We start from the raw sequence: 56,563 nt of genomic DNA on the forward strand, positions 1-56,563 counted from the left end.
ATCGCTGCCGTCAATGACGTCTTGCCGTGGTCAACGTGACCAATCGTGCCGATGTTCACATGCGGCTTCGTACGCTCAAATTTACCTTTGGCCATTGCAACTTCCTTTGGCGCCGTGGATGCGTTTGGGTTTTAGATGCGGGGCGATTACCGACAAAGTCGATAAATTACAAGCCCCTTTACCATCTCAGGGGTCATCGCGCGCCTTTTGGCTGCGCAAACGCCACGAAGCCACCCGCTGCGGCTGAACATTCTCGCCGATGCCAAGAGAGACAGGCAACGCAAAGACGTTCAAACGAAGTCGAAAACACGGAGTAAGCTGGAGCGGGTAGCGGGAATCGAACCCGCATATTCAGCTTGGAAGGCTGCTGCTCTACCATTGAGCTATACCCGCCGGGTTCGCTTCGCTGGCTCTGATCGACGGTGGTGGAGGGGGCTGGATTCGAACCAGCGTACGCATAGCGAACGGATTTACAGTCCGTCTCCTTTAACCACTCGGACACCCCTCCGTTTCCGTCGGAGCTTCAGCGACGTGGCGGAATTTCGAAAGGCAAATCGCCCTGCTCCGTTCCGCGATGCGCCTTATGACGAGGCCGCTCACCGGTGTCAACCGCCTGTCGCAATTCTTCGTCGAAAAACTTTCATCCTGTAAATCCGGTTTCCAGAATGCCGCCGCCGGACTATAGAAACGCCATGAGCGACGATCAAAATTCCAGAACCCCGAAAGACAGCCATTATGCCCGCCTGCGGCGCGCGCACAGAGAGCGCGCCGCGCAGAAGCGCGGAGGAAAAGCCCCTGTTCACGCCGACATCAATACCGACGATGGCATTGTCCGCCTCTACGGCCTCCATACCGTTCGCGCAGCTCTCGAAAATCCGCAACGTCGAATCAGGCGCCTCTATGTCACCCGAAACGCTTCCGCGCGTCTGGAACTGAATGACCTGACGTCCCTGCCCTTTCCGGTCGAAACGGTCGAACCGCGCGAGATTGACCGGCTTGTCGGGCCTGATGCGGTCCATCAGGGGGTGCTCCTGGAAGCCGAGCCTCTGAGCCACAAGCCGCTTCGGGATCTGGACGGAGCCGCTCTCGTCCTCGTGCTTGATCAGGTCACGGATCCGCACAATGTCGGCGCCATCATGCGTTCTGCCGTGGCTTTCGGCGTGAACGCCCTGGTGACGACTGCGCGCCACAGCCCGGCCGAATCCGGCGTTCTTGCCAAGGCAGCCTCCGGCGCGCTCGAACATATCGACCATCTGACGGTCCGCAATCTCGCCGAGGCACTCGAGGAGCTTTCCCAGGCCGGATTTCAGACAATTGGGCTCGATTCCGAAGGCCCCGAGCCGCTGGAAAACACGTTCCAGGCGGACCGGATCGCTCTGGTGCTGGGGGCAGAAGGAAAAGGCCTCCGGCAAAAAACCCGTGAAACCGTCTCCGCCCTGGCGCGCCTGGACATGCCTGGAGCCATCAGATCGTTGAATGTGTCGAATGCGGCCGCGGTCTCACTCTACGCTGCCTGCAGGCATCTGAACATCATTTCAGGCGGATGAAACCCTGGCATCGGTGCGGGATTTCCGTATCGCCCCGTTACCGATAGAATGGCGGCGTTGACAGAACACAATCGTACGGGACTGGGATGCCAATGAGGCTGCACCGCTTACAGTTGATCATTGCCGCCATGGCCTTGACCGTCTCCCAATCCCTGGGTGAGGAGAACAAGGTCCTGGCAGGTTGGTTCGATGCCCTGCGCACCGCCGACCAGCAGGCGCTCTCCGACCTGTTGTCCGATGATGCTCGGATCATTCTCAACGACATCGGAATTGAACAGACAAAGGAAGAATTTCTCGAATCCATCGACGCGTGGGAGGAAGCCGCTGGTAACGGCTCCGGCATCCGTTATCGTGTAGACGAGGAAACGAACGATGAAGCAGTCGTCACCGTCTGCTATGATTTTCCCAGCAACTCCGTTCTCACGAACGAACGGTTTATCATCAGGGAAGCAAAGATAAAGGAAAGCCGTCAGACCCAGATCGGCGAGAGCTGCGACGATTTCTAAGCGATCTGCTTCTAGGCGTTCTGCTGCGCACCGCTGCTTTCGGCACGAGGTTGTCACCCATGTCCTGGGTACGATCTGTTACCCATGTCTCCGGGCCGGACAACGGAAAGGATGGTGCCCCCGGACGGACTCGAACCGCCGACCCCCTGATTACAAATCAGGTGCTCTACCAACTGAGCTACAAGGGCATCCGGCGCTCCGTTAGCACAAAGTGCGCGAGAGTAAAATCAAAACTGGCATCGACCATATACGATCCCCACATGAATGCGAGTTCGATTGCCTTTGCAGGCGAACCTTCACGTGCTAACCGATAGCAGCCCGCCGCTAATCCAAGGCAGTCCGATTGCCATGACCCAACAACCAATGGCCCTCGCCTTCGTTTCCGCCGACACCGACAATGCCCGGGAAGCGGCGAAGCGGTTGTCAGCGCTCTACGGCCAGGAACGCCCCGAGGACGCCGACGTCATCGTGGCGCTCGGCGGTGATGGCTTCATGCTGCATATACTCCGTGAAACGATGGGAGCGGGAAAGCGCATCTATGGGATGAATCGCGGCTCGATCGGCTTTTTGATGAACGAATACCGTGAGAACGGTTTACGAGAGCGGGTCGCCGCAGCAATTCCTGAAACCGTACGCCCCCTCCAGATGGAGGCTCTGGACGCCGATGGCAACAAGGTCAGGGCAGTTGCCGTCAACGAGGTTTCACTTCTGCGTCAGTCTTACCAGGCGGCCAAGATCCGGATTGCCATCGATGACAAGGTACGCCTCGAAGAGCTGATATGTGACGGCGTAATGGTTGCAACGCCCGCCGGCTCCACAGCCTATAATCTTTCCGCGCACGGCCCAATCCTTCCGCTTGATGCGCCGCTTCTTGCACTCACTCCGGTCAGTCCGTTTCGTCCGCGCCGCTGGCGTGGCGCACTGCTCTCCAACCAGGCGACCGTGCGTTTTGACATTCTCGAGCCTGAAAAGCGCCCGGTGAATGCGGTCGCCGACCATACCGAGATCAAGTCGGTCGTGTCAGTCATGGTTCGCGAATCGCACGAGGAAACCGTTACCGTGCTGTTCGACGAAAGCCATTCGTGGAACGAACGCATCCTTTCCGAGCAGTTCCGTTACTGAACAATAGCTGACTTTACGGCAAGTGATCTGTTGACATCGAACGCTCCAAGCCGTACGCCCTCGAGGGATTCGAGGTTCCAAGGCCTCACAAGGCGGCACTACGCCGCAGAAACAAAGACAGCCGAAACGTGCCAGCAGAAGAACAAGACACCGCTCAGGAAGCGTTGACATTTTCCGATCTGGGTCTGTCCCAGAAGGTCCTCTCCGCCGTGGCCGATGCGGGCTACACGCAACCCACACCGATCCAGGCAGGCGCAATACCGCATGCTCTGGGCGGCAAGGATGTTCTGGGGATTGCTCAGACGGGCACCGGAAAGACAGCATCCTTCGTCCTGCCCATGCTTACGCGACTGGAGCGCGGACGCGCCAGGGCACGCATGCCCCGGACACTCATTCTGGAACCGACACGGGAACTCGCCGCGCAGGTCGAGGAGAATTTTGTCAAATATGGCAAAAACCACCGGCTCAACATCGCGCTTCTGATCGGTGGCGTTTCATTCGACGAGCAGGAGAAAAAGCTGGAGCGCGGCGCCGATGTGCTGATCGCAACACCTGGTCGCCTTCTTGATCACTTCGAGCGCGGAAAACTGCTTCTGACGGGTGTCGAGATTCTTGTTATCGACGAGGCAGACCGTATGCTCGACATGGGCTTCATCCCCGACATCGAGCGCATCTGCAAGCTGATACCCTTCACACGGCAGACCCTCTTCTTCTCGGCCACCATGCCGCCTGAGATCACCAAGCTCACCGAGCAGTTTCTACAGGCGCCGGTGCGTGTCGAGGTCTCGCGCCCGGCGACCACCGCCACGAACATCACCCAGCGTTTTGTCAAATGCGGCGCGAAGCCCTGGGAGAAACGCGAGCGCCTGCGGTCGCTGATCGATTCTCAGGGCGACACGCTGAAGAACGCGATCATCTTCTGCAACCGCAAGAGTGAAGTGGCGACGCTCTTCCGCTCTCTCGTTCGTCACGAGTATGACGCCGGCGCGCTCCATGGAGACATGGATCAGCGTGCGCGAATGACGATGCTGGAGAACTTCCGCAAGGGCAATCTGAAGCTGCTCGTCGCGTCTGACGTTGCCGCGCGCGGACTCGATATCCCCGCTGTGAGCCACGTGTTCAATTTCGACATTCCCACCCACGCCGATGACTATGTGCACCGGATCGGCCGTACCGGTCGTGCAGGCCGCGAGGGCGCTGCCTTCACGCTGATCACCAAGGCTGATCGCAAATACATGGATTCAATCGAAAAACTGATTGGCCAGGAAGTCGAATGGCTGGACGGTGATTTGTCCACATTGCGCGCGGACGAAAGTGCCGACGACGACAAGCGCGGCCACGGAACAAAGCGCAGTGGGAAAGCCGATACGGCAGGGGACGAGAGAAAGTCCTCCGGAAAGAAATCGCGCAAGCGCGACATCAAATCCGAAAACGCCGAACGCAAGGCGAAACAGGACAAGCCGGAGCAGCCCAAAGAGCAGCGTCGCCATCAACGCGAGGACGACACAACAGTCGGCTTCGGTGAGGATGTGCCCGCTTTCATGAAGATCCCGGTGAAGACCTGAATCAGAGCTGCATCATTCGATAAACAACGCCGTTGCCGGTATTTTCCTGCAGCGGCTTTTTTTTACGAGACGAGCTACTTTTTCCCGCTTCGCACGCTCGCCTCGAAGGCGCGGTGAGCCCAGAGCGTCATTTCATCAGGATCATCAATCGCGCTCTCAGGGATGGACCAGTAAGGCATGGCGACTGGTCCGCGCCCTCTCCCGCCGACAGGTATCCATTGCCTGGAACCACTGGTCAGGAACATCGGGACGGTCTGGGCGTCAGCCTTCAGCAATATCTCGCCATTGACCTGCAATGCGAAGACGATGCCCTGATGGTAAATTCCCTTGCCGCCGAACATGGGTCGGATCGTAACCGGGCCAAGGCCCGCAAACATATCACGTATGGCGTCGTCGTCCACAGAGAGTCTGTCAGGCAGTACCGCGCGCTTCGGCAAGCGCCTTCAGGTCTGCAGGCTTCAACTCGATGGACTCGCCGCAACCACAGGCCGATGTCTGGTTGGGATTGTTGAACGTGAAGCCGGTGCGAAGCTTGGTGACCTCGAAGTCAAGCTCGGTGCCAAGCAGAAAAAGGGCAGCCTCCGGGGCGACATAAACATGCGCACCCTCATGTTCCACATGGTCATCCTTGGGGTCCGCCTCAGTGACGAGGTCCACCGTGTATTCCATGCCCGCGCAGCCGCCCTTCTTGATGCCGACGCGCACACCGATCGCGCCTTCACGGACGGCAACGATCTCGCGTACGCGGCTAGCAGCCGCGTCGGTCATGGTCATCACTTGAAATCGGCTCATCAAATTCTCCATTCACGGCGAGTGAAAGGCTCGCGGAAAGGTTCTCTTCTCAAGATGGGCAAGAACGCGCAGCGTTGCAAGTGCAGACCTCAGTACCAGCCAACGGCGAACTGGGCTTCCTCGGACATGCGATCGGGTGTCCAGGGCGGATCGAAAACCATCGTCACTTCAACGTCGCTGACACCTTCTACCGTGCTTACGGCATTTTGGACCCAGCCGGGCATTTCTCCGGCCACCGGGCAGCCCGGAGCGGTCAGTGTCATGTCGATTTTTACAGAGCGGTCATCCTCGATATCGACTTTGTAGATCAGGCCGAGCTCATAGATGTCGGCAGGGATTTCGGGGTCGTAGACGGTCTTCAGCGCGCTGACGATGTCATCTGTCAGGCGTGCAAGCTCTTCCTGCGGAATGGACGACGTCCTGGCTTCCGTTTCCTGCGGGGCCGTGGTCCCGGCCGTCTGCTCGGTATCCTGCGGTGTGTCAGTCATCTTGTTCACCCGAAAAAACGCCGCGCTTTCTCAAGCGCTTCAGCGAGGGCGTCGACCTCCTCGCGTGTGTTGTACATGCCGAACGATGCACGGCATGTGGAGGTCACGCCAAAATGTTTCAAGAGCGGCTGCGCGCAATGCGTCCCGGCTCTGACGGCAACGCCGGCCCGGTCTATCACCATTGACACGTCGTGCGCATGGATGCCCTGAAGCTCAAAAGAGACTATAGCCCCTTTGCCCGGAGCATTGCCGAAAATACGCAGTGAGTTGATGCGGCCAAGCTGCTCATGCGCGTAGCGCACAAGGTCCGCCTCATAAGCTGCGATCGCCTCCCGGCCAATGCCTTCGATGTAGTCCAGTGCCGCGCCAAGCCCGATGGCCTGCACGATCGGCGGCGTGCCCGCCTCGAAGCGGTGCGGCGGATCATTGTAGGTGACATTGTCGAGTGTCACATCCTCAATCATCTCTCCGCCGCCCTGGAAGGGCCGCATGGCCGCAAGGCGATCTTTCTTGCCATAGAGCACGCCAATGCCCGAAGGACCGTAGAGCTTGTGCCCGGTGCAGACATAGAAATCGCAATCGAGCGCCTGCACGTCGACCGGGAGATGAACGGCCCCCTGGCTGCCATCGACGAGAACCGGAATGCCACGCTCATGCGCGATCTGGATGATCTCTTTGAGAGGTGTGACCGTGCCGAGAACATTCGACATATGCGTGATCGCGACAAGCCGCGTGCGGTCGGTCAGCGTCTTCTCGAAAGCCTCGACCGTGAGCGCGCCTTCCTCATCGACCGGGATCCAGGAAAGCCTGGCGCCATGGCGCTCGCGCAAAAAATGCCATGGCACGATATTGGAGTGATGCTCCATGATCGACAGAACGATTTCATCGCCCTCGCCGATATTGGGCATCGCATGGCCGTAGGCGACGGTGTTGATCGCCTCGGTGGCCGACTTGGTGAAAATGATCTGATCGGTGCTCTCCGCATTCAGGAAGCGCCGAACCGTTTCACGCGCCTTTTCATAGGCGTCCGTGGCAGCGTTCGAGAGAAAGTGCAGGCCGCGATGAACATTGGCGTATTCATTGCTGTAGGCATGCGTAATCGCATCGATGACCGCCTGCGGTTTCTGCGCCGATGCGCCGTTGTCGAGATAAACGAGCGGTTTGCCGTAAACCTCGCGCGCAAGGATGGGGAAATCCCGGCGAACGGCCTCAACGTCATAACGCATAGTTTCGACCTTCTGGTCCATTTCGAACCCCGCGTGCCCGCCCCTCGTCCAGAAAGGCGGGCGTGAGTGGTTTAGAATTAGCCGTGCTCGGCGAACCAGTCGACCAGCCGGGCCTCCAGCGCCTCGATCACGGTTTCGTCCTCGAGCTCCTCGATCACCTCGGCGACGAACGCCTTGACCAGCAGACCGCGTGCGGTTTTCTCGTCGATGCCGCGCGCCATCAGGTAGAAGAGATGCTCTTTCTCAATATCGGTCACTGTCGCGCCGTGGCCGCACGCCACATCGTCGGCGAAGATCTCGAGTTCCGGCTTGGAAGAGAACCCGCCATCATCGGACAGCAACAGCGTGTTGCAGGCCATCTTGGCATCGGTCTTCTGGGCGACCTTCGCAACGCGGATCTGGCCCTGGAACACGCCATTGGCCTTGCCCGTGACAACATTGCGGAAGGTCTCGGTGGAAACCGTGTCGGGTGCCAGGTGATCGAGCACCATGGTCACATCGCAATGGGTCTCACCGCCAAGCAGGTTCACGCCGCGAAGCCTGAACTCGGAGCCCTCGCCCCGCGCTGCAACCTTGACCTCCTGACGAACCAGCCTGCCGCCACTGTTGAGGATGAAGAGCGTGAGGCTCGCATCCTTGCCCAACGAAGCGGTGAACTGGCCAAGATAGGCCGCATCGTCCGGCTGCTCCTGAAGCAGAATCCAGAACACATGCGCGCCATCGGCGACATCCAGGTGGGTGACGGAAGAAGCAAGCGCATCGCCAACACCGGTCTGACGCTCAATAATGGTCGCCTTTGAGCCGGCTGCCGCGTTGACCACGAAACGGCCATGCACCTGACCGCCCGCATGGATATTCTGAAGCTCGACAGGACGATCGAGCTCAGCACCTTCGGCAATGTTGAGCCAGTAGCCATCCGAAACAAAGGCCGCATTGATCGCACCGACTGCATCAAATCGGTCGGAGGGCGTCAGCCATTCGGCAGACAGTGCACCTTCCTGAAGCTTGTCGGCGAGCGTGGCAACGGTGAGCCCTTCGGGTCCCGCCGGGCGACCATGTGAGGCGCCGTTCAGCACCGGCAGAATGAGCGCGTTTTCGATCAGCGGCGCAACGGCCTCGGCATTGGCGACCGGCTTGAAATCCGGAACCACGGAAAGAAGCCGGCGCAGATCCGTGTAGTGCCAGGCTTCGACACGGCGCGTGGGCAGGCCCTGCTTGAGAAGCTCGAGTGCCTCATCGCGACGGACGGTGACGTCGGCATCACCCGGCAGGTCGGAAAATCGGCTGGAATAGCCGTTGACCAGCGCCGTCTCGGCCTCCGTCAGCGTGTTTTGAGTATGAAGGTTCATCTCATCACCTCAAGCGGCTGCGTCAATGACGCCGGCATATCCGTTCTTCTCCAGCTCCAGCGCCAGATCCTTGTCGCCAGACTTGATGACCTGGCCGCGGTAGAGAACGTGAACCGTGTCCGGAACGATGTAGTCGAGAAGGCGCTGGTAGTGGGTGATCACCAGCACGGCGCGATCAGGCGAACGCAGGGCGTTTACGCCATCGGCAACAATCTTCAGCGCATCGATGTCGAGGCCGGAATCGGTCTCGTCAAGAACGCAGAGTTTTGGCTCCAGAAGCTTCATCTGCAGGATTTCAGCCCGCTTCTTCTCGCCACCGGAGAAGCCGACGTTGAGCGGACGCTTGAGCATGTCCATGCTCATCTCCAGCTCGTCGGCGGCAGCACGAACCCGCTTCAGCATCTCAGGGATCTTCAGCTCTTCCTCGCCGCGCGCCTTGCGCTGTGCATTGATGGCGGTCTTGAGGAACTCCATCGTGGCAACGCCCGGAATTTCGAGCGGGTACTGGAAAGCGAGGAAAATGCCGGCGGCAGCACGCTCGGCCGGGTCCATCTCCAGAATGGACTCACCATTGTAGAGGATCTCGCCCTCGGTCACCTCGTAATCGTCACGACCGGCAAGGATGTAAGACAGCGTCGACTTGCCGGAGCCGTTCGGCCCCATGATCGCGGCCACTTCGCCGGCCTTCACAGACAGGTTGAGGCCACGGATGATCTCGGTGCCATCCTCGGCGATGCGGGCGTGCAGGTTTTTGATCTCAAGCATGATTTTTTCCAAACAAATGCGCCGGCCTCAGCCGACCGAACCTTCAAGCGAAATACCGATGAGCTTCTGCGCCTCGACGGCGAACTCCATCGGCAACTCCTGGATGACGTCCTTGACGAAGCCGTTGACGATGAGCGCGATCGCCTCTTCCTCGGGAATGCCGCGCTGCATGACGTAGAACAGCTGATCCTCGGAAATCTTCGACGTAGTCGCCTCGTGCTCGAACTGCGCGGTGGCGTTCTTCGCCTCGATGTAAGGCACCGTGTGCGCGCCGCAGTCATTGCCGATCAGCAGGCTGTCGCACTGGGTGAAGTTGCGGGCGTTGGCCGCCTTGCGGTGGGCCGAAACCTGTCCCCGATAGGTGTTCTGGGAATGGCCGGCGGAAATGCCCTTGGAGATGATGCGGCTCGACGTGTTCTTGCCCAGATGCAGCATCTTGGTGCCGGAATCTATCTGTTGATGGCCGTTGGAAACGGCAATCGAGTAGAACTCGCCGCGGCTGTTGTCGCCACGCAGGATGCAGGACGGGTATTTCCAGGTAATCGCCGAACCGGTCTCGACCTGGGTCCAGGAGATCTTGGAGTTTTTGCCCCTGCAGTCGCCGCGCTTGGTGACGAAGTTGTAGATGCCGCCCTTGCCCTCGGAATCGCCCGGATACCAGTTCTGGACCGTGGAGTACTTGATCTCCGCATCGTCCAGCGCAATGAGCTCGACCACGGCTGCGTGCAACTGGTTCTCGTCGCGCTGCGGCGCGGTGCAGCCTTCCAGATAGGACACATATGCACCCTCTTCCGCGATGATCAGCGTACGCTCGAATTGACCGGTATTGCGCTCGTTGATGCGGAAATAGGTTGATAATTCCATCGGGCAGCGTACGCCCTTCGGCACATACACGAAGGAACCATCCGTGAAGACGGCAGAGTTCAGCGCAGCATAGTAATTGTCCGATACCGGTACGACCGAGCCCAGATATTTCTGGATCAGCTCGGGATGCTCGCGGATCGCCTCGGAGATCGAGCAGAAAATCACGCCGGCCTTGGCAAGCTCTTCCTTGAACGTGGTCACGACCGACACGGAATCGAACACCGCATCAACCGCCACACGTCCGGAGCTATAGACATTGTCGCTCGGGTTTTCTTCCAGTTCGCTTGGCTCGCCCTGCTTGCGCACGCCGGCGAGAATTTCCTGCTCCCTCAAGGGGATACCAAGCTTTTCATAGGTCTTGAGCAACTCCGGATCGACTTCGTCCAGCGACTTCGGGCCGGTCTGATTTTTCGGCGCTGCATAGTAGTGCAGATCCTGAAAATCGATCTTCGGATAGCTGACCCGCGCCCAGCTCGGCTCTACCATGGCCTGCCACCGCTTGTAGGCGTTCAGGCGCCACTCCGTCATCCATTCCGGCTCTTCCTTCTTGGCCGAAATGAAACGGATGATGTCTTCATTCAGGCCTTTGGGCGCCAGATCGCTTTCGATAAGCGTCTCAAAACCATATTTATACTGGTCCACATCGATCATGCGGACCTGATCAATCGTCTCCTGCACGGCAGGCATATGCGTTCTCCATCCATGCCGGGGTCAAGGCCCGGCCGTCTTCAAATTTGCACACCCTGATTGCCTTGTGGCAAACCTGATGTAGTGCTTCGGAGCGGACGTTTCATCCGGTCACATATTAAATATGTGTCTTTTTCTCCATTTTTATTCTCTTCACCCTCGATTTTTCCCTTTGCCGCTTCACGCGGCTTTCATCCCGGCCTTCGGAGAGCTCTTCCTCCGCGTGGCGATATTGGCCAAAACACTGTCAAACAATGCCAGATCATCTTCAGTGGTCGAGTGACCAATGGAGACCCTCAGCGCGCTTGCCTCGTTCCCCAGCCCCATAGCTTCAAGGACATGGCTTGGCCCAACCCGTCCGGATGAACATGCAGACCCCGCAGAAAGCGCCACACCGCCCAGATCAAAAGCTATCTGGGCTGTTTCGGCTTTCATGCCGGGAATGGAAAAGAAACTGGTATTCGCAACACGATTTACATCCCGTCCGTGAATCACGGCATCCGGTATACGTTTCAAAACGGCGCTCTCGAAGCGATCCCGCATCTCGGCCATGAGATCGACACGCTCCAGGTTTCCAAGAGCCTCCGCCGCAGCCGCGCCAAAACCGGCATTGGCGGCGAGATTCTCGGTTCCCGCCCGATGCCCTTTTTCCTGACCGCCACCGACGATCAGCGCCCGCGGCATCATCAGGTCGGCATTCCCGACCACTGCTCCCGCTCCCTTGGGACCGCCGATCTTGTGCGACGATAAAATAAAATAATCAGCGTAACCGGCGGAAATATCCAGAGGAATACGGCCCACGGCCTGTACTGCATCAAAGATCGTCGTGGCGCCATTCGCCTTGGCCAGACGTCCGATTTCCTCAATAGGCTGAATGACGCCCGTTTCGTTGTTCACCGCATGTACGGCAACCAGCGGCAGACCTGCATCGCGATCATGCCCAGCCAGCAGAGAGTTCAACGCGCCAAGATCTATCAATCCATCAGATTGAACAGGTATGATCTTGATTTGATTACATGAAAACCGGCCACCCTTCAAAAAACACGGATGATCCGCAGCACTGACATAAAGCTTTGAAAAGCCGAGTGGTGCGCGTCCCATGGTCCAGTAGGGTGTGAGAAGCATCGCTGCCGCCTCGGTCGCGCCAGAGGTAAAGACAACATCCTCCGCCCGCGCGCCAACGAGACGGGCCACATGCGTGCGAGCCTGTTCCAGTATGCGCCTGGCTTCCCTGCCCTCGGTATGAACGGAAGATGGATTCCCCGGCATGGACAGCGCGTCAAGCACAGCCGCCCTTGCGCGCTCGGTGAGCGGCGCACTGGCATTGAAGTCGAGATATGCTCGAGTTGCCGACATTGATCTTGCGCTTTTCTCCGCGAATCCGCTGTCTGCTTCACGTCATTGAGGCCAAACTTGCCCACCTTGACGTAATTTCCTTGAATTTTCAGGGCGAGCCGTCCTATTTACCCGGCTTGCCGATATGATGGTTGCTTACGCGCCATCAATTTTGAACAATTCTAAACTAGCTTCTATGGAGGCGTCGGCGTCGCGTCAAGGGTTAAGGGGCATCGTTCCCCGTGGAACCTGAAATGCTGCGGCGCCCAATGTGGAGTACTCATGCCTGAGGTCATTTTTGCCGGGCCTGCCGGACGTCTGGAAGGACGATATCAGCCGTCGAAGGAAAAGAACGCTCCGATCGCGCTCATCCTGCATCCGCATCCGCATTTCGGCGGCACGATGAACAACAAGATCGTCTACGATCTTTTCTACATGTTCCAAAGCCGGGGTTTCACCACACTGCGTTTTAACTTCCGTGGCATCGGCCGCAGCCAGGGAGCATTCGATCACGGCACCGGGGAGCTCTCCGATGCAGCCGCGGCGCTCGACTGGGTTCAGTCGCTGCATCCCGATTCGAAAAATTGCTGGATCGCGGGCTACTCCTTCGGTGCCTGGATCGGCATGCAGCTCCTGATGCGCCGTCCCGAGATCGAAGGCTTCATGTCCATCTCGCCGCAGCCAAACCTGTACGACTTCTCCTTCCTCGCGCCTTGCCCATCCTCGGGCCTGATCATTCATGGCGACGCCGACAAGGTTGCACCGCCTGCCGACGTTCAGGGCCTCGTTGACAAACTGCAGTCTCAAAAGGGTATCACCATTACGCAGAAGACCATGCCTGGCGTGAACCACTTCTACACCGATCACGTCGACGAACTGATTGGCGAGTGCTCGGATTATCTTGACCGCCGACTGCGCGGTGAACTTTCCGAGCCCCGCCCCAAACGCCTGAAGTAAACCGTTCTGCGGATACGGCATGCTGTATCGCCGCATCCGCCAAAATCAAAGAGCCTGAAAGACCATGACCGCCTTCAAATCCGACTTCCTGCGCACGCTCAGCGAACGCGGGTTCATTCACCAGACGTCTGACGATGCTGGTCTCGATGAACTCTTTCGGAACGAGACGGTAACGGCCTATATCGGCTTCGACCCCACGGCACCCAGCCTGCATGCAGGCGGGCTTATCCAGATCATGATGTTGCACTGGCTGCAACAGACAGGACACCGCCCGATTGCACTGATGGGCGGCGGCACGGGCATGATCGGCGACCCGTCCTTCAAGGACGAGGCGCGCAAGCTGATGACGCCGGAGACGATCGCCGAGAACATTTCCGGCATCAAGAAGGTGTTTTCAAACTACCTCACCTTCGGCGAGGGACCACAGGACGCACTGATGGTCAACAACGCCGACTGGCTTCTGGGCATTAACTATGTCGAGTTCCTGCGTGATGTGGGCCGCCATTTCTCGGTCAATCGAATGCTGTCATTCGATTCCGTGAAACTGCGCCTCGATCGTGAACAGTCTCTCTCTTTCCTGGAATTCAACTACATGATCCTCCAGGCATACGACTATGTGGAGCTGAACAAGCGGCTCGGTTGCCGCCTGCAGATGGGTGGCTCCGATCAGTGGGGCAACATCATCAACGGCATCGATCTCGGCCACCGCATGGGCACGCCGCAGCTCTACGCCCTCACCTCGCCGCTCCTGACCACCGCGTCGGGCGCCAAGATGGGCAAGAGTGCCGAGGGCGCCGTCTGGCTCAACCCGGAGATGCTGGGTGCATATGATTTCTGGCAGTACTGGCGCAACACCGAGGATGCAGATGTCGAGCGCTTCCTGAAACTTTACACCACCATGCCGTTGGACGAGATTGCGCGGCTCGGCGCGCTACAGGGCGCCGAACTCAACGAAGCCAAGAAAATCCTGGCAACCGAAGTGACAGCGATGCTTCACGGCCGCGATGATGCTGAAGAAGCAGCGGAGACCGCGCGCAAGACGTTCGAGGAAGGGGCGCTGGCGCAGACGCTTCCCACAATAGAAGTGGAACGCTCCGCCCTCGAGGATGGGATCGGTGTGCTCTCGCTCTTTGTGACGGCAGGATTGGCCGCGTCCAACGGCGAAGCTCGCCGTCACGTAAAGGGCGGAGCCGTGCGTCTGAACGACCAGCCCGTGAGCGATGACCGACAGGCCGTGACCATCGACAACCTCACAGAGGAAGGCGTAGTGAAACTCTCCCTCGGGAAGAAAAAACACGTGCTTTTGCGTCCGGTCTAGATCGACGCTGTTTAACGCTTCAGAACATTACGGTGCGCCCAGCCGGGCGCACTTTTTTTATCGAAATTCAAATATCTGCCGGAAAATTCCGGGGGCGATGGCCGAGATGGGATTTACTTCCATCTGAGGCTCGGCGAGCTTGCCATACAGTCGATAGGTAATTCCGATCAGTCCGCGATCACGACCGTTTCCAAGGATCTCGCCAAACACCGGTATTTCGCCAAAGATGCGGTTCAGACCGTAGAGTGGCATGAACGTTCCAGTGATCGCAATGTTGTCGTTCGCATCGAACAGCGTCCCCTGGAAGGTCGTGCCGATCAACGGCCCGCGCAGAACACCATCTCTCAACTCCAGTCGCCCCGGACTTTTCAGCACCGTGGCATAGCCGCGTTCAAAGCTGATTCTATTGGCGTCCACCTCGCCATTGCTTTCGGTTGCAGAGACAAGCGAGCGCAGACGGGTTTCATTGACGATGAAAAAGTTTTCTGCCGACACACGGCCACTCAATACACCGCCCTTGCCCTCGCTCAGCGACAGTGCCATCTGCCCGCCTTCCATGTTCTCGTAGAAGTCGACAAAACGCATGACAGCGCCGGCGTCCGACGAATTGGCGGTGATACCGCTTGGGGCCCGCGTCAACGTCACCTTCCCGCCGGACGCCGTTGTGGCCGACATGTCAAGACGGCCCGAGTTCTGCGCGGCAGACGTGTAGTTCAGGATTACATCCCGCAAAACCGCACCGCCGAAACCGGTCACGCTGGCAAGTTTCGCGTCAAGTGTAACGCCGGCGCTAGCCCCTGCTCCGCTTCCGCTATCGGTAGCGCCCCGCCCGGTTGCAAGATAATGCTTGATCATCGCGCGCCCATCCAATGATGCACCACGCACGGTTACCTTGTAGTTCCTGCCCGACCGGTCGACAGAGACAGAAAAATCGTCGCCCCGGTTCAGTCTTGCCTTGTCGAACCGGGCGCTGGAGAGCTCGCCGCCAGCAATAGTAAGGCGCCCTTCGGCTGAAAATGTCTCTCCGGTCAGTCTAAAGTTCGTCAGTTCCATCGACGACGGCGTTTCTTCGAGAATGAAGGACGCCTTCGCAGGGATTCCCGCACCCTTGCTCCAGTTGATCCATGGAAGCGTCAACCGCGCCTTATCCAGCTTTACGGTGAGCGCCTTGCGCCCATCGGCGAGCTCGGAATAGTCCACTGTCATAGGTCCGGAGAGAATACCATCCAGTCCGGGAACCACTTTGTTGCGCATCCTGTCGTCGAGCGTCAGCTCGATCTTGCGTGACCGCTTCAGCCCGGACTCTCCGATAGGCTCGACGAGTTCCAGGCGTGCCGGTACGCCGTTCAGCGTTGCGGAGGCGGAAATGTCCGCCCTGCCCGGCTCGACAATCAGCACGCCATTGGCATCAGCAACCATCTGTCCATCAAAAGGCTTCGTGATCGAAAGGTTTTTGTATTCCAGTGTAGCCTGCCAGCCGAGATCTTCGCGCAGAATGCCATCGCTCAAAGGGATATCCGCGACCACATGCCCGGTCACATCACCGGTCACATCCTGAGGCGCAAGGTCAATCTTGTCGGACACATCGATAGGCTCATATGAAGCCAGCTCAACAATGGCAGGCGCCTTACCGGCTACGTCTATTTCAAGTTTGCCGATACGTGGCTTCACATGAGCATTGCGAACCGTGAGCGATCCCTTGCTGGCAGCCACTTTCCGCCCACTCGGCATGAAGACCGTGCCCGCCTCAATCGCGATATCGATGTCTGAGCCCTGAAACGCGATGCGACCGACCGCGTCTCGCACGGGCGGTATGCGGCCGGCGATGTCGAACCGCGCATCAGAGACAGCGAAGGATCCACTGACTTCTTCATTGTTCAGCGGTTTGCCATTGCCGAAACGCCCCGGAGGCACGCGCAGGCGAAGATTGCCCTCGACAACCCGACCGCCAAAGAGATTTCCCAGCACCCACTCCCTCGCTCCCGAGGCGGCGAACCACGGCCAGAACTGCTTGACCTCATGGGTCGGCATTCCTTCGGTATAGACGGCAAGCGACAGGCCTGGCGTCTTGCCCGCCTGAAAGGTGACCGCAGCACTTGCGGTGATCACGCCGGATGTGGTGGCGATGCGGATCGTGTCCCCGACGATGCGACCATTTCCAGTGTCGATACGCCCGGCAACGCCTGCTACGAAGGGGACCGCGGCTTCAGGCGAATCGATCGGCGCGATCGTGGATTGACCGCTGGCAAGATCAAAACGATAGACCGCACTCCCGGCGCTGGAATTCTCGACAGGAACAATTCGCCCCGTGAAATTGAAAGCAGAACGTCCGACAACCATGTTCGCCTGATTGATGACGATCATGCCCTCATCGTCTCCGACCTCGGCGCGGATGCGGCCAGTTGCGGTCAACACCCCATCGTCCCCAAGATCAAAGGGAGCGTTATCCAGCTCCAGTTCGAATTTCAGCCGGCCATTGCCGATCTTGCGCTCGCCGCCATGCAACGATATGCGAACTGACTCAAGAAGGCCCCTGGTGCGTTCATCACGACCGGAAACGGCCCGCGCAGTCTCCAGAAGCGACGGCGTGGGTGCCGAAATTTCGACATCCACTGACTGGATCGGCCCATCGCGCACGGGGCGCAAGGCAGTTCCAGAAATTTCAATGCCACGGTCGTCGAGCGCGATAGTGCTTTTGAAATCAAGCTTTCCTGAAGGCGCCATGGAAGCATTGATATCAATCTTCATACTCCGCCTGGAGGTGTCATCCAGGATCACCTCAACATCACGCAGGCGCAGGTATCGAGTTCCCATGCGTTCGGTCAGTGCGTAGACACGTCTGAGACCGTCAAAAACATCTTTCTCGACCAGACTGGGATCGAGCGGCTTTTTCCAGCGCGCGACCTCGGCCACCTCCTCGGAGCGCGATGAGAGCGCGGCAAGCTGCACACGCGCACCCGCAATATCTGCGCTTCCGACCTTTATCTGCCCTTTGAGCAATGGCAGCAGCCTGATGCCGAATCGGAGAACATCCGCGTCGATCAGTGTTTCACCGGTTTCGGCTTTGGTTAGATGCGCGTCCCTTATCTCAAGGGCAATCAGGCTGCGATCGCTCGGGACCAATCGCAAGGCCCCCATGGATGTCTCGACATCGTACCCCGCAAGCGTGGTCAGGGCTCCTTGCGCAGCCGACCGCAACCGCTCCTGGCCGATCGAGCCCGTCCCGACGAGCTGAAGCGTCAGTCCAAGAACAACAACGAGCGCAACCACCCCTGCAAAACCGGCAATAAAGCGCCTCAACCAAAGCCAGAACACGGAACGCCGCAGAACCCGCCGCGCCCTGTCATGGGTAGAGGGGTAAGTTTCCAGAGCCGCTATCTCGCCGCGCTTGAACCTGATCTTTCTGTGAGAAGCACCTTGCTGATCCAAAACCGTTCCCGTCGACACTCGCAGCCATGGACGAATCCACTGACATGATTATATCTCTCCCTTTCATCGCCTATCCACAAACAGGGGAAAGAAAATGACAGGACCCGTCAAAGGAAGCGAAGCACCGGACTTTGCATTGCCCGCAGATGGTGGCAGCGAAATCCGACTGTCGGACTTCCGCGGGAGAAACGTCGTGCTGTTCTTCTATCCCAAAAACGACACCAGCGGCTGCACCGCGGAAGCAATCGACTTTACGGCGCTCAAGCCGGAATTCGATGCTCTCGATACGATCCTTCTGGGAATGTCGCCAGACAGCCCCAAGAGCCACGACAAGTTTAAGAGCAAACACGCACTCACGGTGGTTCTCGTTTCCGATCAGGAGAAGGAAACGCTTCAGGCATACGGTGTGTGGGTCGAAAAAAGCATGTATGGGCGCAAATATATGGGTGTCGAGCGCTCAACTTTCCTGATCGGCCGTGACGGTCACGTTGCGGAATCATGGCGCAAAGTAAAAGTGCCAGGCCATGCTCAGTCCGTGCTCGACGCTGTCAAGACGCTTGAAACGGAAGGTCGTTAGATTCCTTCATTGCCAGCCAGTCCCCTGCTGCAACCGCAACCTGTATTCTGACAGGAGCCATGCCGCACCAGCTATTGTGCTTTTGTCCCCCTTCAATCGTAGCGCGAAAAGCTTTGTTAACCCTAATCAAGTGTAATCGGCATCGAACACGGTCCCCTGAACACAAGTTCGATTCTCGATGCACTCACAGCAATCTGCGGTTTTCGGTAAACGCAAGGAACCCCACACGATTATCATCGCGCGGGGCGACACGATCCGGCATTTCACGGTGCGGCCATGGATCGCCGCCCTGGCTGGTTCTGCCATTGCCGCGCTTGCGATAGGATATCTTCTTGCCACCTCCTATCTCGTATTTCGAGACGACCTGATCGGTGCCACCGTTGCACGACAGGCGCGACTTCAGCAGGCCTATGAAGATCGGATTTCCGCCCTGCGCGCTCAACTTGACCGCGTCACCAGCCGCCAGCTTCTCGATCAGCAATTCATGCAGGAAAAGGTCGGCGAGCTGCTTGCACGGCAGGATCAGCTCACCAAGCGTCAAAGCCGGCTCGATCCGGTGCTCAACCGTGCAGGAGCCGATCTGTTGCCGGATAGCGCGCCCGTGCCGGAACCACGGCCGAAAATCAAGGCCGAGATCGAACCACTGCTCGATCCGACGAAGACCGGCAGCATCGCGGTCGCTTCATTTGCTCCTGCGCAAACAGGTTCGCCACCCTGGCCGCTCCGTTCACGGTCGGCTCAGAAGAGTGAGCAACTGTCGGCTGCCGACAAGGCAGACTACCTGTTTGTAAAGCTCAATCGCGCACTGGAATCCATCGAGACAGATCAGATCGACAGTGTGAGGTTGCTTGCCGACGACGCCTATCAGACCGCTGATGCCATTGCCGGCACGCTGGAAGATGTCGGTTTGATAATCCCTGGCGACCACCGAGAAGAGAGTGTCGGCGGTCCGCTTCTTGCGTCCACCACCGCTCTCGTTTTTGAGGACCAGGTGCGGGAACTGGATGAAGCCCTGTCCCGTCTGAATGAAATCAAGGCCAAGGCAAGGCGTCTACCTCTGGCGAGCCCGGCACCCGGGGCGCAGGTATCGAGCCGTTTTGGTGCACGCAAGGATCCGTTTCTCGGCCGCCTCGCCCATCATTCGGGTATCGACTTTCGAGCACGGCGCGGCGCGTCTGTCCATGCGACCGGCTCCGGAACAGTGGTAAAAGCGGGCTGGAACGGCGGTTACGGGCGCATGGTAGAGATCGATCACGGAAACGGTCTTACGACGCGCTATGCCCACATGAGCAAGATTCTTGTAAAGACCGGTGACAGGGTGGAGGTCGGTACGAAGGTGGGAAAGGTCGGCTCGAGCGGCCGCTCCACAGGACCACATCTCCATTATGAAGTGCGCAGATCCGGTACCGCCATAAATCCCTCCCGCTTTCTCACCGCAGGGCGCAAGATCGCCAAGTATCTCCAGAACGACACCTGAAAATGAAAACGGGCGAACGCCTCGCGTCCGCCCGTATATCGTAGGGTGCTGAGACGGCTGGAAACTATGCCAGGTCCTCGACCTCCGCGCCATTGCTGCCATGAACCCGTTGTGACAGTGCAGCTTCCATGAACGCATCCAGCTTGCCGTCGAGTACATCCTGGGGGCTCGTACTCTCAACGCCCGTACGCAGGTCCTTCACCAGCTGATAGGGCTGCAGGACGTAGGAGCGAATCTGGTGGCCCCAGCCAATATCCGTCTTGGAAGCTTCTGTGGCACTGGCTGCGTCTTCACGCTTTTTAAGCTCCTCCTCATAGAGGCGCGCGCGCAACATATCCCAGGCGGTAGCGCGGTTCTTGTGCTGTGAGCGCTCCTTTTGACACTGCACCACAATGCCACTCGGGATGTGTGTTATGCGGACAGCCGAGTCTGTTGTATTGACGTGCTGACCGCCCGCGCCTGACGCCCGGTATGTATCGATGCGAACCTCGGAATCGGGAATATCGATGTCGATCGTGTCATCGATAACGGGGTAGACCCAGGCACTGGCGAATGAGGTGTGTCGTCGCGCATTGCTGTCATAGGGGGAGATACGGACAAGGCGGTGCACGCCCGACTCTGTCTTCAGCCACCCATAGGCATTTCGCCCCTTGATCAGAAGGGTCGCCGACTTGATGCCGGCCTCCTCGCCGTCATGGACCTCCATCACATCGACTTTCATGCCACGGCGCTCTGCCCAGCGCGTGTACATGCGCAGCAGCATTTGCGCCCAGTCCTGGCTCTCGGTACCGCCAGCACCGGCATGAATTTCCAGATAAGTGTCGTTGCCGTCAGCCTCGCCGGAAAGCAAGGTTTCCACCTGGCGGGCGGCGATCTCTTCATTCAGACCTTTGAGAGCGGCTTCTGCTTCCGAAACCACGGAAGTGTCGCCCTCTTCCTCGCCGAGTTCGATCAAGCCGACATTGTCCTCAAGCGCCTGCGAAAGGTTGCGGACACTGGTGATGTTCTCTTCGAGCATCTGACGCTCGCGCATCAGCTTCTGGGCTTCCTGCGGATCATTCCACAGGTCGGCCTCTTCAGCGCGAGCATTGAGATAATCAAGTCTCTTTACCGCTTCATCCCAGTCAAAGATGCCTCCTCAGCAGGCTTATGGCCTGCCTGATTTCGTCGACAAGATTTTCGGTTTCTGCGCGCATTGCAGATCAACACCTCGGTTTTGTTGGATTTTTTCAGAAACAGTATTCTGAATCGCGTCGGACCATATGGAGCGTGCCCGCTTGTGTAAAGCAGACACGCTCACAATCAGGCAACAATATCAGTAGAGTCCGCCAGCGCCCGAGTTCACGGCACGGTTGGCCTGCGGAGAAATGACCCGGGGGCCTCCAGCTCCCTCGAGATCCTCCATGCCAATCACCCAGTAGCTGTCGGCAGGACCCGTCCCCGGTTTAAAAGCTTCCATTATGACGCCGGGCTGTCCGGCCTGGGCGCGCATTCCTGTCTTGCGATCAATGGGAATGATGTTCATGCCCTCCGGCACCTGAAAATCGACGGGGCGCATATCCTTCAGCGCATTCGCCATGAACTCCTTGAAGATCGGAGCAGCGAGACCACCACCGGTGGAGCCACGCCCCATAGGACGCGGGGTGTCGTAGCCCATGAACACGCCAACGACGAGGTCGGGTGTATAGCCAACGAACCATGCGTCTTTCTCGTCATTCGTCGTCCCTGTCTTACCGGCAATCGGGCGGCCGAGCTCGGAAACTGTCACCGCTGTACCGCGCGACACCACCCCCTGCATCATTGAGGTGATCTGATAAGCGGTCATGGGATCGAGAACCTGATCACGATCATTGATGATCTCTGGTTCCTCCTGCCCTTTCCACTCGCTTGCGACACAACCCACACATTCGCGACGATCATGCTTGTAGACCGTTTTCCCGTAGCGGTCCTGAATACGGTCAATCAATGACGGAACGATCTGTTTCCCGCCGTTTGCCATCACCGCATAAGCAGAGACCATACGCATGACCGTCGTCTCCCCGGAACCAAGGGACATGGCCAGCACAGGGAGCATCTTGTCATAAAGACCGAAATGCTCCGCGTAGTCAGCCACAAGCTGCATGCCCATGTCCTTTGCCAGGCGCACAGTCATCAGATTGCGCGAACGTTCGATACCAGCTCGCAATGTCGAGGGACCGGCGGATTTTCCACCATAGTTCTTCGGTTCCCAGACCTCATTGCCGACCTGGATCGAGATTGGCGCATCGAGCACGACCGAAGCCGGCGTATAGCCATTGTCGAGTGCTGCAGCGTAAACGATGGGCTTGAAGGCCGAACCTGGCTGGCGATAGGCCTGCGTCGCCCGATTGAACTGGGAATCGGCATAGGAGAAGCCGCCGACCATCGCCAGAACACGTCCCGTATGGGGATCCATGGCCACCAGGGCGCCTTCGATTTCCGGCACCTGACGCAACTCCCAAGCCCGCTCCGTGTCCGGCTTCTTCTCGACGAAAATCACATCACCGGGCTTCAGAACGTCCGATTGCTTGTTGGCCTTAAGACGTTCGCCATCGACGACATGCCGCATGGCCCACTTCATGTCTTCGAGCGCGATTGTACCTGTTTCGCGTTCTTCCGAGAGTGCGCCGGACACTGTGCGCTCCGGCTTGATGCCTATAGAAATTTTGTCATCTTCAGTTCCAAGAACGACAGCAAGCTTCCATTCTGGAACATCGCTCAACGCCTCGACCTCTCCGAGCGGCACGCCCCAATCGCCGGAGACGTCGATCTGGGTCACCGGTCCGCGATAACCACGCAGCGTATCGTAGCGGATGAGACCGTTTTGCAGCGCCTTGCGGGCATAAAGCTGCAATTTCGGATCGAGTGTCGTCCGGACCGACAGACCGCCTTCGTAAAGCGCGTCTTCGCCATAGCGCGAAATGATGTCGCGACGAACCTCTTCCGTGAAGTACTCACCGGCAAAGAGATAGGTCCCGCGCCGCCGGGGAGAAACATTAAGACCGGTCGCCTTGGCCTTCTCACCCTCCTCGGCAGTTGCATAACCGTTTTCGACCATCTGATCGATCACCCAGTTGCGCCGCTCAATGGCGCGCTCCGTGTACCGGAAAGGGTGGTAATTGGATGGCCCCTTCGGCAGGGCGGCCAGGTAGGCTGCTTCGGCAAGCGTCAGTTCATTGACCGACTTGTCGAAATAAGTCAGGGCCGCTCCGGCGATGCCATAGGAACCAAGGCCGAAAAAGATCTCGTTCAGGTAGAGCTCAAGAATACGGTCCTTGGAATAGGCCTGCTCGATACGGAAGGAGAGCACCATCTCCTTGATCTTGCGCTGCATGGTCTGATCGGAAGTCAGCAGGAAGTTCTTTGCCACCTGCTGCGTAATGGTCGACGCTCCCACGGGCCGGCGACCGGAACCAAAATTCTGAATATTGGTGATCACGGCACGCACAAGACCTGTTACGTCAACGCCCGGGTGCTTGTAGAAGTTCTTGTCTTCGGCAGAGAGAAAGGCAGCCTTGACCCGGTCAGGCACGGCCTGAATGGGAAGATAAAGTCTGCGCTCGCGCGCAAATTCCGCCATCAGTGCGCCGTCGGCGGCATGAACACGGGTGGTTACAGGTGGCTCATACTTCGCCAGGACCTCATAGTCTGGAAGATCTTTTGTAAGATCGCCGACATAAAGCGCGATGCCCGCTGCCACCAGCAACGCCAGCACGATGCCAACGCCAAAGAAATACCCGATGAGACGTACCATGCCCGCTCCAATTCATACTCTGGCGTAGCCCTTTTGCTGCAAAAGCCACAAACCGCCAGAGCCGTCTTTCAAATTCCAACCGCATCGCGAAGACAAATGACGAAACCGCGCCTCGTCATTGCCAGACAGTTCGTCCTCTTCGCCGCCAGCGATTCTATAATACCACTTTTTGTCATGATCTTCCGCCCGGAGCACCCGGTGTTTCCGGAAAATCTTGCATTGGCTCTTACTGCCTTAGTCTTGTGGGCAAAATGCGGCGGTACAAACGGCGGAACCTCTGGCTGAATTAATCATTTCAAGCGTTGCAGACTTGCAACGTCCTTGCGTCATCCACCCGCCGCGCCATTCGCCTTCGCAAAGTAGCCGACAGCTTCAACGATTGCGTCCATCGTCTCGGCACGCCACTCGGGATCCCGAAGCTGCGCTTCATCCTCCGGGTTCGACAGATAGCCAAGTTCCAGAAGCACCGAGGGAATATCGGGGGCACGAAGGACCCGGAAACCCGCGTATCGGTGCGGATTTTTCACCAGTTGAACCGTGTCCGACAATTTGCCGATCAGAGTGCGCGCAAAACGGATGGAGAACGCATGTGTTTCGCGCCGGATAAGATCAACAAGAATATCCTCAACTTCATCCTGCTCCTCTTCGGGCACTTTGCCAGCAATTTCATCCGAGAGATTTTCGCGGGCAGCTGTCGCCGCCGCCTCGGCATCCGAGGCCTTGTCAGACACCGTATAAACGGTTGCGCCTCGCACGCTACGGATGGCGATTGCGTCGGCATGCACCGAGACAAACAGATCCGCGCCCTTCTCCCGTGCGATCCGAACCCGCTCGTCAAGACGCAGGAAACGGTCGTCTTCACGTGTAAGGACCACCCGGTAACGCCCCGTTTCTTCCAGTTTCCGGGCCAGCTCGAGCGCGAACAGCAACGTGATCTGCTTTTCGATCGTTCCATTGATACCGCGCGCGCCGCCATCCGCGCCGCCATGTCCCGGATCAAGCGCTACGGTAAAGCGATCCTGTATCGCCGGCGCTCCCTCCCCCGGCTCTTCCGCCCCCGGTTTCAGCATGCTCGCACGCAGCGCTGCATCGAAATCATCAGCCGAACTCGCCCGCAATTCCAAGATCAGGCGAAATCCTTCCGAGGTTTCATTCTTCATAACCTCGGCTTTCTCGACGGAGAACGGCCCCACCGCCCGGAAAAGCAGTCGCGCACGCTCCGCGTCCACTGCACCATACTGGACGGCTGCAACCAGACCGCGTGGACGCAGTTCAAGAGGATCGAAGGAAAACTCCGTCAAGGGCAGGTCAACGACCAAGCGGCTGGGATCCCGTAGAAGAAACCACCGAAACTCGGGCTTTTGGTCGAAATGAACGACAATGCGAGTGTACTGCGCGTCGCCTGCCATCTTGTAGTCATGCGCCTTGAGGGCAGGCTCACCACCGAAAGCGTTGTTGAAAACAAGAGTGATCGCCGCGAGAAAAGCCCCAATGAATAGCGTTGGTCTGTGCAAAACCGCCTCTTTGAGATGCGTTGTGCGAATCTTCATCGAATCGATATCGATTCCCCATGAGAAAAATGGCGTTTTTCCTTCGAATCGCCCGGAAACTCCCAATTTTTATGCGCTCTCCACATCCGTTGGGCAATCGATGACCGGGTTCCCCGTCAGCCTCCAGCCCAGCCCACCAATAGAAATCAGGGTTGCCAATACAACTGTCAAATCATAAAAGCATCTATGAATCATCGCGATAAGCGTCCTTGGTTTGAGTCCCTGCTGACAAACGGCGATGAGCAACGGGGCGAACCTTTTCCGCCGCCGCAAACCGGAACGGGCGGTGATTCAGAAGGAATTTTTCAGGGCATTCTCCAGACATGAGAGCTCTGACGTAGGAAACGGCCGGACCTTAAGAAACGTCCGTGCCGGCTCGCTATGAGCAATAGCTGGCCCGTAAATCCGGGCCTTGGTTGAAACGGTTCTGCCGGGCGATGGAATGGCTTCAGGCGCGATTGGAAATAGATCCGGATTAAAGCGCACCGCGAAATCGGTGTTCCGGTCCAATTTCGCGCGGCCTTCAACGCCGACGAACCTCAGATTATCCGGCACAGATTGTCACACTGGCTTGCGGCGACACACGTGGAGTCCGGCCCGACAATCGCACCCTGCCGGGGAGACAAGAATTTATGCCGAACAAAATGCTAATAGATGCCTCCCATCCGGAGGAAACAAGGGTTGTCGTCCTTCGCGGTAATCGCATCGAAGAGTTCGATTTCGAATCTCAGGATAAGAAGCAGCTTCGCGGAAACATCTATCTGGCGCGTGTAACACGCGTCGAACCTTCACTTCAGGCCGCATTCGTCGAATATGGTGGAAACAGGCATGGCTTTCTCGCCTTCAGCGAGATTCATCCAGATTACTATCAGATTCCTGTAGCGGACCGCCAGGCGCTCATTGAAGCCGAGGCTGCGGAAGCCAAGGCAGATGAGGACGAGGAAGAAGGCGAGCAGCGCCAGCCCCAGAAGGGTGGACGGAAACGTCGCCGCGCCAATACCCGGAAGAAGACTGCCAGGCAGGATGACGCTACCGCCGAAGAAGAAAAGATAGATGTCTCCGGAGACGACGACACCTCCGAGGATGAAGGCGGCGAAAAATCGACAACCATCGCTGCTGAGGCGGCCGCAGACGTCGTTTCGGAGGAGCCCCGTGCAAAGCGCTCTCGTCGTGGTCGCTCCAGGGACGATGGCGATAGCGACGACGGCAATGTCGACGAAGAGGAAGACAACGTTGACACCGTTGGCGCCGATGACGCGCTGGAAGAGGTCCAGGCACCACGTCGTGCCGCCCGCAAGAATTACAAGATCCAGGAAGTCATCAAGCGCCGCCAGATACTTCTTGTCCAGGTGGTCAAGGAAGAACGCGGTAACAAGGGCGCGGCGCTGACCACATACCTGTCGCTTGCCGGTCGTTATTCCGTCCTGATGCCGAACACTGCGCGCGGCGGTGGCATCTCACGAAAGATCACCAACGTTCAGGATCGCAAACGTCTTAAGGACGTTGTGAAGCAGCTCGATGTCCCGCAGGGCATGGGTGTAATCCTGCGCACGGCGGGTGCCAACCGCACCAAAGCTGAGATCAAGCGTGATTACGACTATCTGATGCGCCTTTGGGAAAAAGTGCGCAGCCTCACGCTCGAATCGACCGCCCCTGCTCTTGTTTATGAGGAAGGCAGTCTGATCAAGCGTTCCGTGCGCGATCTCTATAACAAGGATATCGGCGAAGTTCTGGTGGCAGGCGAAGAAGGTTATCGCGAAGCCAAGGATTTCATGCGGATGCTCATGCCGAGCCACGCAAAGGTTGTGCAGCCTTATCGTGAGGTGACACCAATCTTTGCAGGCAATGGCATTGAAGCGCAGCTCGACCGGATGCTGCAGCCCCAGGTAACGTTGAAATCTGGCGGCTATATCATCATCAACCAGACCGAAGCGCTGGTCGCGATCGATGTCAATTCCGGCCGTTCAACAAAGGAACACTCCATTGAAGACACCGCGCTCCAGACCAACCTGGAAGCCGCGGAAGAGGTTGCGCGTCAGTTGCGACTGCGGGATCTCGCGGGCCTGATCGTTATCGACTTCATCGATATGGAGGAGAACCGAAACAACCGCGCAGTCGAAAAGCGGCTGAAGGATTGCCTCAAAAACGACCGCGCGCGCATCCAGGTGGGGCGGATCTCGCATTTCGGTCTTCTGGAGATGTCCCGTCAGCGCATTCGTGCAAGCGTTCTTGAAAGCACGATGCAGCCATGCCCCCATTGCGGTGGCACAGGGCATATCCGCTCTGATTCCTCGGTGGCGCTTTTCGTTGTTCGCTCTATCGAAGAGTATCTCCTCAAGGATTCCCGCAACAACATTGCTGTTAGGACACCCACGCCGACAGCGCTCTATCTGCTGAACCACAAGCGCGCCAACCTCGTTGAGATGGAAAACCGCTTTGGCGTGCACATCACCGTGGAAGCGGATGATGAGGTCGGAGCGCAGCATTTCGCAATCACAAAACAGCAACCGGCAGACAAGTCCGGCATGGAGCAGCCCGTTCCGACAGCTCCGATCGAGGTCGCGGAACCGGAAGAAGCCGCCACTCCATCCCACGAAACCACCAATGGTGAGGATGGCGAGCCTCGCAAACGTCGGCGCAAGCGCAAGCGGCGCGGAGGTCGCAATCGCAACAACAACGGCGAGGCTGCGACCGAACAGAGCGCAAACGAGAGCTCCGAGCACGGCGCCGTTGAAGAGAATGCATCCGGCGGGAACACAGGAGATGAGCCTGCAGCTCCGGAAGAAGCCGGCGAGGCCCTGACCGCTGAAAATGCCGAGGGTGAGCGCAAGAAGCGTCATCGCGGCAAACGGGGTGGGCGCAAGAACCGCCGTGAAAGCCAGCCGCAGGATGTCGCGGAGGATGGCGAGAACGTCGCATCCGAAACGGTACAAGCCGATACGTCGGACAACACCGAAGCGGCATCGGCGGAGACTTCTGAACAGGAGGCTCCTGCCGACACGCAGCAGGAACCTGCAGCCGAGGAAAAGCCGGCGAGGAAACCCCGCCGACGGACACGCAAGACGTCTGCTCCTGCCGCTGAGGACAACGCGCCAGACGAAACAGGCAATGGCGCAACGCCCCCTGCAGAGGAGAAGTCTGCCGAAAGCGTGTCTACCGAAACGGTTGCGTCTGAAGAGACTGCGCCCCCGGCTGCGAAGAAACGCAGAACTTCCACGCGTAGGACCGCGGCGAAACCCAAGGCAGAAGAAAACGAAGCTCCCGCGGGTGACAGTGTCGTGGCAGAAGTCGAACCGGTGGTCTCGTCATCAGAATCCTCGGAATCTGATCGGCCGCGCAAAACCGGCTGGTGGCAGCGAAAAAGCTTCTTCTAGATCGCGAACCGGGTATGGGTGTCCAAAAGGCACCCGACCTTCAGTTCGAAGATCAAAGGAAACCGAAATCTGCTTCCAGCTTTCGTTATTTCACCACAGGAAGCCGGCGCCCTGCGCCGGCTTTTTGCGTTTGGTGACATAGCGACGCGATGGATCACAACTCCATGATCACACACGGTTGTGCCTTTCCATTGCCCTCATGCTCGTCTACCACTTTCGCGATGCTTGAGAAAAAAACCATGGCTTACATGACTGTCACGCGAACGATTACGCTATTTCTCGCTGCCGCTTATCTGACCGTCGTCTCGGCCCCTGCCGCATTCGCGCAGGCCCGGGTGACCGTTGTCCGTGACGCGGAAATCGAGGCTCTTATCTCGGAATACGCCCGCCCGATTCTTAAAGCGGCAGGCCTTTCCAGATCCGGTATCGATATCGTCCTGGTCAACGACCGCAGTTTCAATGCGTTCGTCGACGGACGCCGGATCTTCATTCACACCGGCGCCTTGACGGACGCGGACACACCCAACGAGGTAATCGGGGTGATTGCCCATGAAGCCGGCCATATCGCGGGCGGTCACCAGGAGCGTTTGCGCCAACAGTTGAAACGTGCCCAGACCATGGCGATCGTATCGGCCCTCATTGGCATTGGAGCAGGTGTCGCCGGAGCTGCTTCTGACTCGCGCGGTCTGGCCACGGCTGGCGTCGGCATGGCGGCCGGTGGTGCCGAAATGGCGCGGCGCAGCCTGCTTGGCTATCAGCGCTCTGAAGAAGCCACCGCCGACCGGACCGCGATTGATTATCTCAATCGGACCGGACAGTCTGCCAGAGGAATGCTCAAGACATTCGAACGTCTGGCCGGCGGCATGGCTCTCGCGGGTGTAAATGTTGACCCCTATCAGATCAGCCATCCGATGCCGCGCGAACGCATTGCCAATCTGGAGGAGCTCGCCCGCAAAAGCAGGCACTTTGATCGCAAGGATCCCCCGGAGCTGCAGCTTCGTCATGACATGATGCGAGCCAAGATTGCCGCCTATATGGAGGGCGGTCAGGCTGTGCAACGTCTCTTCCGCAGCGATCCCCGCGGCATCCCTGCGCGCTATGGCGATGCGATCTCCACATATCTCACCGGCAACCCGCGTACCGCTTTGCAAAAGGTCGACGCGTTGATTTCCCAGATGCCCCGCAACCCGTACCTCCAGGAGTTGCGCGGAGATGTTCTCATAAAGGCCAACCGACCCGAGGAAGCAGCTAACGCCTATGCGCGGGCGCTGTCACTTGCGCCTGGGACCCCCGGCCTGCTGCAGGTCGGCTACGGGCAGGCCCTGCTCGCGACGGGCAAGCCGGATCTGGTGAGAAAGGCTGCCTCGGAGCTGCAGACCGGCCTTTCACGCGAGCCCGAATTTGCCAATGGCTATCGCTACCTCGCCCAGGCCTACGGGCAGATCGGCGAAATCGCTGCAGCCGAACTGGCGACGGCGGAAGGCTATTTTCATCTCGGTAAGTATCAGGATGCGAAAATATTCGCGACCCGGGCGCAAAAGCGCATGAAACGCGGCACGCCTGGCTGGCTGCGGGCGCAGGACATCATTCAGTTCAAGAAACCGGGTTAAGATGAACCTTTGTGGCCTCATCCGCACCCATGAGTGACGCATGAGTGCACCCGCTCACCCAAACAGATGAATCGGAACATGACATGATCTTCACGAGAAAAATCCGAGTGCTCGCTGCCACGGCCGCTTTGCTTGCGCCCCTCACGATATTCAGCTCTGCTGCACAGGCCGAGACTGCGGCGCCGCTTGGCAAACCGGAAGTGGAACAGATTATCCGCGACTATCTGCTCAACAATCCCGAACTTCTTCTGGAGGTTCAGGATGCGCTTGAGGCCAAGCAGCGTGAAGAGCAAAAAATGGCTCAGAAAGCCGTGATGGAGGAGAGGAAAGACCAGCTTTTCAATAGCCCCTATGACGGTGTGGTCGGCAATCCGGACGCAGCCATAACGGTCGTTGAATTCTTCGACTACAACTGCGGATATTGCAAGCGCGCCATGGCTGACATGCAGGCACTGGTGGAAGAAAACAATGATGTCCGCTTCGTTCTCAAGGAGTTCCCGATCCTTTCTGCTCAATCACGTGAAGCGCATGTGGTGTCGATGGCGGTGCATGCCATCGCGCCGGAAAAATACGCCGGGTTTCACCAGCAGCTCCTAGGCGCCGAGACACGCGCCGACGGTGAACTGGCCATCAAGATCGCAGTCGAGAATGGGGTCGAAGAAGGAGCGCTGCGCAAGGAAATGGAGAACCCTGCGATTCAAAAGATTTTTTCCGAAACCTACGAATTGGCGAATCAGCTTGCAGTCACAGGAACGCCCGCATATGTGATCGGCGACGAAGTTGTGTTCGGCGCCCTCGGCAAGGACGTTCTTGCCGAGAAAATCGACCAGGCACGCTCACAAAGCAACTGATCGGCGCGTTGAGCGCGCTGTGGACAGACAAAGAAGCCCCTTGCCATCTTTGCGGCACGGTCTAAGCCCTCTATAGAGGAGCGTATAGAGCGTGTCGCGAAGGGCCAGGGGACAATTTCATGGCGAAAACAGTCTTCATACTGAACGGGCCCAATCTGAATGCGCTCGGAAAACGTGAGCCCGGCATATACGGCGGCGATACCCTGGCAGGGATCGAAGCATCATGCCACAAGAAGGCTTCAGCACTTGGAATGCATGTCGAGTTTCGCCAGTCCAACCACGAAGGCGACCTCGTTGACTGGATACATGAAGCTGGCGAAAGTGCGGTTGGGATCATCATTAATCCCGGTGCCTATGGGCACACCTCCATTGCCCTTCATGATGCGGTCCGCGCCGTCAGCCCGCTGCCGGTGATCGAGGTGCATATCTCCAACATTCACGCACGCGAGGCCTTTCGCCACGTTTCGATGATCGCTCCGGCCGCAAAAGGCATGATTTGCGGTTTGGGCACAATCGGTTATGTACTCGCGCTGGATGCGGTGGCCGCAAGCCAGCCCGATTGAGAACAAGGCAGGAATAAGAATATGTCGACAAAGAAGACGGGGGTCGATCAGCAACTCATTCGCGAGCTTGCGACGATCTTGAACGACACCAATCTGACTGAAATCGAAGTCGAGCAGGAGGATCTGCGGATTCGCGTGGCCAAACAGGCCGCCGCAGCAGTGCAGACCTATGCAGCACCAGCCCCCGCTCCTGCTCCTGCTGCACCGGTGGCTTCACCGAAGGAAGAAGCTCCCGCGGCAAACCCGGCCGACTCCAAGAACGCCGTTCCCTCTCCGATGGTAGGAACAGCCTATGCGGCGCCCGCACCGGGGGCAAACCCCTTCATCCAGGTCGGTCAGTCCGTGAAGGAAGGCCAGACTCTTCTCATCATCGAAGCGATGAAAACCATGAACCAGATCCCTGCTCCCCGCTCCGGCACCGTGACGGCGATCCTCTTCGAGGATGCCCAGCCGGTCGAGTTCGGCGAGCCGCTGGTTGTGATCGAGTAGTCCGGGGCAGGCGCGCATGTTTCATAAAATCCTCATCGCCAATCGCGGCGAAATCGCCCTGCGCGTTCTGCGCGCCGCCAAGGAGCTCGGCATCCAGACCGTCGCCGTCCATTCCACGGCCGACGCGGATGCGATGCATGTGCGCCTTGCCGACGAAAGCGTATGCATTGGGCCGCCGCCCTCGCGCGACAGTTATCTGAATATCCATCAGATTCTGGCTGCATGCGAGATCACCGGCGCGGATGCCGTTCATCCCGGTTACGGTTTCCTCTCCGAAAACGCCAAGTTCTCCGAGATTTTGGCAGCGCACAATCTCACATTCATCGGGCCGTCTGCGGAACATATTCGCATTATGGGCGACAAGATCACTGCCAAGAAAACGGTGAAAGAGCTCGGAATCCCTGTCGTTCCCGGCTCCGAAGGCGCCGTGACGGACGATGTGGAAGCCAAGCGGATTGCCGCTGACATCGGTTATCCAGTGCTCATCAAGGCTTCCGCCGGCGGCGGCGGTCGTGGCATGAAGGTCGCGAAGACGGAAGCCGACCTTGCCGAAGCGCTCTCCACCGCCCGCTCGGAAGCGGGCGCCGCTTTTGGCGACGATGCGGTCTATATCGAGAAATATCTCGAAAAGCCTCGTCACATTGAAGTGCAGGTGATGGGCGACGGCGCCGGCAAAGCCATTCATCTGGGTGAACGTGACTGTTCCCTCCAGCGCCGCCATCAAAAGGTCTGGGAAGAAGCCAATTCGCCTGCCCTCAATGTCGAGCAGCGCAATCGCATCGGCGAGGTCGTGTCAAAGGCAATTGCCGACCTGGGCTATTCGGGGGCCGGCACCATCGAATTTCTCTACGAGAACGGTGAGTTCTACTTTATCGAGATGAACACCCGTCTCCAGGTGGAGCATCCGGTCACCGAGGCCATCACAGGCATCGATCTGGTGCACGAGCAGATTCGCGTCGCCTCTGGCGGCGGTCTTTCCTGCACGCAGGACGAAGTTCGCTTCGAGGGGCACGCTATTGAGTGCCGCATCAATGCCGAAGACCCGCGCACCTTCACGCCCTCGCCTGGCACCATCTCGCATTTCCATACACCAGGCGGTCTGGGAATTCGGGTGGATTCCGGCGTCTATTCGGGCTACCGCATTCCGCCCTATTACGACAGCCTGATCGGCAAGCTGATCGTGCACGGTCGCAACCGGGTAGAGTGCATGATGCGTTTGCGCCGCGCTCTGGACGAGTTTGTGGTTGACGGCATCAAGACCACACTGCCGCTGTTCCAGGATCTTGTGGGCAATCCCGACATCGCCAACGGCGATTACGACATCCACTGGCTGGAGAATTACCTGGCAAAGACGAGCTAAGGCTCGCCGCTCGCTGTGATTCTCCGGCAATTCGCCGGTTGGACACGATGGCACGACCTTTCGCACCAGGATTTCGGATTCCTCCGGATCTTCTTCTTCGCGCCTATGCCACCGGGGTTTTCCCGATGGCGGAAAGCGCGGACGATCCGGAGGTATTCTGGGTGCGGCCGGAGACGCGTGGGATCATTCCCCTGGACGCGTTTCATGTTCCCAAAAGTCTGGCGAAGCGATTGCGTCGCAACACTTTCCGCATTGCTTTCGACACAGACTTTGAGGGTGTGATCGAGGGTTGCGCAGAAGCGCGGCGCGACAGCGACGAGACTTGGATCAACGCTCCCATCCGCGAAGCCTACGGGCTCCTGTTTGAGAACGGGCATTGCCATACAGTGGAAGCCTGGACGGACGACGGATTGGTTGGTGGCCTGTATGGCGTGACACTGGGGCGCGCGTTCTTTGGCGAGAGCATGTTCTCACGCCGCACTGACGCTTCGAAGATTTGCCTCGCTCATCTCGTGAAACGCCTGCGCGCGCAAGGCTTCACGCTTCTCGATACACAATTCACCACGCCGCATCTGAAACAGTTTGGGGCGATAGATGTGCCTCGAGCTCGCTATGAACAACTCCTGCACGAAGCACTGCAGGGCGGTGAAGCCCGCTTCAATCCGTAGCGATCAGTTGGTTTCTGGCGGCGGTACGTCTGTGTCTTCCTTGCAGCCCTTGAGCCACACATCGTAGACCGCGTGCTCGACAGCATTCAGACCGGGGCTTTCTGCGAGCATCCAGCCTGTGAAAATGCGGCGAATCTCTCTGTCCAGAGTGATCTCGTCCACTTCCACAAACGCATCTGTACGCGGCTCTTCGGTTTCTTCTGAAGTGTAACAGACCCGTGGCGTGACCTGTAGTGCACCGAACTGAACCGTCTCGTCCATATAAACGTCAAAGGAGATGATTCGCCCGGTGATCTTGTCGATACCCGTGAACTCGGCGACCGGATGCTTGATTCTGGCGGCCTCGACCGGCGCAGTCGCCAGCATCGCCAGTCCCAATGCCATAATCAGCCCAAAACCGGCGTTTTTCTTCTGGCCTGACTTCATGTGGCTCTACACCCGTCCTGTTCGCTTGTGACCTTTGATGACGGTGCGGAATCGCCCGTCAGCCGGTAAAGCTTACGATTAGAGCATCGGACCGAAAAGTGGAATCCGGTTTTCGGGCTATTCCGATGCTCCATCAATAGTTTAGATCGTCCTTTGTGCGTCCGGATGGACGCAGGGCAATCTAGTACGCAATTGTGGCGAGATCAGCGAGAAGCCTCAGCCACCCGGCGTCCATGCATCGTAATCGCCAGTCACGCGCGGGCGATCTGCGGCAGTGGCGATCGAGCCTTTCGGACGGTAGGCCGCAGGCGATCCGGTCAGATTGGGCAGATGCGGTTTCTGCCATTCGCGCGGCGTGTAGTTCTCGTTGACCGGTGCCACGTCAACTCGATGGTGCAGCCAGCCGTGCCAGCCTGGCGGCACGAGCGAAGCATCGGAAATGCCGTTATAGATCACCCAGCGACGCGTACGCCCCTCGGAATCCTTGCCACCCTCATAATAGGTGTTTCCGAACTCGTCTTCACCGACGCGCGTTCCTTTGCGCCAGGTGTGGAAGCGCGTGCCCAGCGTCTGGCCGTTCCACCAGGTGAAAAACTGAAGCAGAAACTTCTTCATGGCGTCCTCAAGTCGCTCGCTGTCATCGTCAGAGATGGCTCGTGGTTGGCGTTATGGCGTCCGCTGCGCCGGAAGGCAAGACCTCCAGTCGATGCTCCAGAGTCATTTCAGCTTCATCTTGAAACCGACATGGCTTTTGGCAAAGCCAAGCCGCTCATAAAACCCGTGCGCGCGCTTGCGCGTCTCATTGGACATAAGCTGTACCAGGCGGGCGTCGCATGCCCTCGCCTTTTCAACTGCGTGACGGATCATGGACGCGCCTATTCCCCGGCCGCGCAGGTCCTGCCGCGTTTGTACGGCCTCAATCTGAAAACTTGTGCGGCCACGACCCGGCATGCCCGGAATGAGCGTCGTCTGAAAGGTCCCAACCACAGAGCCGTGCAGTTCGGCCACGTAAAGCGTATCGTTCGGGCTACAGCTGATGCGCTCGAATGCCGCAAGATAAGCCCCTGCCGCTTCCGCTTCGGTCGTATCGCCGTGGCCACCCACCGCATCTGCGGCGAAGAGTGCGACGATGGCCGCCACGTCACGCTTTTCGGCGATTCGTATCAACAGCGGTTCAGTGCTTGTCTGGTCGTCCGCCAGCATCAAAGTTCGCGCCGGTAAACGAGAGCGGGCAATTCGAAACCCGCCCCGCCGCAATCGCCGCTTCGCCCAACCTGCTCAAACCCCAGATGTTCGTAAAATGCTCTCGCCCTGCTGTTTGCCTCTTCAACCTCGAGCGTGATTTCACGCGCTTCAGGGAAGCATTGAGCAATTTCGGAGAAAAGCGCCAGTCCAATACCGTTTCCCTGGCAAGAGGGATGCACATAGAGTTGGTGGAGCCTGATACTCCTGCCCTCGTTCTCGGCCACGGCAAACGCCATTCCGCCGATAGTCTGGCCACTGTCGGCCAAAACGAATTCTGAGTCCGGCCTCTTCAATCGTGCTTTCAGCGCTTCAGGGGAATGCCAGGAATTCGTAATCTCCACCACGCGCTCGCGCCCATAGAGAAGATCATAGGTGTCGTGCCAGGTCTCGATGAGGAGCGCACGCACGGCTGGCAAGTCGCGCTCGCTCGCCGTGCGTACGAAAAAATCCATGCCGCTATCAGGCATCGATCCCAAGCTTTTCCTTCACAAGCGCGTTGACCGCCTGTGGATTGGCCTTGCCGCCCGTGGCCTTCATCACCTGTCCCACAAACCAGCCGGCAAGCGTCGGCTTGGCCTTGGCCTGCTCGACCTTGTCGGGGTTGGCCGCGATGACCTCATCAACAGCCTTTTCGATGGCACCCGTGTCCGTCACCTGCTTCATCCCGCGTTCTTCAACGATGACACGCGGATCCCCACCCTCGGTGAAGACGATTTCAAACAAGTCCTTGGCAATCTTGCCGGAAATCGTGCCATCCTTGATCAGGTCGATGATGCCGCCAAGCTGGTCGGGAGTAACGTTTGTGTCCTCGATCCCCTGCCCGGCCTTGTTCAACGCGCCAAGCAGATCGTTGATGACCCAGTTGGCTGCGGCCTTGCCGTCTCGACCTTCGGCAACTTTCTCAAAAAAGTCTGCCGTGGCCTTCTCCGCGATCAACACGGATGCGTCATATTCCGAGAGGCCGAATGTCTTGATGAACCGTGCCTTCTTCTCATCGGGAAGTTCCGTAAGATCGGCTGCAAGCGCATCCACATAGGCCTGATCGAACTCCAGCGGCACCAGATCCGGATCGGGGAAATAACGATAGTCATGCGCTTCTTCCTTGGAGCGCATTGAGCGGGTCTCACCCTTTACGGGATCGAAGAGACGCGTCTCCTGATCAATCGTACCGCCGTCTTCAAGGATGGCGATCTGGCGGCGCGCTTCCGATTCGATGGCCTGCCCGACGAAACGCACGGAGTTCACATTCTTGATCTCGCAACGCGTACCGAAGGGACCACCCGGCCGGCGTACCGAGACGTTGACATCGGCCCGCATTGACCCTTCATCCATATTGCCATCGCAAGTGCCCAGATAGCGCACGATGGTGCGTAGCTTGGTCAGGAAAGCCTTGGCCTCGTCTGCCGAACGAATGTCAGGCTTGGAGACAATCTCCATCAGCGCAACGCCGGATCGGTTTAGGTCCACGTAGGACATGGTCGGATGCTGGTCATGCATCGACTTGCCTGCGTCCTGTTCCAGATGCAGACGTTCAATACCGACTTCGATCTCCTCGAACGAGCCATCCTTGGCTGGGCCGACCGAGACAGTCACCTTGCCCTCGCCGACGATCGGCTGCTGGAACTGGGAAATCTGGTAGCCCTGGGGCAGGTCCGGATAGAAGTAGTTTTTGCGGTCGAAAACGGAGCGCAGGTTGATCTGCGCCTTAAGGCCCAGCCCCGTGCGGATTGCCTGCTTTACGCACACTTCATTGATCACCGGAAGCATGCCAGGCATGGCCGCATCCACGAGAGAAACATTGGCATTGGGCTCAGCGCCGAAAGACGTCGAGGCGCCCGAGAAGAGCTTTGCTTCAGAGGTAACCTGCGCATGGATTTCCATGCCGACGATAATTTCCCAGTCGCCAGTGGCTCCGGAGATAAAACGCTTGGGATCGGGCGTGCGCGTATCGATGATTGTCATGGTTCACGGTGCCGTGCAGTCGGATGGTTCGAAGATGGATGCGCATTCGCTAGACCAAACACTCCCATGTGGCAAGCCGAGCGCTTTATTCCTGCCACAGTTTGCATTATGAAAACCCCGAACCAACGGAGTTTTTATGTCCATCAGCCTTGAGGCCCGGTGAGGCCCCGAACCTGAACCAACACAGGATCGGGGCGAGAAAACCTTGAAACCCCGCACCATCGCTAGATGGCGCGGCGATGTTTTGTGGCCATTCGGCCACTGGTTTTTTCCCATGGGAATTCAAGAGATGGACATTTCCCGCGCAGAACAGCGCATCCTGCACATATTGGCGCAGGGTGGCCGCATAGACATCGAGAAAGATGACCGCGGTCAAATCGTCGAACTGAACTGTGTTACCCGCGATGGCTGGTATTTCCCCGGCCTCGACGTGGTCATCTTCAGAAAAATCAAACGCAAACGCGCAATCCAGTCGCGCAATGGTGGTCCGTACCGCATCACAAGACGCGGATTGGAGCTGGTTCGCTCACAGGGAGACAATCGCTAGACTGAAGGAGGCTGCCGAAAGGCAGCCTCTCATTTTTCAGGCCGTGGCTATATAGCTGCGGATGTCTTCCGCCTCGCGCTCCACATCCTCGATCCGTTTTTTGACGACGTCTCCAATGGAAATGATGCCGGCGATCTTCCCGTTTTCCTCCACTGGGAGATGGCGAAAGCGACCCGTTGTCATGATCTGCATGACCTCGTTGATGGTGTTCTGTTCATGGCAGCGCTGCACTTTCGACGTCATCACTCTGGAGATCGACTGATCGAGAGCAACGGCACCGTCCCTGCCAATGACGCGCACAATGTCGCGTTCCGACAATATGCCGGCGATCCGACCATCGGCCTCGGTCACCACAACCGCACCGATACCCCGTTGTGACAGAAGCTGCGCTGCGTCCGCGAGTTTCATGTCCGGGGCGATGGTGACGACATTGCGCCCTTTCGCATCCAGAATGGCCTTCACCGTCATGGCAATCTCCTTCTCCTCGCAACAAGCCAATGTTGCGCCGAGCAAGGCGGCTTGGCAAGTGTCGCATTGCCATCAGGTGCTCAACGGGTCACACGATCTAGTGACGGGCGGCGTGGCCGGGTTCAAATGCCCGGATGCCGAAAAATCCCAGAAGAAAGCCGCCGATATGTGCTTCCCAAGCAATTTGAGGTCCGTTGGCAACGGTGTCGCTAAACACGCCCGTTACCAGGTTGGCAATCATCCAAACGCCGAGAAAGACCAGTACCATCCGCGACCTCAAAACCACTGATACAGGCAGGACCGGGCCGGTGAATGCCGGCTTTGATGCCCGGCGGTCGACCCGGAAGGCAAACCGAGCTGCTGCGCCCATCATCGCCGAGATCGAACCGGAAGCACCGACGAGCGGGACCATCGAAGAAGGATAAAGGACGAAGTGGAGCGCCACCGCTGCCAAAGCACCAGCAACCCAGAAAGACAGAAACCGGATCGTGCCAATTCGGTTGGCAAGCGGTGAGCCGAACGCGGCAAGCCAGACCATGTTCACAAGCAAATGGCCCCAGCTTCCATGCAGGAACGAATAGGTAACCGGACTGGTAAAGGCATAGACATCCAGCGCCACCGGTCCCGTGTAACGAAAGGGAAGGAAAGCGAAACGAACCATCAGCCAGATCTGCTGATCGAAGTTGAGCCAAAGTGCTTCCACCGCGTAGATTGCGATGCACAAAAGGCCAAGGCCTGTGACTACGGGCGCCAGATTGAACACAGGTTCGCGTCCGCCATCGCTGTGGTTCGGCATGGTGCCGTTTGCTGCAGCCCGGTTTGCGCGATCTTCTTCTTCTCTATCCATGATTTTGCCTAGCAGACCTGTCAGACGGAAAAAAGCCGTTCAGGTTTACACCCTGAACGGCTTTGTCGAGCCCCCCTGCCGGTTCGTATTCTGTTTAGAACTTCGGCCCAGCCCGTATTTCCCTGCCAATGATTCGGCCCTGCTGTCGGTAGAACACTGCCAGCCGCCGCGAAAGCGCACAATTGAAACTCTTTTTTAACCTTAACAAAACGGTGAGGTGAACAACCCCGGTCGCTTTGGCACGCAACCTGCACCCATCCACATGTCGCTATTGAAAATGCCCGCACCTGTCCGCCTATGAGACAGGCCCGGGCCGAAAGTAAGGAGCCAAGAGGCATGAGACATGATGGTTCGGTGACATTGTTCCAATATTGGAACAGGTTGCGTGGCAATCGTCCGGCCCCCAGGCGTACGGAAGTGGAACCTGCAGAGATCAAATCCCTGCTGGCTGACACGTTTATTCTTGAGAAGGATGCGCGGGGTGAAGCTATCTTCCGCCTCGCCGGCACCCGTTTGTGTGCCACTTTTGGAAAAGAACTAAAGGGGCTTTCCTTCGCTTCCTTGTGGACCGGCCGTGACCAGACGGTGGTGGGAAAACTCGCCCGCAGTGTCTTTGACATGAAATCCGTTGTCATTCTTACCTTCGAGGGAAAGAACGGGGCGGGCGACAAGGCATCTTTCGAGCTTTTGTTGCTGCCACTGGAAGGTGGAATGGAAAGTCCCCGCGCCATGGGGTCCCTCCTGGCTTGTGAAAAACCCTTCTGGCTGGGTGCAGAAATCCTCGTCGACTGCGAAGTAACGTCGCTGCGCCTCATCGATGCCGATCGGGAACCGGTTCTTTTGAAAAATCGACCCGCGGTCGAGGTGCCCCCGCTGGTACCTGAAAAGCGCTCTATCACTGACAGCCTGATTGAACCCGGACAGGGCCGGCGCTTCCGTCATTTGGTGGTTTTTGACGGAGGCCGCAACGCATAGTTGCCTCTTACCGCTTGTTAACCGCTTGGGCGTAACATCGCGCTGCCAATTTAGGGCAGCAAGAACCGCCAGAGCGAAGAGCGCATACCACCATGTCAGCGGCGATAAACCGGTCCAATCTGGACGATGAGCGACGCAGTTTTCAACGCGTGAAAGTGTCGATCTATGGCCGCTTTATGCTGGAGGACCGTAGCGAGCACGCCTGCCGGGTGACCGACATGTCGCCGGGTGATGTCTGCCTTATCGCCCAACGGTCCGGACGCCAGGGCGAGCGCGTTATTGCCTATCTCGATCATGTCGGTCGCATCGAAGGTGAAATTATCCGTGTCAATCGTGACGGTTTCGCCATGACGGTGGTCGCGTCGGAACGCAAGCGCGACAAGCTTGCCGCCCAGCTCACCTGGTTGGCCAACAAACACGAACTGGATCTGCCTGAAGATCGCCGCCACGAGCGCATCGCACCACGCAATCCGATCAGCGTCCTGCGTCTGCCGGACGGTCGTGAATACCGCTGCCGCATTATCGATCTTTCGCTCTCCGGCGCTGCAATTGAGAGCGAAGTCAGGCCCGAACGTGGAACGCAGGTTCATATCGGCACAATGCGTGGTCAGGTGGTCCGCCACTTCGACGACGGCGTCGCCATCGAATTCGCCAGCATACAGGACCGTCAGGCCCTTGAAGCCGAATTCTCATTGCCGGCGGATGCCTGAGTTTGATGCCGCGCCGAGCCGTGCAGTCAAGTCATCGAATATTCCGACCATGACATCTCCGGCCTCTCGGGCACACGGTTTATTGTAAGCCGCCCGCACAAATGAGGGAAAGCCGTTAAGGCTCTCTACAGCCGCAAAGGCATGCATTCGGCCACAAAATCGCTGCTGAACGCCCCTCCCCGGTACCCTTAAGGGACACACCGGTGCAGCCATGGCCGCATCTGCCCCGTATCCCAAGACAGCCCCCCCATCTCTCGCGCAGTTACCGCGCCCCTTCGCCGCCGTAGCTTTAATGAAGAAGACCGCGTTAGCGCGGGCACTCCAGTTAGCGTTCGAAATGCCCTTTGAATTCCGTAAAATTTTATATGAATTTGAATCAAATAAAAATCAAAATACATTCAAGTTTTATTCTTATTAAACCCAAATACAAATCGAATTTAGCGCGATTTATACTATGCAATTTTGCCTGGAATAAATTCCCCTCTGTCATTGTCACCTCAAACGGGGAGACAAGAAAATGGGGACTTCAAAAAGCGCACGGCTTATCGCCGCAGCCGCGGTGGTGATCGGAACGCTCAGCACGAGCGCGTTCGCCACACCCAACTTCATGAAGGTTGGCGGGCTCACCAGTCAGCCGATCGGACACTATGAACTTTGCCAGCGCGAAGCTGACGAATGCCGCCAGACGACAGCGCGCCCGCGGCCGGTGCAGCTCACACGGAAGCTCTGGCAGACGATGATCGATGTCAACAATGCGGTGAACTCGACGGTTCTGCCGCGCACCGACATGGAGATGTGGGGCATAGAAGAATACTGGTCCTACCCGCAAGCCTATGGGGACTGCGAGGACTATGTTCTGGAAAAGCGCCGGCGCCTCATTCGTGCTGGTGTCCCTGCCGGCAATCTTCTGATTACGGTTGTGCGTCAGCCCAATGGTGACGGACATGCGGTGCTGACAGTCGTCACCAGCATGGGAGACTATATTCTGGACAATCTGGAAGCGCGTGTTTCAGTTTGGACCGATACGGACTACACCTATCTGAAACGCCAGTCGGCGTCTCATTCCGGCAAGTGGGTCTCCATCAATGATGGACGTTCCATGGCTGTCGGCAGCGTTGCCTCGAGCCGCTGACACACTCCATACTCATGGGCGCGATGGACGGGATGCGCCCATGACAGACTGACATCCAACGGGCCTTCCTGCGTTTCTGACTTCCGCGCAGGTGGGTCCGTTTTGGGACACCCGGTCGAGTCCCCACCTCCCCGTCCCCAACGACCGGGTTCAGGAGCCGGCCCACCCCATGGGTCGGCTCCGCTTTTTTGTCGGCGCCTCAGACTGGCTTCATCCCTTCCAGAAAACGGCGACCATTTTCCACATAATGAGCCGATGACCATTGAAGGCCTCGCACAGCCTCGTCATCGAGCTCCCTCACCACTCTCGCCGGCGAACCCACGACTAGCGAATTGTCTGGAATCTTCTTGTTCTCAGTCACGAGTGCTCCCGCGCCCACCAGGCAGTTTCTACCGATTTCAGCTCCATTGAGAACAATGGCCCCCATGCCGACCAGGCTGTTTTCGCCAATTCTGCAGCCATGCAGTATCGCCCGGTGACCAATCGTACAGCCAGGTCCAATGGTGAGCGGGAAGCCGATATCCGTGTGCAGAACCGAATGTTCCTGAATGTTGGTGTTCTCCCCGATCTCAATGGGCTCGTTGTCGCCACGCAGCACCGCACCGAACCAGATGCCAGCGTTGCGGCCAAGGCGCACCCGGCCGATGACCGACGCATCCGGCGCAATCCAGTTGGTTTCCCTATCCTCGAAAATCGGGCTTTCACCCGCCAGCGCGTAAATCGGCATAATTCACTCCAGTTCGATGAGTTCGCACTTTGCAACATCCCACCGCAAAGCAGAATACCGCCATCGGATAAATCCCCGGCTGCAACCCAGAGGGTATCCCTGAACCTGCTTTTACACTCCCTTTACCATGTCCATCCAAGGCTCCATTAATATTCAGAGGCTTGATGCTGATTCTTTCCGGTGCGGAAGACATGTGTGAGGGCACGATACTGGCGACCGGCGAAAACACAGGAGATCCCCGAGCAGTGATGGATTCACGCAGGAACCGTTTTGCGTTCCGCGTTTTCCAGTTCTGCCTGCTTCTCCTGGTCCTGTCTCTCGGCATCCTCGGCTTCGGACACTGGTATGGAGCTTCTCTTTCCGATGCTGGGCACACCGCTTCGGAACGCCTCCGCGAAATCGTGATCCGGAACAACGTACTAACAGTCCCCGAAAACGCGATACGCTTCAAAAGCGCGCGGATGGACGGTGTGACGCTACGTCTTGACCTATATCTGTCCTGGCCCGAACTCGAAGGATATACATCCGACCGGCGGGACGACTTCAATCATGTCGATGGCTCCCGCAATATCATATTCCTCACATTCGAAGAGCAGGTCATGTCTCGAGACATGAGCAGTCGACTGGAACCTGTCTACCGCCAGATAATCGAAGCCCGCTCAATTGCCGGGCCCGGCAATGTCCGCTTCCATCGTTTCAAGAAGGAATCGGGTTACACGGGGGAGGTTCTTGCAATAGCGGAGGCCAACGATGCAGCACAGCCTTTCGTGGCCCGCTGCTTGACGGGAGCTGCCGCAAAAGAGGCTCTTGCACCCTGCGAACGCGATATCAATCTCGGGAATCGACTAAGCCTGACCTATCGCTTCCCGGCTTCGCTTCTCGGTGAATGGCAGGTTCTCGACCGGACCATAAGGCGGAAAGCGTCGCGCCTCCTCAACACATCTGATTGATACCGAAACTTCCTCTGGAGCCTGCAGCAAAAAGGCCCACACGCCAGAGCGTGCAGGCCGTTTGAGGATTTATGCTCGCTGGCAGATATCACAGATCGATATCAAGAATGGCCATTGAGAAATTGTAGGAAAGCTCTCCCTCATCCTCATCCTTGAAGATGATTCCGAGAAACTCGTCTCCAAGATAGAGTTCGCAGGAATCGTCCTTGCGCGGACGCGCCTTCACGCTCAACGCAGGATTGTTGAAGGTGCGTTTGAAATACGCTTCCAGCTTTCTGATTTCCTCGGGATTCAAGAAACATCTCCAGTGCATTGCGCAACGCAGATACGAACATCGAGTGAGACGCTCCGATGCGCGGCTTCAAATTTCGTGCAGTGCCGCCATCAAACCCACTGGTAGTCCACTGGGCGGGCCGGCGGCAATGCTGCGGTCGGGCGCTTCTGACATGAGCCCGGCGCCACTGTAAACCCTGAAACCGGAATTTCAGCCGGAAAGCCCCTGCGGGTCAACAGCCATCCTCCCCGTGCCAGCAAAGCCAACGCCCGCCATCCGAGATACACGCACTGATATGACAGTCCGTCCAGAGGCAGTGAACTTCCTGTCAGTCACCGCCGTGGACTATCTGATCCATGGAGCGGGAGGGTTCGCTGCAGCCGGATTCGCCGACCACTTTGGCGGGAACGCCCGCGACCGTCTTTGCGGAAGGCACATCGTTCAAAACCACGGACCCTGCCGCAACGCGTGCACAATGGCCAACTTCGATATTTCCAAGGATCTTCGCCCCGGCGCCAATCAGAACGCCACGGCGAATTTTCGGATGCCTGTCGCCAGTTTCCTTGCCGGTGCCACCGAGCGTTACCGCATGCAGCAGAGAAACGTCGTCCTCAACCACGGCCGTCTCACCGATCACGATCCCTGTCGCATGGTCAATGAAAATTCCTTTCCCCATGCGAGCAGCCGGATTGATGTCGGTCTGAAACACGGCCGAAGAACGGCTCTGCAGGTATAGGGCGAAATCCCGGCGTCCTTCATTCCACAGCCAATGAGCCAGGCGGTGAGTCTGGATCGCATGAAACCCCTTGAAATATAACACCGGCATCAAGAACCGATCGCAGGCCGGATCCCGGTCGTAATACGCCTGAATATCGACACGCACACTCGTGCGCCACTCAGGCCTTGCATCCAACATGGCGTGGAATGTCTGGCGGATCAGGTCCGCGCCCATATCCGGGTGGTCAAGCCGCTCGGCCACCCTGTGTATGACCGCGTTCTCGAGATCATCGTGGTTTAGGATCGTCGCGTAGAGAAACGCTGCAAGAAGCGGATCATTGGCAACCGCAGCTTCAGCCTCCTCGCGCACTGCATACCAGATCGGGTCCACAGGCTGCGGTGTGCTTTTCCCGGAACTGCGTTGGCGAATAGCATTATATGCATTCATTGGATTTCTCCACCCGGAGCACCACACGTCTCTACCATCGTGCCTAGGTCGCTCCATCTCAAATTTTTTCCGCATCCGAGCGGTCGTCGCTTGGCGTCACCCGCCAGCAAAGCTCACAAAAAGGCACAAGCTTGCCTTGCACGCAAACATACGTCAGAAGCCGGGGTAGTTGAACCGCAAAAATCCGTGAGCATAGATACAGGAAAATTGATGCATGACCGTGCCAGCGCATCCCAGTGAGCCAGCCCTGCGTGTTTCCTGCACCGAGGGTGTCGCCACGGTCCTTCTCTCCCGCCCTGGAAAGATGAATGCCGTCTCACAGGCGATGTGGCACGATCTGGTCAAGGCGATTGAAGAGCTTGAGACCGATGAAACGGTACGCGTCATCATTTTGCGGGGTGCAGGCGATAATTTCTGCGCAGGAGCCGACATCGCGGAATTCGACACTGTGCGCCGGAACGCGGAAACGGCGCGGGCGTATGAGAACCTGAATGCGCGAGCATTCGCCGCCATCCGCAACACGCGCCTGCCGACCATTGCGGCGATCTCCGGTGTCTGTTTTGGTGGTGGCTTCGGTCTGGCCGCTGCGTGCGACCTGCGCATTTCAACACCCGATGCGCTCTTTGCAATTCCCGCAGCACGCCTCGGCCTCGCCTATCCGGTTGAGGCGATGGGAGACATTGTGGCAACCACTGGAGCACAGATGGCGCGCTACCTCACATTCACCGGCGCACGGATCGACGCCGCGCGGGCAAGGGAATGCGGGTTTCTTCTCGAGATCGTTCCCACGGACGTTCTCGTCAGCAGAGCTGATGAGATAGCGGCAATGCTCGCGGTCAACGCTCCATTGTCCATTCACGCCTCCAAGGCTTCCATCGCCGCGGCCCTGACCTCCCGCGCAGAGGACTTCTCGCGTGCCCAGGGACTGGGTGATATCACCTTTGAAAGTGCGGATTACGCGGAGGGGCGCTCGGCATTTCGCGAACGCCGCCCAGCACGTTTTAAGGGTCGTTGAGCGATCAGGCGGCCTGGTCGCGGCCCAGAAACTTCAGAATCTCGGCTGCAAACACATCATTTCGATCACCCGCAACCATATGGCCGGCGCCGCCGACATCCACATAGGATGCAGCGGGAGCAAGCGTCACAAACTCCCGGGCATGAGCCTCCTGCACCAGCTCAGAGCGCATTCCGCGGACAAGAAGAACAGGAAGCTGCAGTTGCGGCAGACCCGCAATGAGTTCCTGCATCAGCGCTTCGGCACCTGAATTGATATTCGCCGCACCCTTGATAAAGGCTGGATCCCAGTGCCAGCGATAGCGGCCGTCTTCATCCTGACGCAGGTTCTTGCGCAAACCTTCCAGCGAGCGGCGGGGAGCGCGATGCGGAAGATAGGCTGCTATGGCGTCAGCCGCTTCTTCGAGGGATGCAAACCCCTCTTCCATCCGCTCTCCCATGAAACCCTGAATTTTGCTCACGCCAGCCGGATCGAGACGCGGTGTGATATCGACCAGAACCAGCGCGTCCAGCAAGGGACCATCGCGCATTTCAGCCGTCAGGGAGGCCAGCCCTCCAAGCGATGCTCCGACGGCTGCCGGCTGCGTGTGAAACTGCTCCTGGACCTGTCGAAAGATCGCAGCTGCATCCGCGCCATAATGGTGAAAGCCGTAATTCCCGCTATCCACCCAGGCGCTTTCACCGTGACCGCGCTGATCGACCGCTATCGCGCGCATGCCACGGCCGGCCACATCCCGCGCCGTGGCATCCCATGCACGGCGGGTCTGGCCGCCACCGTGCAAAAAAACCACAGGCTGGCCGCCACCATCCCAGATGTCGCCGGTCAAACGATTGTTTTCTGCACCGATAAATGAAATCGCTCTACGTTCGATCAAGAGGGTGCTCCTCCAGAAATGCCAGCGCACGCGCCTTGAATGTGCGGTCCCCCACTGCCAGCATATGGTCCCGTCTCTCAATGGCAAACGCGATGCCATTGGGCAACAGATCCGCCAGACCTTGGGGCGAACCGGCGATGTCATCGCGGGTACCCACGGCAATGAGCGTTGGTGCTGTGATCCTGCCCGCATCCTGGGGGGTCAAAAGTTCACGCGAGGTTGCGATGCAGGCGGCAAGCGCCTCACGATCGCTTTTCGTCTGGTCGGCAAACCTGCGAAACATCTGACCGCGCTCGGATTGGATGCTGGCTGGATCGCGAGCCAATAGCGCTTCGGCAATCTCGTCCCACTCTCCGACGCCCTCAGTCATCCCCAGTCCCAGTCCCCCCAGGATCAAAGTGGCAACCTTTTCCGGGTGCCCCAGAGCGAGGAACGCGGAAATGCGGGCTCCCATTGAATAGCCCATCACATGGGCCTTCGACACATTGAGATGCTCAAGCAGCGCCGCAGCGTCACCAGCCATTTTTGCAGGGGTATAATCGTCCCGGTCATGGCTCTTGGTCGAGCTCCCGTGGCCGCGGTTGTCGAGTGCGATCACGCGGAAGCCGGCATCACGCAGGGTTTTCACCCAGCCGGGTACCACCCAGTTCACATAATGCGTGGAAGCAAAACCATGTATCAGAAGAATTGGGTCGCCCTGTCCTTCATCTATGAAGAAGAGGTCGAACCCGTCATGTGTGAAAGACTGCATATCCAGGAAAACGCCATTGATGCCTATTGTGCGCCGGCAGTCTCAATCCGCGGATGGCGCAGACGATCACCGACCTCGATACCCACCTTCTGCGCGGTTCCGGCCAGCAGTTCAAGGACGAATTGGGATTCCACGTCGGGCGATATGGACGCCGTGGAGAACGGAATCCCGGGCGCGATTGCCCGGACCTCTCCATCCGCGCCTATGAAAAGCAGGTCAAGCGCCAGCGGTGTGTTCTGCATCCAAAACCCTTGTCTGCTTTCCGTCGGGAATACGAAAAGCATGCCACGGTCGGAAGGCATGGACTGCCGGAACATCAACCCGCGCTGGCGCTCCAGCGGCTCATCAGCAATCTCGATACTGAAAGTAACCTCGCCAGCCGATGTCAAAACTACCAATGGGTCTGGATCGACTGGCAATCGCATTGCAGAGTTCTGGGCAACACCACTATTGAGTGCGACTATCAGAAAAAGCAGCGTGAGACCGGACGAACGAACGTAAAGTGGCAAGCGTGAAAGGAAACTCGGCATTCTCGGCACTCTCCAGAGCGCGCCTTGCAAGCGCTAGTGCGTGGGTGGAGGCGTACCGTTGTCCGGATAAATCTCGGCGACCATAAGGCCTTTTTCGCCACGGCCGAAGCGAACAATAACCACTTGCCCGGGCCTTAGTTCTGTCAGTCCGTAACGGCGCAGGGTCTCCATGTGGACAAAGATGTCCTCAGTGCCCTCGCCCCGCGTCAGGAAACCAAACCCCTTCGTGCGGTTGAACCATTTGACAAGCGCCCGCTCCAACCCGCTTTCCGCAACCACCGAAACATGGGTTCGCGGAGCCTGATCCTCGCTGGGATGCGTCGCCGTCGAAAGGTCAATGGAAACGACCTTGAAAGCCTGGAGCCCCTTGTCGCCCTGGCGGGCAAGACATTCTATCCTCGCCCCCTCCAGCGCAGCCTGGAACCCATCCTTGCGCAGGCAAGTTACGTGAAGTAGCACATCACCATGCTCTTCATCGTCAGGGAGGATAAAGCCATAGCCTTTCGCCACGTCGAACCATTTAATGGCCCCGGAGATCTCTACGAGTTCCCCGGCTTCCGCGGCGTCATCCGCCTTGGGCGCCTTATCGCCAGCCTCGTACCTCTTGGTTGTCGAGGACTTGTCGTCCATCCCATCAAGCCTTTTCTCAAGTCCGCCCGACTCACTGTGTGTTTCAAAGATAGCATTGGCGCTTTGTGGCATAGCAAGACCCAGTTTCTGATTTTCAACAGCAGGTGAAATCAGCTGGATTTGAGAGATTTCGGCGAAACGGCACAACCGGTTAACGTGCAACATTGCCGAATAGAACGGGTAGACCCTCCGTACCGTATACGTAAACCAGCAAGCGAGAGACAAGATGCGTTATCTGCACACCATGGTCCGTGTAAAAGACATTGATGAATCGCTCGATTTCTATTGTAACAAACTCGGATTGACTGAAGTTCGCCGCTCGGAGAATGAAAAAGGGCGCTATACCCTCGTTTTCCTCGCCGCGCCTGCGGATCAATCGCGCGCCAGGGAGGACCAGGCGCCGCTTGTCGAGCTCACCTACAACTGGGATCCGGAGAATTATGAGGGCGGCCGAAATTTCGGGCACCTGGCCTATGAAGTAGATGACATTTACGCTTTGTGCGACCGGTTGATGAAGGCAGGCGTCACCATAAACCGCCCCCCTCGCGACGGTCGCATGGCATTTGTTCGTTCGCCCGACGGGATCTCCATTGAACTTCTTCAGAAGGGTGGCGCGAAGGAACCGGCCGAACCCTGGGCCTCCATGGAAAACACCGGCAGCTGGTAAAATCTGCAAACGCGCCGTGCGTCATATGGGACGCACGGCGTATTTGCCTGCCGATGACACCATGCTAACAGCATTGGAGCCGTTGATTGATCGCCTTTGGGGGGAGACAAGCATGAAAGAGGTTCTTCTCGAGCTGGAACGTAGGCGTGCAGCCGCGCGCGAAGGTGGTGGCCAGCGGCGCGTTGATGCCCAGCACGCCAAAGGCAAGTTGACGGCACGAGAACGCATCGAGATCTTCCTCGACGAGGGATCGTTCGAAGAATTCGACATGTTTGTCGAGCATAGATCCACCGATTTCGGCATGGAAAAAACACGTATATCCGGCGACGGTGTCGTGACGGGCTGGGGCACAGTCAATGGCCGCACAGTTTTCGTTTTCGCCAAGGATTTCACAGTGTTCGGCGGCTCTCTTTCCGAGGCGCATGCGGAGAAGGTGGTGAAGGTCCAGGAGATGGCGCTCAAGAACCGCGCGCCCATCATCGGATTTTACGATGCCGGCGGTGCCCGCATCCAGGAAGGCGTGGCGGCGCTCGGCGGCTACGCCGAAATTTTTCAGCGCAATGTCCTCGCATCCGGCGTCATTCCCCAGATTTCGGTCATCATGGGGCCGTGTGCCGGTGGCGATGTCTACTCCCCCGCGATGACCGACTTCATCTTCATGGTTCGCGACACGTCCTACATGTTTGTCACTGGACCGGACGTGGTCAAAACCGTGACCAACGAAACCGTGACAGCGGAAGAACTCGGCGGAGCATCTGTCCACACGGTCAAATCTTCAATAGCTGACGGTGCCTATGACAACGACGTTGAAGCGCTTCTGCAGATGCGTCGCCTGATCGACTTTCTGCCAACCTCGAACACGGGGGAGCTACCTGAGGTGGAGTGCTTCCAGTCCGTGTCCGACCCCGACTATTCCCTGGACCGGCTGGTCCCGGACAATGCCAACAAACCCTACGACATTCGCGAATTGATCCTGAAATCCTGCGACGAGGCGGATTTCTTCGAAATACAGGCGTCTTTCGCCAAGAACATCGTCACCGGTTTCGGTCGCGTTGAAGGACGCACGGTTGGTTTCGTTGCCAACCAACCTATGGTGCTGGCGGGTGTTCTGGATTCCGACGCATCCAGAAAAGCCGCCCGTTTCGTCCGCTTCTGCGATTGCTTTAACATTCCGATAATCACCTATGTGGATGTGCCCGGTTTTCTACCCGGCACCGCGCAGGAGTATGGCGGTCTGATCAAGCACGGCGCGAAGCTGCTTTTTGCCTATGCAGAAGCAACCGTCCCGAAGATCACCCTTATCACCCGCAAGGCGTTCGGGGGTGCCTACGACGTGATGGCCTCCAAGCATCTTCGCGGAGACATCAACTACGCCTGGCCTTCGGCCCAGATTGCCGTGATGGGCGCCAAAGGTGCTGTGGAAATCATCTTCCGCAAGGACATCGATGATCCCGAAAAGATCGCCGCACACACCAAAATGTACGAAGACCGCTTCCTTTCACCCTTCGTGGCAGCCGAACGCGGCTATGTGGACGAGGTGATCATGCCTCATTCCACACGGATGCGCATCGCGCGCGCACTAAGGATGCTGCGCAACAAGGACCTCAAAAACCCCTGGAAAAAGCACGACAACATCCCGCTTTGAGGTCTTGTCCTGCGCCCGGTCTCACAGTCTGTCAGAAGCTGCGCGGCGGCACGAACAGGCAGATGGTGCGACCATCCTTCTTGCCCGCGACGGAGCACCAGTGAAACACCCCGTCAGGCGAATTGCGCACACGCTTGTCCGTATAGGGCAGAACTTCACCTGTCACCTTGATCACATAGCCTTCAGGTCTCTCTTCGATGGCTGCGTTCGAGACCTGCTGACAATCGCGGTCGGAGCAACAGGCATAGGGATATCGCCACCCGCTCGGCGCCTCATGCGCTACAGCCACGGTCCAGGATGAAGTTAAAACCCCCAACAGGAAAGCACCACTGCAAGCCAGTTGTCGCGTGGAAAAGCCAGAGTAGACCATACTCATCTCCTCGAGACTCCTCCCGCAAACAGTCTCCACCCCATCCGTTAACGAAACTTTAACCATCAGTTTCGCAATTGCCTCAAAGCTGAAGAATGGCAACGGTAGAGATCGTTCGACCGCAGCGCGGCGGCGATTGAGGCAAGTTTGACGCCGGCGGTCGTTGACAATTCCGGTTTGCCGGTGTGGTCTGCCGATCAAACGCCGCGAACCGGTGACCGACACACTCAGGAAACGATCCCATGCCGAAAACCGATATCGCGCGCCGCGTCTACAATCACGCATGGAAGCTCGATCCGATTTGCCGCAGCCTTCTCGACACGGACTTTTACAAGCTTCTGATGCTGCAGATGATCTGGGGCCTTTATCCGAACGTGGATGCCACATTCTCCCTCATCAATCGAAACAAATCCGTTCTCCTGGCGGATGAGATCGATGAAGGAGAGCTGCGCGAGCAACTGGACCACGCGCGCGCTATCCGTTTCTCCAAAAAGGAAATGATCTGGCTCGCCGGCAACACGTTTTACGGTCGCAAGCAGATCTTTCAGCCAGAGTTCCTCAACTGGCTCGCAGATTTCCGTTTACCCGAGTACGAGCTCACCCGTCGTGGTGGTCAATACGAGCTGCATTTCCATGGCAAGTGGATGGAAACCACCATGTGGGAAATTCCGGCCCTGGCCATTATCAACGAGTTACGGTCGCGCGCTGCCATGCGCTCACTCGGTCCATTTGCGCTCGACGTTCTGTATGCACGCGCCAAGGCGAAGGTATGGGCGAAGGTCGAGCGCCTCAAGAAGCTGCCCGAGCTCAAGATTTCCGATTTCGGCACAAGGCGGCGGCACTCCTTCCTGTGGCAGCGCTGGTGTGTGGAAGCTCTCAAGGAAGGCATCGGAGATTCGTTCACCGGCACCTCGAATGTGCTCCTTGCCATGGACACTGACTTGGAAGCGCTTGGCACCAACGCTCACGAACTCCCGATGGTGCTGGCTGCCCTGGCCAAAACCGATGCGGAGCTGTTGCAGGCCCCCTATCGGGTACTCGAAGACTGGCAAAGCTATTACGGCGGCAATCTGTTGATCGTGCTTCCCGACGCATTCGGCACGGAAACGTTTCTGCGCAACGCGCCACCATGGGTGGCGGACTGGACTGGCTTCCGCCCCGACAGCGCTCCTCCCATTGAGGGTGGAGAACGCATCATGGAATTCTGGCGCAAGCACGGAAAAGATCCCCGCGACAAACTGCTGATCTTTTCAGACGGCCTCGACGTGGACACGATCGAGAACACCTACCGGCACTTCGAAGGCGAAGTACGCATGGCTTTCGGCTGGGGCACGAATCTCACCAATGATTTCGAAAATTGCGCACCAACGGAAGTCGACGGTCTGAAAGCGATTTCAGTCGTCTGCAAGGTTAGCCGCGCAAACGGCCAACCGGCGGTCAAACTATCCGACAATCCGGAAAAGGCCACCGGCGACCCCGCAGAAATCGAGCGCTACATAAGACTGTTTGGAGCGCAAAACCGCGTCCGACGCAGAGTCTCAGTCTGAGACCCCAACCCACCAGGCCGCGCAAGCGCTGCTTTGCGGCCTCACCGATCAGGTTTCCTCCAGCATTTCCTTCACAACAGTCGCAAGCTGTTTCAGAGAGAATGGCTTGGGCAGGAAGCCAAACTGCGCGTCCTCGGGCAAGTTCTTGGCAAATGCGTCCTCGGCATATCCCGACACAAAGATGAACTTGATGTCGGGTTGCACCTTGCGCAGTTCACCAAGCAGCGTCGGCCCGTCCATTTCAGGCATCACAACGTCGGAAACGACAATATCGATCTTCCCGTCCAGTTCCTCGAATATCTCAAGCGCCTCAACGCCCGAACTCGCCTCGTGCACCTCATAGCCGCGCGAAGAAAGAGCGCGCACACTGCCCATACGCACGGCATCCTCGTCCTCCACCAGAAGCACGCGCGCTGAACCAGAGAGATCACGTTTCTCTTCTCTGGCCTTTGCTGCATCATTTCCACGAACGGCAGCCTCCTCGGCTGTTTTCTCGGCTTCGGTCGGAACATGACGTGGCAGGAATATACGGAACGTCGTGCCTTCACCCAGCTCGGAATCGCAGAAAATGTAGCCACCGGTCTGTTTGACGATGCCATACACCATGGAAAGACCAAGGCCGGTTCCCTTGCCCACCTCCTTGGTCGTGAAGAACGGCTCAAAGATTTTCTTGATGGTTTCGGGATCAATGCCGGTGCCCGTGTCACTCACCTCCACGGCCACATAATCGGCAGCGATCATCTCGCGATAAGGGAATTGGGCACACTCTTCAGCCGAGATGTTACGGGTGCGGACTGCGAGCTTGCCACCGTCCGGCATGGCATCACGAGCATTCACCGTCAAATTAACGACAACCTGTTCAAACTGGCCGATATCCGCCTTCACCGGCCAGAGATCACGCCCATGCTCGATGGACAGGGAAATCTCGCTGCCGACAAGGCGCGCAAGCAGCATTCTCAGATCCGCGAGCACGTCCGTGAGGTTCAGCACTTCCGGACGCAGGGTCTGCCTTCGCGAGAACGCAAGAAGTTGCCGCACGAGCGAAGCCGCGCGATTGGCATTCTGCTTGATGTTCATGATGTCCGGGAAGGAGGGATCGGATGGACGGTGATTGGTCAGCAACAGGTCCGAAGCCATGATGATGGCTGTAAGGACATTGTTGAAATCGTGAGCGATGCCGCCGGCGAGCTGTCCCACTGCCTGCATCTTTTGGCTCTGCGCCATCTGGGCCTCGAGGGCCTTCTGCTCCGTGGTCTCGACGGCGTACACGATTGCGGCTTCCTCAGCGCCTTCGCCGCCTTCGTGATCGACCACAGGATTGACGTAGAAGCGAACGTGACGCTCGGCATCATCCGGCAGCATCGTGTCGATTGGCGCGATTTCTGCCTGGCGCTGCTTCGCCCTTTCGAGTGCTACGGCAAAAGCCTCACGATCATTCTCATGGATAACGGCATCGAGCCGGATATGCCGTTCCACAGCATCGCTGTCCACGACACGCGAGAACAGCGAAAGGAATGGCGCGTTGGTGCGCAGGATTCGTCCTTCATGATCCACGGATGCGATCGCCATCGGTGTGGAATTGAAGAAACGGGTGAAACGCACTTCCGAAGCCCGAAGGTCCGCGGATGCGTCTTCGCCCAGCTGGCGATTTAAAACGATCGTCCTGGTGGCACCTGGAGTTCCCTCGCGGCTGGCAGTTACGCGATGCATGAACCGCACTGGAAGCACCTCGCCATCCACGGTCGACAGGTCGAGATCGATCACGGCATTGCGTGCGGTTCCAGGGTCGGCCTTCACCGCATTGATCAGCGCCATGCCATCGCCCGCAACGATCTGTGGCAAACGCACCGCACCCGGTACAAAGTTGGCGAGGTCAATGCCCAGCCACTCCGCAAGCGTGGCGTTGATATAAGTCACCCGCCCATCCGGATCGGCAGAGAAAAAACCAGCCGGCGCATGATCCAGATGATCAATCGCCTTTTGAAGATCGAGGAAAAAGCGTTCCTGTTCGGCACGCTCTTCCGAAATATCCGCGATTTGCCACGCCGACACAGGCTGGCGATAGCCTGGCAGCTTGAAAATACGCGCCCATGTCCTGTACCAGCGCGCGCCCAATGCACCGCCGGGACGGATGGAACGAGAGAGGCGGAACTCTCCATCGCCTGAACGTCCATCACGCAGCCCCGCCGAGAGCTTCTCCACCACCGACGCTGCTTCCGGGTTATCCGCCAGCAGCGCGTCGACGGTCTTGACATCGGCCACCGATGTCGCTCCCGTCATTTGTGCATAAGCATTATTCGCGTAAAGGATGCGGCCCTTGGTGTCCGCAACCACAAGGCCCTCCTCCATGGAATCAACAAAGGCCCTGGAGAGTTCACTGCCTGCCGAACGCGGGGCGACCTGCACGAAGCCAATAGCCGTCGCGAACAGGAAACCCACACCTATCATTGCCAAAATGCCGAGAAGACCAAGCAGGAACGGCTCGCCGAGGCGCTCGCGGAACACGGAAAAAGCGACCGCGGAAAGCGTCAGAATAAAAATGAAAATGATCAGACGCGTAATGGCACCTGGTCGAGAGCTTTGGTCTACGATCGGTGCTGCGTGGATTTCTCCCCCGGTCTGCTTGGCCATGCGTTTCCCGTTTGTCGCGCCCAATTCCCGCCGGGCTCCACGCGAACCCGGCCTCACCGGGATATATCAGGGCTCCCGGCATCTGCAAGCGTACACGTGTAATCGAAACGCAAATCGCCATTCTTTGCGCGAATTTTGCTGCTGAAAACCATGGTACCGTGCAGCGGCAGCTCTCCCATGGGTTGCCGCCTACCTGCGGGACGCATAACCTGACGGATCAAATTGAGAGTGGAG

General features: G+C 58.0%; 53 protein-coding genes and 3 tRNA genes. 24 read left to right on the forward strand and 32 right to left on the reverse strand.

What is annotated here, in order from left to right; translation table 11 throughout:
* From HF949_RS12740 to HF949_RS12750, 3 genes are all read right to left on the reverse strand, one after another.
* On the reverse strand, window positions 1-95 hold a 95-nt coding region (locus HF949_RS12740; protein ID WP_032936484.1), incomplete at its 3' end, for a GTP-binding protein.
* Window positions 96-319: 224 nt separating this feature from the next.
* A tRNA-Gly gene (locus HF949_RS12745) sits at window positions 320-393 on the reverse strand.
* Between the two features lie 30 nt (window positions 394-423).
* A tRNA-Tyr gene (locus HF949_RS12750) sits at window positions 424-508 on the reverse strand.
* A 184-nt stretch (window positions 509-692) separates the two neighbouring features.
* On the opposite strand from HF949_RS12750, the gene HF949_RS12755 reads away from it, so the two are divergent.
* Window positions 693-1,547 carry a TrmH family RNA methyltransferase gene (locus HF949_RS12755; protein ID WP_292895792.1) on the forward strand — a complete coding sequence of 285 codons (855 nt, stop codon included), beginning with the start codon at window positions 693-695 and terminating at the stop codon, window positions 1,545-1,547.
* Between the two features lie 92 nt (window positions 1,548-1,639).
* A complete protein-coding gene (locus HF949_RS12760; RefSeq protein WP_292895794.1) occupies window positions 1,640-2,053 on the forward strand; it encodes a DUF4440 domain-containing protein in 414 nt (137 codons plus the stop codon).
* Between the two features lie 112 nt (window positions 2,054-2,165).
* Here HF949_RS12760 and HF949_RS12765 read toward each other — a convergent pair.
* Window positions 2,166-2,241: transfer RNA gene (locus HF949_RS12765), tRNA-Thr, on the reverse strand.
* A 160-nt stretch (window positions 2,242-2,401) separates the two neighbouring features.
* Here HF949_RS12765 and HF949_RS12770 point away from each other — a divergent pair.
* Both HF949_RS12770 and HF949_RS12775 read left to right on the forward strand, forming a co-directional pair.
* Window positions 2,402-3,175 (forward strand): NAD kinase, encoded by a 774-nt coding sequence (locus HF949_RS12770; protein WP_292895796.1) that lies wholly within the window; start codon window positions 2,402-2,404, stop codon window positions 3,173-3,175.
* A 164-nt stretch (window positions 3,176-3,339) separates the two neighbouring features.
* Entirely contained in the window at window positions 3,340-4,740 is a 1,401-nt protein-coding gene (locus tag HF949_RS12775; RefSeq protein WP_292900168.1) for a DEAD/DEAH box helicase, read from the forward strand.
* A gap of 74 nt (window positions 4,741-4,814) precedes the next feature.
* Here HF949_RS12775 and HF949_RS12780 read toward each other — a convergent pair whose 3' ends face one another.
* The 8 genes from HF949_RS12780 to HF949_RS12815 form a co-directional block, all read right to left on the reverse strand.
* Entirely contained in the window at window positions 4,815-5,081 is a 267-nt protein-coding gene (locus HF949_RS12780) for a TfoX/Sxy family protein (protein ID WP_404933031.1), read from the reverse strand.
* A gap of 70 nt (window positions 5,082-5,151) precedes the next feature.
* A complete protein-coding gene (gene sufA / locus HF949_RS12785) occupies window positions 5,152-5,532 on the reverse strand; it encodes a Fe-S cluster assembly scaffold SufA (protein WP_292895800.1) in 381 nt (126 codons plus the stop codon).
* An 89-nt stretch (window positions 5,533-5,621) separates the two neighbouring features.
* Window positions 5,622-6,020, reverse strand: a complete 399-nt coding sequence (locus tag HF949_RS12790; protein ID WP_292895802.1) for an SUF system Fe-S cluster assembly protein — start codon at window positions 6,018-6,020, stop codon at window positions 5,622-5,624.
* Window positions 6,021-6,025: 5 nt separating this feature from the next.
* Window positions 6,026-7,267, reverse strand: a complete 1,242-nt coding sequence (locus HF949_RS12795; RefSeq protein ID WP_292895804.1) for a cysteine desulfurase — start codon at window positions 7,265-7,267, stop codon at window positions 6,026-6,028.
* A 56-nt stretch (window positions 7,268-7,323) separates the two neighbouring features.
* Window positions 7,324-8,595 carry a Fe-S cluster assembly protein SufD gene (sufD, locus tag HF949_RS12800; protein ID WP_292895806.1) on the reverse strand — a complete coding sequence of 424 codons (1,272 nt, stop codon included), beginning with the start codon at window positions 8,593-8,595 and terminating at the stop codon, window positions 7,324-7,326.
* Between the two features lie 9 nt (window positions 8,596-8,604).
* On the reverse strand, window positions 8,605-9,360 hold the full coding sequence (gene sufC / locus HF949_RS12805) for a Fe-S cluster assembly ATPase SufC (protein ID WP_292895808.1): 756 nt from the start codon (window positions 9,358-9,360) through the stop codon (window positions 8,605-8,607).
* Window positions 9,361-9,387: 27 nt separating this feature from the next.
* Window positions 9,388-10,911, reverse strand: coding sequence for a Fe-S cluster assembly protein SufB (sufB, locus tag HF949_RS12810; protein WP_292895809.1), 1,524 nt, complete (start codon window positions 10,909-10,911; stop codon window positions 9,388-9,390).
* Between the two features lie 180 nt (window positions 10,912-11,091).
* Complete coding sequence (locus HF949_RS12815) at window positions 11,092-12,267, reverse strand: cysteine desulfurase family protein (RefSeq protein WP_292895811.1); 1,176 nt, start codon at window positions 12,265-12,267, stop codon at window positions 11,092-11,094.
* A gap of 261 nt (window positions 12,268-12,528) precedes the next feature.
* Between HF949_RS12815 and HF949_RS12820 the strand changes: the two genes are divergently transcribed.
* On the forward strand, window positions 12,529-13,203 hold the full coding sequence (locus HF949_RS12820) for an alpha/beta hydrolase (protein ID WP_223004011.1): 675 nt from the start codon (window positions 12,529-12,531) through the stop codon (window positions 13,201-13,203).
* A 64-nt stretch (window positions 13,204-13,267) separates the two neighbouring features.
* Window positions 13,268-14,521 (forward strand): tyrosine--tRNA ligase, encoded by a 1,254-nt coding sequence (gene tyrS / locus HF949_RS12825; protein ID WP_292895813.1) that lies wholly within the window; start codon window positions 13,268-13,270, stop codon window positions 14,519-14,521.
* A 57-nt stretch (window positions 14,522-14,578) separates the two neighbouring features.
* Here the strand turns inward: tyrS and HF949_RS12830 are convergent, their stop codons facing one another.
* Window positions 14,579-17,950, reverse strand: a complete 3,372-nt coding sequence (locus HF949_RS12830) for a YhdP family protein (RefSeq protein ID WP_292895815.1) — start codon at window positions 17,948-17,950, stop codon at window positions 14,579-14,581.
* Between the two features lie 94 nt (window positions 17,951-18,044).
* Here HF949_RS12830 and HF949_RS12835 point away from each other — a divergent pair, with 94 nt between their 5' ends.
* On the forward strand, window positions 18,045-18,527 hold the full coding sequence (locus HF949_RS12835; RefSeq protein WP_292895817.1) for a peroxiredoxin: 483 nt from the start codon (window positions 18,045-18,047) through the stop codon (window positions 18,525-18,527).
* 178 nt (window positions 18,528-18,705) lie between these two features.
* Window positions 18,706-20,004, forward strand: coding sequence for a M23 family metallopeptidase (locus HF949_RS12840; RefSeq protein WP_292895819.1), 1,299 nt, complete (start codon window positions 18,706-18,708; stop codon window positions 20,002-20,004).
* 64 nt (window positions 20,005-20,068) lie between these two features.
* On the opposite strand, the gene prfB is transcribed toward HF949_RS12840, so the two are convergent.
* The 3 genes from prfB to HF949_RS12855 form a co-directional block, all read right to left on the reverse strand.
* Window positions 20,069-21,200, reverse strand: a protein-coding gene (gene prfB, locus HF949_RS12845; protein ID WP_292895821.1) for a peptide chain release factor 2 whose coding sequence is annotated in 2 segments (ribosomal slippage) — window positions 20,069-21,130 and window positions 21,132-21,200 — 1,131 coding nt in all. Because the reading frame shifts where the segments join, the coding sequence is not laid out codon by codon here.
* A 119-nt stretch (window positions 21,201-21,319) separates the two neighbouring features.
* Window positions 21,320-23,776: a penicillin-binding protein 1A gene (locus HF949_RS12850; protein WP_292895823.1), complete on the reverse strand. Its 2,457-nt coding sequence runs from the start codon at window positions 23,774-23,776 to the stop codon at window positions 21,320-21,322.
* Window positions 23,777-24,102: 326 nt separating this feature from the next.
* Window positions 24,103-25,326 carry an N-acetylmuramoyl-L-alanine amidase gene (locus tag HF949_RS12855; protein ID WP_292895825.1) on the reverse strand — a complete coding sequence of 408 codons (1,224 nt, stop codon included), beginning with the start codon at window positions 25,324-25,326 and terminating at the stop codon, window positions 24,103-24,105.
* Between the two features lie 632 nt (window positions 25,327-25,958).
* On the opposite strand from HF949_RS12855, the gene HF949_RS12860 reads away from it, so the two are divergent.
* From HF949_RS12860 to aat, 7 genes are all read left to right on the forward strand, one after another.
* A complete protein-coding gene (locus tag HF949_RS12860) occupies window positions 25,959-28,700 on the forward strand; it encodes a ribonuclease E/G (protein ID WP_292895827.1) in 2,742 nt (913 codons plus the stop codon).
* A gap of 239 nt (window positions 28,701-28,939) precedes the next feature.
* Entirely contained in the window at window positions 28,940-30,310 is a 1,371-nt protein-coding gene (locus HF949_RS12865; RefSeq protein WP_441338373.1) for a M48 family metalloprotease, read from the forward strand.
* Window positions 30,311-30,393: 83 nt separating this feature from the next.
* Window positions 30,394-31,161: a DsbA family protein gene (locus tag HF949_RS12870; protein WP_292895829.1), complete on the forward strand. Its 768-nt coding sequence runs from the start codon at window positions 30,394-30,396 to the stop codon at window positions 31,159-31,161.
* Window positions 31,162-31,280: 119 nt separating this feature from the next.
* On the forward strand, window positions 31,281-31,724 hold the full coding sequence (gene aroQ, locus HF949_RS12875; RefSeq protein ID WP_292895831.1) for a type II 3-dehydroquinate dehydratase: 444 nt from the start codon (window positions 31,281-31,283) through the stop codon (window positions 31,722-31,724).
* A gap of 21 nt (window positions 31,725-31,745) precedes the next feature.
* A complete protein-coding gene (gene accB, locus HF949_RS12880) occupies window positions 31,746-32,213 on the forward strand; it encodes an acetyl-CoA carboxylase biotin carboxyl carrier protein (protein WP_292895833.1) in 468 nt (155 codons plus the stop codon).
* A 16-nt stretch (window positions 32,214-32,229) separates the two neighbouring features.
* Window positions 32,230-33,573 carry an acetyl-CoA carboxylase biotin carboxylase subunit gene (gene accC, locus HF949_RS12885; RefSeq protein WP_292895835.1) on the forward strand — a complete coding sequence of 448 codons (1,344 nt, stop codon included), beginning with the start codon at window positions 32,230-32,232 and terminating at the stop codon, window positions 33,571-33,573.
* Between the two features lie 47 nt (window positions 33,574-33,620).
* Entirely contained in the window at window positions 33,621-34,241 is a 621-nt protein-coding gene (aat, locus tag HF949_RS12890) for a leucyl/phenylalanyl-tRNA--protein transferase (protein WP_292895837.1), read from the forward strand.
* Window positions 34,242-34,244: 3 nt separating this feature from the next.
* Here aat and HF949_RS12895 read toward each other — a convergent pair whose 3' ends face one another.
* From HF949_RS12895 to gatB, 5 genes are all read right to left on the reverse strand, one after another.
* Entirely contained in the window at window positions 34,245-34,625 is a 381-nt protein-coding gene (locus HF949_RS12895; RefSeq protein WP_292900172.1) for a DUF2155 domain-containing protein, read from the reverse strand.
* Window positions 34,626-34,883: 258 nt separating this feature from the next.
* Window positions 34,884-35,282: an NADH:ubiquinone oxidoreductase subunit NDUFA12 gene (locus HF949_RS12900; RefSeq protein ID WP_292895839.1), complete on the reverse strand. Its 399-nt coding sequence runs from the start codon at window positions 35,280-35,282 to the stop codon at window positions 34,884-34,886.
* 102 nt (window positions 35,283-35,384) lie between these two features.
* Window positions 35,385-35,870 carry a GNAT family N-acetyltransferase gene (locus HF949_RS12905; RefSeq protein WP_292895840.1) on the reverse strand — a complete coding sequence of 162 codons (486 nt, stop codon included), beginning with the start codon at window positions 35,868-35,870 and terminating at the stop codon, window positions 35,385-35,387.
* Window positions 35,870-36,364: a GNAT family N-acetyltransferase gene (locus HF949_RS12910; RefSeq protein ID WP_292895842.1), complete on the reverse strand. Its 495-nt coding sequence runs from the start codon at window positions 36,362-36,364 to the stop codon at window positions 35,870-35,872. Before HF949_RS12910 ends, HF949_RS12905 begins: the two co-directional genes overlap by 1 nt.
* 7 nt (window positions 36,365-36,371) lie before the next feature.
* Window positions 36,372-37,874: an Asp-tRNA(Asn)/Glu-tRNA(Gln) amidotransferase subunit GatB gene (gene gatB, locus HF949_RS12915; protein ID WP_292895844.1), complete on the reverse strand. Its 1,503-nt coding sequence runs from the start codon at window positions 37,872-37,874 to the stop codon at window positions 36,372-36,374.
* A gap of 289 nt (window positions 37,875-38,163) precedes the next feature.
* Between gatB and HF949_RS12920 the strand changes: the two genes are divergently transcribed.
* Window positions 38,164-38,421: a YjhX family toxin gene (locus tag HF949_RS12920; RefSeq protein ID WP_292900174.1), complete on the forward strand. Its 258-nt coding sequence runs from the start codon at window positions 38,164-38,166 to the stop codon at window positions 38,419-38,421.
* A gap of 36 nt (window positions 38,422-38,457) precedes the next feature.
* Here the strand turns inward: HF949_RS12920 and HF949_RS12925 are convergent, their stop codons facing one another.
* Together HF949_RS12925 and HF949_RS12930 are read right to left on the reverse strand one after the other, a co-directional pair.
* Window positions 38,458-38,889, reverse strand: a complete 432-nt coding sequence (locus HF949_RS12925) for a CBS domain-containing protein (RefSeq protein WP_292895846.1) — start codon at window positions 38,887-38,889, stop codon at window positions 38,458-38,460.
* A 97-nt stretch (window positions 38,890-38,986) separates the two neighbouring features.
* Window positions 38,987-39,736 (reverse strand): rhomboid family intramembrane serine protease, encoded by a 750-nt coding sequence (locus tag HF949_RS12930; RefSeq protein ID WP_292895848.1) that lies wholly within the window; start codon window positions 39,734-39,736, stop codon window positions 38,987-38,989.
* A 336-nt stretch (window positions 39,737-40,072) separates the two neighbouring features.
* Here HF949_RS12930 and HF949_RS12935 point away from each other — a divergent pair, with 336 nt between their 5' ends.
* The 3 genes from HF949_RS12935 (at window position 40,073) to HF949_RS12945 (ending at window position 42,553) form a co-directional block, all read left to right on the forward strand.
* The gene (locus tag HF949_RS12935; RefSeq protein ID WP_292895850.1) at window positions 40,073-40,711 is read left to right on the forward strand and encodes a PAS domain-containing protein; all 639 of its coding nucleotides are present in this window, start codon (window positions 40,073-40,075) and stop codon (window positions 40,709-40,711) included.
* A gap of 92 nt (window positions 40,712-40,803) precedes the next feature.
* Window positions 40,804-41,421, forward strand: coding sequence for a PilZ domain-containing protein (locus HF949_RS12940; protein WP_292895852.1), 618 nt, complete (start codon window positions 40,804-40,806; stop codon window positions 41,419-41,421).
* A 517-nt stretch (window positions 41,422-41,938) separates the two neighbouring features.
* Window positions 41,939-42,553, forward strand: a complete 615-nt coding sequence (locus tag HF949_RS12945; protein WP_292895854.1) for a transglutaminase-like cysteine peptidase — start codon at window positions 41,939-41,941, stop codon at window positions 42,551-42,553.
* A 199-nt stretch (window positions 42,554-42,752) separates the two neighbouring features.
* Here HF949_RS12945 and HF949_RS12950 read toward each other — a convergent pair whose 3' ends face one another.
* A complete protein-coding gene (locus HF949_RS12950) occupies window positions 42,753-43,280 on the reverse strand; it encodes a gamma carbonic anhydrase family protein (RefSeq protein WP_292895856.1) in 528 nt (175 codons plus the stop codon).
* Window positions 43,281-43,444: 164 nt separating this feature from the next.
* Here HF949_RS12950 and HF949_RS12955 point away from each other — a divergent pair, with 164 nt between their 5' ends.
* Window positions 43,445-44,230 (forward strand): hypothetical protein, encoded by a 786-nt coding sequence (locus HF949_RS12955; RefSeq protein ID WP_292895858.1) that lies wholly within the window; start codon window positions 43,445-43,447, stop codon window positions 44,228-44,230.
* Window positions 44,231-44,318: 88 nt separating this feature from the next.
* Here HF949_RS12955 and HF949_RS12960 read toward each other — a convergent pair whose 3' ends face one another.
* The gene (locus HF949_RS12960; protein ID WP_007008028.1) at window positions 44,319-44,525 is read right to left on the reverse strand and encodes a DUF3126 family protein; all 207 of its coding nucleotides are present in this window, start codon (window positions 44,523-44,525) and stop codon (window positions 44,319-44,321) included.
* Window positions 44,526-44,832: 307 nt separating this feature from the next.
* Complete coding sequence (cysE, locus tag HF949_RS12965; protein ID WP_292895862.1) at window positions 44,833-45,669, reverse strand: serine O-acetyltransferase; 837 nt, start codon at window positions 45,667-45,669, stop codon at window positions 44,833-44,835.
* 214 nt (window positions 45,670-45,883) lie between these two features.
* Here cysE and HF949_RS12970 point away from each other — a divergent pair, with 214 nt between their 5' ends.
* Complete coding sequence (locus HF949_RS12970; protein WP_292895864.1) at window positions 45,884-46,684, forward strand: enoyl-CoA hydratase/isomerase family protein; 801 nt, start codon at window positions 45,884-45,886, stop codon at window positions 46,682-46,684.
* A 4-nt stretch (window positions 46,685-46,688) separates the two neighbouring features.
* Here the strand turns inward: HF949_RS12970 and HF949_RS12975 are convergent, their stop codons facing one another.
* The 4 genes from HF949_RS12975 to HF949_RS12990 are packed head-to-tail and all read right to left on the reverse strand — an operon-like array spanning window position 46,689 to window position 49,469.
* Window positions 46,689-47,558: an alpha/beta fold hydrolase gene (locus HF949_RS12975; protein WP_292895866.1), complete on the reverse strand. Its 870-nt coding sequence runs from the start codon at window positions 47,556-47,558 to the stop codon at window positions 46,689-46,691.
* Complete coding sequence (locus HF949_RS12980) at window positions 47,545-48,309, reverse strand: alpha/beta fold hydrolase (RefSeq protein ID WP_292895868.1); 765 nt, start codon at window positions 48,307-48,309, stop codon at window positions 47,545-47,547. The genes HF949_RS12975 and HF949_RS12980 overlap by 14 nt, the downstream gene beginning before the upstream one ends.
* A gap of 23 nt (window positions 48,310-48,332) precedes the next feature.
* The gene (locus HF949_RS17625; protein WP_366931265.1) at window positions 48,333-48,839 is read right to left on the reverse strand and encodes a DUF192 domain-containing protein; all 507 of its coding nucleotides are present in this window, start codon (window positions 48,837-48,839) and stop codon (window positions 48,333-48,335) included.
* Between the two features lie 33 nt (window positions 48,840-48,872).
* A complete protein-coding gene (locus HF949_RS12990; protein ID WP_292895870.1) occupies window positions 48,873-49,469 on the reverse strand; it encodes a cold-shock protein in 597 nt (198 codons plus the stop codon).
* A 226-nt stretch (window positions 49,470-49,695) separates the two neighbouring features.
* Between HF949_RS12990 and gloA the strand changes: the two genes are divergently transcribed.
* Both gloA and HF949_RS13000 read left to right on the forward strand, forming a co-directional pair.
* Entirely contained in the window at window positions 49,696-50,136 is a 441-nt protein-coding gene (gene gloA / locus HF949_RS12995; protein WP_292895872.1) for a lactoylglutathione lyase, read from the forward strand.
* Between the two features lie 112 nt (window positions 50,137-50,248).
* Entirely contained in the window at window positions 50,249-51,781 is a 1,533-nt protein-coding gene (locus HF949_RS13000; RefSeq protein WP_292895874.1) for an acyl-CoA carboxylase subunit beta, read from the forward strand.
* 31 nt (window positions 51,782-51,812) lie between these two features.
* On the opposite strand, the gene HF949_RS13005 is transcribed toward HF949_RS13000, so the two are convergent.
* Window positions 51,813-52,151 carry a hypothetical protein gene (locus HF949_RS13005; protein ID WP_292900177.1) on the reverse strand — a complete coding sequence of 113 codons (339 nt, stop codon included), beginning with the start codon at window positions 52,149-52,151 and terminating at the stop codon, window positions 51,813-51,815.
* 242 nt (window positions 52,152-52,393) lie between these two features.
* Here HF949_RS13005 and pncB point away from each other — a divergent pair, with 242 nt between their 5' ends.
* The gene (gene pncB, locus HF949_RS13010) at window positions 52,394-53,698 is read left to right on the forward strand and encodes a nicotinate phosphoribosyltransferase (RefSeq protein ID WP_292895876.1); all 1,305 of its coding nucleotides are present in this window, start codon (window positions 52,394-52,396) and stop codon (window positions 53,696-53,698) included.
* A gap of 48 nt (window positions 53,699-53,746) precedes the next feature.
* Here pncB and cckA read toward each other — a convergent pair whose 3' ends face one another.
* Window positions 53,747-56,329 (reverse strand): cell cycle histidine kinase CckA, encoded by a 2,583-nt coding sequence (gene cckA, locus HF949_RS13015; protein ID WP_292895878.1) that lies wholly within the window; start codon window positions 56,327-56,329, stop codon window positions 53,747-53,749.
* Window positions 56,330-56,563: the final 234 nt, after the last annotated feature.

It is taken from the genome of Nitratireductor sp. (genome assembly GCF_017794765.1).
GTDB lineage: Bacteria > Pseudomonadota > Alphaproteobacteria > Rhizobiales > Rhizobiaceae > Nitratireductor.

What these genes read in the sequence shown, in the direction of transcription:
- HF949_RS12755 (WP_292895792.1), top strand. Translation starts at nt 693, where the DNA reads ATGAGCGACGATCAAAATTCCAGAACCCCGAAAGACAGCCATTATGCC.
- HF949_RS12760 (WP_292895794.1), top strand. Translation starts at nt 1,640, where the DNA reads ATGAGGCTGCACCGCTTACAGTTGATCATTGCCGCCATGGCCTTGACC.
- HF949_RS12770 (WP_292895796.1), top strand. Translation starts at nt 2,402, where the DNA reads ATGACCCAACAACCAATGGCCCTCGCCTTCGTTTCCGCCGACACCGAC.
- HF949_RS12780 (WP_404933031.1), bottom strand. Translation starts at nt 5,081, where the DNA reads ATGTTCGGCGGCAAGGGAATTTACCATCAGGGCATCGTCTTCGCATTG.
- sufA (WP_292895800.1), bottom strand. Translation starts at nt 5,532, where the DNA reads ATGAGCCGATTTCAAGTGATGACCATGACCGACGCGGCTGCTAGCCGC.
- HF949_RS12790 (WP_292895802.1), bottom strand. Translation starts at nt 6,020, where the DNA reads ATGACTGACACACCGCAGGATACCGAGCAGACGGCCGGGACCACGGCC.
- HF949_RS12795 (WP_292895804.1), bottom strand. Translation starts at nt 7,267, where the DNA reads ATGGACCAGAAGGTCGAAACTATGCGTTATGACGTTGAGGCCGTTCGC.
- sufD (WP_292895806.1), bottom strand. Translation starts at nt 8,595, where the DNA reads ATGAACCTTCATACTCAAAACACGCTGACGGAGGCCGAGACGGCGCTG.
- sufC (WP_292895808.1), bottom strand. Translation starts at nt 9,360, where the DNA reads ATGCTTGAGATCAAAAACCTGCACGCCCGCATCGCCGAGGATGGCACC.
- sufB (WP_292895809.1), bottom strand. Translation starts at nt 10,911, where the DNA reads ATGCCTGCCGTGCAGGAGACGATTGATCAGGTCCGCATGATCGATGTG.
- HF949_RS12815 (WP_292895811.1), bottom strand. Translation starts at nt 12,267, where the DNA reads ATGTCGGCAACTCGAGCATATCTCGACTTCAATGCCAGTGCGCCGCTC.
- HF949_RS12820 (WP_223004011.1), top strand. Translation starts at nt 12,529, where the DNA reads ATGCCTGAGGTCATTTTTGCCGGGCCTGCCGGACGTCTGGAAGGACGA.
- tyrS (WP_292895813.1), top strand. Translation starts at nt 13,268, where the DNA reads ATGACCGCCTTCAAATCCGACTTCCTGCGCACGCTCAGCGAACGCGGG.
- HF949_RS12835 (WP_292895817.1), top strand. Translation starts at nt 18,045, where the DNA reads ATGACAGGACCCGTCAAAGGAAGCGAAGCACCGGACTTTGCATTGCCC.
- HF949_RS12840 (WP_292895819.1), top strand. Translation starts at nt 18,706, where the DNA reads ATGCACTCACAGCAATCTGCGGTTTTCGGTAAACGCAAGGAACCCCAC.
- HF949_RS12850 (WP_292895823.1), bottom strand. Translation starts at nt 23,776, where the DNA reads ATGGTACGTCTCATCGGGTATTTCTTTGGCGTTGGCATCGTGCTGGCG.
- HF949_RS12855 (WP_292895825.1), bottom strand. Translation starts at nt 25,326, where the DNA reads ATGAAGATTCGCACAACGCATCTCAAAGAGGCGGTTTTGCACAGACCA.
- HF949_RS12860 (WP_292895827.1), top strand. Translation starts at nt 25,959, where the DNA reads ATGCCGAACAAAATGCTAATAGATGCCTCCCATCCGGAGGAAACAAGG.
- HF949_RS12865 (WP_441338373.1), top strand. Translation starts at nt 28,940, where the DNA reads ATGGCTTACATGACTGTCACGCGAACGATTACGCTATTTCTCGCTGCC.
- HF949_RS12870 (WP_292895829.1), top strand. Translation starts at nt 30,394, where the DNA reads ATGATCTTCACGAGAAAAATCCGAGTGCTCGCTGCCACGGCCGCTTTG.
- aroQ (WP_292895831.1), top strand. Translation starts at nt 31,281, where the DNA reads ATGGCGAAAACAGTCTTCATACTGAACGGGCCCAATCTGAATGCGCTC.
- accB (WP_292895833.1), top strand. Translation starts at nt 31,746, where the DNA reads ATGTCGACAAAGAAGACGGGGGTCGATCAGCAACTCATTCGCGAGCTT.
- accC (WP_292895835.1), top strand. Translation starts at nt 32,230, where the DNA reads ATGTTTCATAAAATCCTCATCGCCAATCGCGGCGAAATCGCCCTGCGC.
- aat (WP_292895837.1), top strand. Translation starts at nt 33,621, where the DNA reads ATGGCACGACCTTTCGCACCAGGATTTCGGATTCCTCCGGATCTTCTT.
- HF949_RS12895 (WP_292900172.1), bottom strand. Translation starts at nt 34,625, where the DNA reads ATGGCATTGGGACTGGCGATGCTGGCGACTGCGCCGGTCGAGGCCGCC.
- HF949_RS12900 (WP_292895839.1), bottom strand. Translation starts at nt 35,282, where the DNA reads ATGAAGAAGTTTCTGCTTCAGTTTTTCACCTGGTGGAACGGCCAGACG.
- HF949_RS12905 (WP_292895840.1), bottom strand. Translation starts at nt 35,870, where the DNA reads ATGCTGGCGGACGACCAGACAAGCACTGAACCGCTGTTGATACGAATC.
- HF949_RS12910 (WP_292895842.1), bottom strand. Translation starts at nt 36,364, where the DNA reads ATGGATTTTTTCGTACGCACGGCGAGCGAGCGCGACTTGCCAGCCGTG.
- gatB (WP_292895844.1), bottom strand. Translation starts at nt 37,874, where the DNA reads ATGACAATCATCGATACGCGCACGCCCGATCCCAAGCGTTTTATCTCC.
- HF949_RS12920 (WP_292900174.1), top strand. Translation starts at nt 38,164, where the DNA reads ATGGACATTTCCCGCGCAGAACAGCGCATCCTGCACATATTGGCGCAG.
- HF949_RS12925 (WP_292895846.1), bottom strand. Translation starts at nt 38,889, where the DNA reads ATGACGGTGAAGGCCATTCTGGATGCGAAAGGGCGCAATGTCGTCACC.
- HF949_RS12930 (WP_292895848.1), bottom strand. Translation starts at nt 39,736, where the DNA reads ATGGATAGAGAAGAAGAAGATCGCGCAAACCGGGCTGCAGCAAACGGC.
- HF949_RS12935 (WP_292895850.1), top strand. Translation starts at nt 40,073, where the DNA reads ATGAGACATGATGGTTCGGTGACATTGTTCCAATATTGGAACAGGTTG.
- HF949_RS12940 (WP_292895852.1), top strand. Translation starts at nt 40,804, where the DNA reads ATGTCAGCGGCGATAAACCGGTCCAATCTGGACGATGAGCGACGCAGT.
- HF949_RS12945 (WP_292895854.1), top strand. Translation starts at nt 41,939, where the DNA reads ATGGGGACTTCAAAAAGCGCACGGCTTATCGCCGCAGCCGCGGTGGTG.
- HF949_RS12950 (WP_292895856.1), bottom strand. Translation starts at nt 43,280, where the DNA reads ATGCCGATTTACGCGCTGGCGGGTGAAAGCCCGATTTTCGAGGATAGG.
- HF949_RS12955 (WP_292895858.1), top strand. Translation starts at nt 43,445, where the DNA reads ATGCTGATTCTTTCCGGTGCGGAAGACATGTGTGAGGGCACGATACTG.
- cysE (WP_292895862.1), bottom strand. Translation starts at nt 45,669, where the DNA reads ATGAATGCATATAATGCTATTCGCCAACGCAGTTCCGGGAAAAGCACA.
- HF949_RS12970 (WP_292895864.1), top strand. Translation starts at nt 45,884, where the DNA reads ATGACCGTGCCAGCGCATCCCAGTGAGCCAGCCCTGCGTGTTTCCTGC.
- HF949_RS12980 (WP_292895868.1), bottom strand. Translation starts at nt 48,309, where the DNA reads ATGCAGTCTTTCACACATGACGGGTTCGACCTCTTCTTCATAGATGAA.
- HF949_RS17625 (WP_366931265.1), bottom strand. Translation starts at nt 48,839, where the DNA reads ATGCCGAGTTTCCTTTCACGCTTGCCACTTTACGTTCGTTCGTCCGGT.
- HF949_RS12990 (WP_292895870.1), bottom strand. Translation starts at nt 49,469, where the DNA reads ATGGACGACAAGTCCTCGACAACCAAGAGGTACGAGGCTGGCGATAAG.
- gloA (WP_292895872.1), top strand. Translation starts at nt 49,696, where the DNA reads ATGCGTTATCTGCACACCATGGTCCGTGTAAAAGACATTGATGAATCG.
- HF949_RS13000 (WP_292895874.1), top strand. Translation starts at nt 50,249, where the DNA reads ATGAAAGAGGTTCTTCTCGAGCTGGAACGTAGGCGTGCAGCCGCGCGC.
- HF949_RS13005 (WP_292900177.1), bottom strand. Translation starts at nt 52,151, where the DNA reads ATGGTCTACTCTGGCTTTTCCACGCGACAACTGGCTTGCAGTGGTGCT.
- pncB (WP_292895876.1), top strand. Translation starts at nt 52,394, where the DNA reads ATGCCGAAAACCGATATCGCGCGCCGCGTCTACAATCACGCATGGAAG.
- cckA (WP_292895878.1), bottom strand. Translation starts at nt 56,329, where the DNA reads ATGGCCAAGCAGACCGGGGGAGAAATCCACGCAGCACCGATCGTAGAC.